The organism is Streptomyces asiaticus (assembly GCF_018138715.1).
Lineage (GTDB): Bacteria > Actinomycetota > Actinomycetes > Streptomycetales > Streptomycetaceae > Streptomyces > Streptomyces asiaticus.
In genome coordinates this window covers 1-57,671 of sequence record NZ_JAGSHX010000001.1, presented here as the reverse complement: position 1 = coordinate 57,671, position 57,671 = coordinate 1, and the positions used below count along the sequence as shown (strand labels likewise).

The 57,671-nt window shown below is 72.1% G+C and carries 44 protein-coding genes; 23 read left to right on the top strand and 21 right to left on the bottom strand.

What is annotated here, in order from left to right; all coding sequences use genetic code 11:
- Positions 1-26 precede the first annotated feature (26 nt).
- The 6 genes from KHP12_RS00215 to KHP12_RS50315 all read right to left on the bottom strand — a co-directional run bounded on the left by KHP12_RS00215 (position 27) and on the right by KHP12_RS50315 (position 10,409).
- Entirely contained in the window at positions 27-632 is a 606-nt protein-coding gene (locus KHP12_RS00215; protein WP_051573486.1) for a LuxR C-terminal-related transcriptional regulator, read from the bottom strand.
- Positions 633-963: 331 nt separating this feature from the next.
- Positions 964-3,774 (bottom strand): helix-turn-helix transcriptional regulator, encoded by a 2,811-nt coding sequence (locus KHP12_RS00210; protein WP_211831209.1) that lies wholly within the window; start codon positions 3,772-3,774, stop codon positions 964-966.
- Positions 3,764-6,520 carry an AAA family ATPase gene (locus tag KHP12_RS00205; protein WP_211831208.1) on the bottom strand — a complete coding sequence of 919 codons (2,757 nt, stop codon included), beginning with the start codon at positions 6,518-6,520 and terminating at the stop codon, positions 3,764-3,766. The genes KHP12_RS00210 and KHP12_RS00205 overlap by 11 nt, the downstream gene beginning before the upstream one ends.
- 58 nt (positions 6,521-6,578) lie before the next feature.
- Positions 6,579-9,479: a helix-turn-helix transcriptional regulator gene (locus KHP12_RS00200; protein ID WP_211831207.1), complete on the bottom strand. Its 2,901-nt coding sequence runs from the start codon at positions 9,477-9,479 to the stop codon at positions 6,579-6,581.
- A 235-nt stretch (positions 9,480-9,714) separates the two neighbouring features.
- Positions 9,715-10,218 carry an ATP-binding protein gene (locus tag KHP12_RS00195; protein ID WP_210608725.1) on the bottom strand — a complete coding sequence of 168 codons (504 nt, stop codon included), beginning with the start codon at positions 10,216-10,218 and terminating at the stop codon, positions 9,715-9,717.
- On the bottom strand, positions 10,215-10,409 hold the full coding sequence (locus tag KHP12_RS50315) for a DUF5999 family protein (protein WP_245009811.1): 195 nt from the start codon (positions 10,407-10,409) through the stop codon (positions 10,215-10,217). The genes KHP12_RS00195 and KHP12_RS50315 overlap by 4 nt, the downstream gene beginning before the upstream one ends.
- A gap of 366 nt (positions 10,410-10,775) precedes the next feature.
- Between KHP12_RS50315 and KHP12_RS00190 the strand changes: the two genes are divergently transcribed.
- The gene (locus tag KHP12_RS00190) at positions 10,776-13,076 is read left to right on the top strand and encodes an ATP-binding protein (RefSeq protein WP_308016715.1); all 2,301 of its coding nucleotides are present in this window, start codon (positions 10,776-10,778) and stop codon (positions 13,074-13,076) included.
- A gap of 234 nt (positions 13,077-13,310) precedes the next feature.
- Positions 13,311-15,275: a pyridoxal phosphate-dependent aminotransferase gene (locus tag KHP12_RS00185; protein WP_167442663.1), complete on the top strand. Its 1,965-nt coding sequence runs from the start codon at positions 13,311-13,313 to the stop codon at positions 15,273-15,275.
- A 19-nt stretch (positions 15,276-15,294) separates the two neighbouring features.
- On the opposite strand, the gene KHP12_RS00180 is transcribed toward KHP12_RS00185, so the two are convergent.
- A complete protein-coding gene (locus KHP12_RS00180; RefSeq protein ID WP_037957378.1) occupies positions 15,295-15,765 on the bottom strand; it encodes a hypothetical protein in 471 nt (156 codons plus the stop codon).
- Between the two features lie 213 nt (positions 15,766-15,978).
- On the opposite strand from KHP12_RS00180, the gene KHP12_RS00175 reads away from it, so the two are divergent.
- Both KHP12_RS00175 and KHP12_RS00170 read left to right on the top strand, forming a co-directional pair.
- Positions 15,979-16,839 (top strand): Sco1979 family transcriptional regulator, encoded by an 861-nt coding sequence (locus tag KHP12_RS00175; protein WP_037957377.1) that lies wholly within the window; start codon positions 15,979-15,981, stop codon positions 16,837-16,839.
- A 5-nt stretch (positions 16,840-16,844) separates the two neighbouring features.
- On the top strand, positions 16,845-17,081 hold the full coding sequence (locus KHP12_RS00170; RefSeq protein WP_086884243.1) for a DUF397 domain-containing protein: 237 nt from the start codon (positions 16,845-16,847) through the stop codon (positions 17,079-17,081).
- A gap of 60 nt (positions 17,082-17,141) precedes the next feature.
- Here KHP12_RS00170 and KHP12_RS00165 read toward each other — a convergent pair whose 3' ends face one another.
- Complete coding sequence (locus KHP12_RS00165; protein WP_211831205.1) at positions 17,142-18,296, bottom strand: M20 family metallopeptidase; 1,155 nt, start codon at positions 18,294-18,296, stop codon at positions 17,142-17,144.
- Between the two features lie 49 nt (positions 18,297-18,345).
- Complete coding sequence (locus KHP12_RS00160; RefSeq protein WP_208653149.1) at positions 18,346-20,001, bottom strand: AbgT family transporter; 1,656 nt, start codon at positions 19,999-20,001, stop codon at positions 18,346-18,348.
- 93 nt (positions 20,002-20,094) lie between these two features.
- Here KHP12_RS00160 and KHP12_RS00155 point away from each other — a divergent pair, with 93 nt between their 5' ends.
- Together KHP12_RS00155 and KHP12_RS00150 are read left to right on the top strand one after the other, a co-directional pair.
- Positions 20,095-21,108, top strand: coding sequence for an Lrp/AsnC family transcriptional regulator (locus tag KHP12_RS00155; RefSeq protein ID WP_086884091.1), 1,014 nt, complete (start codon positions 20,095-20,097; stop codon positions 21,106-21,108).
- Between the two features lie 75 nt (positions 21,109-21,183).
- A complete protein-coding gene (locus KHP12_RS00150) occupies positions 21,184-21,594 on the top strand; it encodes an SRPBCC family protein (protein WP_086884092.1) in 411 nt (136 codons plus the stop codon).
- Positions 21,595-21,598: 4 nt separating this feature from the next.
- Here KHP12_RS00150 and KHP12_RS00145 read toward each other — a convergent pair whose 3' ends face one another.
- The gene (locus KHP12_RS00145) at positions 21,599-22,429 is read right to left on the bottom strand and encodes an MOSC domain-containing protein (protein WP_211831204.1); all 831 of its coding nucleotides are present in this window, start codon (positions 22,427-22,429) and stop codon (positions 21,599-21,601) included.
- A gap of 1,660 nt (positions 22,430-24,089) precedes the next feature.
- On the opposite strand from KHP12_RS00145, the gene KHP12_RS00140 reads away from it, so the two are divergent.
- Entirely contained in the window at positions 24,090-25,247 is a 1,158-nt protein-coding gene (locus KHP12_RS00140) for a transglycosylase family protein (RefSeq protein WP_210608726.1), read from the top strand.
- A 111-nt stretch (positions 25,248-25,358) separates the two neighbouring features.
- Here KHP12_RS00140 and KHP12_RS00135 read toward each other — a convergent pair whose 3' ends face one another.
- A complete protein-coding gene (locus KHP12_RS00135; RefSeq protein ID WP_244202703.1) occupies positions 25,359-26,030 on the bottom strand; it encodes a DUF429 domain-containing protein in 672 nt (223 codons plus the stop codon).
- Positions 26,031-26,153: 123 nt separating this feature from the next.
- Here KHP12_RS00135 and fdh point away from each other — a divergent pair, with 123 nt between their 5' ends.
- From fdh to nrfD, 3 genes are read left to right on the top strand one after another with little or no spacing between them, the layout of a single operon-like run.
- Positions 26,154-29,417, top strand: coding sequence for a formate dehydrogenase (fdh, locus tag KHP12_RS00130; RefSeq protein ID WP_211831203.1), 3,264 nt, complete (start codon positions 26,154-26,156; stop codon positions 29,415-29,417).
- Positions 29,414-30,433 (top strand): 4Fe-4S dicluster domain-containing protein, encoded by a 1,020-nt coding sequence (locus KHP12_RS00125; protein WP_211831202.1) that lies wholly within the window; start codon positions 29,414-29,416, stop codon positions 30,431-30,433. The genes fdh and KHP12_RS00125 overlap by 4 nt, the downstream gene beginning before the upstream one ends.
- A complete protein-coding gene (nrfD, locus tag KHP12_RS00120) occupies positions 30,433-31,482 on the top strand; it encodes an NrfD/PsrC family molybdoenzyme membrane anchor subunit (RefSeq protein WP_210608727.1) in 1,050 nt (349 codons plus the stop codon). The genes KHP12_RS00125 and nrfD overlap by 1 nt, the downstream gene beginning before the upstream one ends.
- 24 nt (positions 31,483-31,506) lie before the next feature.
- On the opposite strand, the gene KHP12_RS00115 is transcribed toward nrfD, so the two are convergent.
- On the bottom strand, positions 31,507-33,552 hold the full coding sequence (locus KHP12_RS00115) for an alkaline phosphatase family protein (protein WP_086884561.1): 2,046 nt from the start codon (positions 33,550-33,552) through the stop codon (positions 31,507-31,509).
- A gap of 204 nt (positions 33,553-33,756) precedes the next feature.
- Between KHP12_RS00115 and KHP12_RS00110 the strand changes: the two genes are divergently transcribed.
- Both KHP12_RS00110 and KHP12_RS00105 read left to right on the top strand, forming a co-directional pair.
- Positions 33,757-34,128 carry a MerR family transcriptional regulator gene (locus KHP12_RS00110; RefSeq protein WP_037957357.1) on the top strand — a complete coding sequence of 124 codons (372 nt, stop codon included), beginning with the start codon at positions 33,757-33,759 and terminating at the stop codon, positions 34,126-34,128.
- An 18-nt stretch (positions 34,129-34,146) separates the two neighbouring features.
- Positions 34,147-34,518, top strand: a complete 372-nt coding sequence (locus tag KHP12_RS00105; RefSeq protein ID WP_086884562.1) for a VOC family protein — start codon at positions 34,147-34,149, stop codon at positions 34,516-34,518.
- 109 nt (positions 34,519-34,627) lie between these two features.
- Here the strand turns inward: KHP12_RS00105 and KHP12_RS00100 are convergent, their stop codons facing one another.
- Positions 34,628-35,398: a GntR family transcriptional regulator gene (locus tag KHP12_RS00100; RefSeq protein WP_086884563.1), complete on the bottom strand. Its 771-nt coding sequence runs from the start codon at positions 35,396-35,398 to the stop codon at positions 34,628-34,630.
- 104 nt (positions 35,399-35,502) lie between these two features.
- Here KHP12_RS00100 and manD point away from each other — a divergent pair, with 104 nt between their 5' ends.
- The 6 genes from manD to KHP12_RS00070 all read left to right on the top strand — a co-directional run bounded on the left by manD (position 35,503) and on the right by KHP12_RS00070 (position 44,770).
- A complete protein-coding gene (gene manD, locus KHP12_RS00095) occupies positions 35,503-36,720 on the top strand; it encodes a D-mannonate dehydratase ManD (RefSeq protein WP_037957353.1) in 1,218 nt (405 codons plus the stop codon).
- Entirely contained in the window at positions 36,717-38,150 is a 1,434-nt protein-coding gene (locus KHP12_RS00090; protein ID WP_086884564.1) for a mannitol dehydrogenase family protein, read from the top strand. Before manD ends, KHP12_RS00090 begins: the two co-directional genes overlap by 4 nt.
- Positions 38,151-38,182: 32 nt before the next feature.
- Positions 38,183-39,562 carry an MFS transporter gene (locus tag KHP12_RS00085; RefSeq protein ID WP_210608729.1) on the top strand — a complete coding sequence of 460 codons (1,380 nt, stop codon included), beginning with the start codon at positions 38,183-38,185 and terminating at the stop codon, positions 39,560-39,562.
- A gap of 37 nt (positions 39,563-39,599) precedes the next feature.
- Positions 39,600-40,634 carry an NAD(P)-dependent alcohol dehydrogenase gene (locus KHP12_RS00080; RefSeq protein WP_211831201.1) on the top strand — a complete coding sequence of 345 codons (1,035 nt, stop codon included), beginning with the start codon at positions 39,600-39,602 and terminating at the stop codon, positions 40,632-40,634.
- Positions 40,635-40,687: 53 nt separating this feature from the next.
- Positions 40,688-41,110 (top strand): YchJ family protein, encoded by a 423-nt coding sequence (locus KHP12_RS00075; protein ID WP_086886376.1) that lies wholly within the window; start codon positions 40,688-40,690, stop codon positions 41,108-41,110.
- Positions 41,111-41,263: 153 nt separating this feature from the next.
- Positions 41,264-44,770 carry a phosphodiester glycosidase family protein gene (locus tag KHP12_RS00070; RefSeq protein ID WP_211831200.1) on the top strand — a complete coding sequence of 1,169 codons (3,507 nt, stop codon included), beginning with the start codon at positions 41,264-41,266 and terminating at the stop codon, positions 44,768-44,770.
- A gap of 139 nt (positions 44,771-44,909) precedes the next feature.
- On the opposite strand, the gene KHP12_RS00065 is transcribed toward KHP12_RS00070, so the two are convergent.
- Positions 44,910-45,464 carry a tyrosine-type recombinase/integrase gene (locus tag KHP12_RS00065; protein ID WP_241787879.1) on the bottom strand — a complete coding sequence of 185 codons (555 nt, stop codon included), beginning with the start codon at positions 45,462-45,464 and terminating at the stop codon, positions 44,910-44,912.
- Between the two features lie 97 nt (positions 45,465-45,561).
- On the opposite strand from KHP12_RS00065, the gene KHP12_RS00060 reads away from it, so the two are divergent.
- From KHP12_RS00060 to KHP12_RS00050, 3 genes are all read left to right on the top strand, one after another.
- Positions 45,562-46,065, top strand: coding sequence for a metallophosphoesterase family protein (locus tag KHP12_RS00060; protein ID WP_086882451.1), 504 nt, complete (start codon positions 45,562-45,564; stop codon positions 46,063-46,065).
- Positions 46,066-46,301: 236 nt separating this feature from the next.
- Positions 46,302-46,877, top strand: a complete 576-nt coding sequence (locus KHP12_RS00055) for a DoxX family protein (protein WP_086882452.1) — start codon at positions 46,302-46,304, stop codon at positions 46,875-46,877.
- Between the two features lie 121 nt (positions 46,878-46,998).
- Positions 46,999-47,493 carry a hypothetical protein gene (locus tag KHP12_RS00050; RefSeq protein WP_086882453.1) on the top strand — a complete coding sequence of 165 codons (495 nt, stop codon included), beginning with the start codon at positions 46,999-47,001 and terminating at the stop codon, positions 47,491-47,493.
- A 93-nt stretch (positions 47,494-47,586) separates the two neighbouring features.
- Here KHP12_RS00050 and KHP12_RS00045 read toward each other — a convergent pair whose 3' ends face one another.
- Together KHP12_RS00045 and KHP12_RS00040 are read right to left on the bottom strand one after the other, a co-directional pair.
- Positions 47,587-47,766 (bottom strand): hypothetical protein, encoded by a 180-nt coding sequence (locus KHP12_RS00045; protein ID WP_037957436.1) that lies wholly within the window; start codon positions 47,764-47,766, stop codon positions 47,587-47,589.
- Positions 47,767-47,813: 47 nt separating this feature from the next.
- Complete coding sequence (locus KHP12_RS00040; protein ID WP_211831199.1) at positions 47,814-48,881, bottom strand: alpha/beta fold hydrolase; 1,068 nt, start codon at positions 48,879-48,881, stop codon at positions 47,814-47,816.
- A 222-nt stretch (positions 48,882-49,103) separates the two neighbouring features.
- Here KHP12_RS00040 and KHP12_RS52690 point away from each other — a divergent pair, with 222 nt between their 5' ends.
- Both KHP12_RS52690 and KHP12_RS00030 read left to right on the top strand, forming a co-directional pair.
- Positions 49,104-49,778, top strand: coding sequence for a response regulator (locus tag KHP12_RS52690; RefSeq protein WP_308016716.1), 675 nt, complete (start codon positions 49,104-49,106; stop codon positions 49,776-49,778).
- Positions 49,775-50,821 carry a sensor histidine kinase gene (locus tag KHP12_RS00030; RefSeq protein WP_086882456.1) on the top strand — a complete coding sequence of 349 codons (1,047 nt, stop codon included), beginning with the start codon at positions 49,775-49,777 and terminating at the stop codon, positions 50,819-50,821. Before KHP12_RS52690 ends, KHP12_RS00030 begins: the two co-directional genes overlap by 4 nt.
- Before the next feature lie 25 nt (positions 50,822-50,846).
- On the opposite strand, the gene KHP12_RS00025 is transcribed toward KHP12_RS00030, so the two are convergent.
- The 5 genes from KHP12_RS00025 to dpgA all read right to left on the bottom strand — a co-directional run.
- Positions 50,847-52,157, bottom strand: coding sequence for an aminotransferase-like domain-containing protein (locus KHP12_RS00025; protein ID WP_086882457.1), 1,311 nt, complete (start codon positions 52,155-52,157; stop codon positions 50,847-50,849).
- 160 nt (positions 52,158-52,317) lie between these two features.
- Positions 52,318-52,560 carry a helix-turn-helix domain-containing protein gene (locus KHP12_RS00020; protein ID WP_208653041.1) on the bottom strand — a complete coding sequence of 81 codons (243 nt, stop codon included), beginning with the start codon at positions 52,558-52,560 and terminating at the stop codon, positions 52,318-52,320.
- A gap of 1,955 nt (positions 52,561-54,515) precedes the next feature.
- Positions 54,516-55,886 carry a (3,5-dihydroxyphenyl)acetyl-CoA 1,2-dioxygenase DpgC gene (gene dpgC / locus KHP12_RS00015; protein ID WP_086882458.1) on the bottom strand — a complete coding sequence of 457 codons (1,371 nt, stop codon included), beginning with the start codon at positions 55,884-55,886 and terminating at the stop codon, positions 54,516-54,518.
- Positions 55,883-56,623, bottom strand: coding sequence for an enoyl-CoA-hydratase DpgB (gene dpgB / locus KHP12_RS00010; protein WP_208653042.1), 741 nt, complete (start codon positions 56,621-56,623; stop codon positions 55,883-55,885). The genes dpgC and dpgB overlap by 4 nt, the downstream gene beginning before the upstream one ends.
- A gap of 20 nt (positions 56,624-56,643) precedes the next feature.
- Positions 56,644-57,671 (bottom strand): 3,5-dihydroxyphenylacetyl-CoA synthase DpgA (gene dpgA, locus KHP12_RS00005; protein ID WP_246648385.1); only part of this gene is annotated, 1,028 nt, incomplete at its 5' end.

Here is a 57,671-nt window from a genome sequence, read left to right as displayed (position 1 = left end):
GTCCGTGGACCTCCGCGGCGCGGGGGTCATTTGATGAAGTCGTCGACGACCTTTGGCGGCCAGCAGCCGACGTTGAGTACGCCGATCGAGTAGGCGCGGGAGACGAGGGCCGCACGGTTGGGCACCCGCAGCTTCCGCAGCAGCCGAGTCACGTGGTACTCGACACCCTGCCGGCTGAGGTAGAGCCGGGAGGCCAGCGGGATGGTGGAGAGCCCCGCGGCGATGCCCTCCAGGATGCGCGCCTCGGTCTCGGTGAGGAGCTTCTTGCGGTTGGTGACCATCTCCACCTCCTCGCCACCCGCCGTGGGACGCATCACCACGAGGATCGAGGCCACATGGGCGGTGCCCTCGCGCACCGCCACGGCGGTGAGCCCGCTGGTGAAGGCGGCCCCCTCGGCCCCGATGGCCACCACATGGGTGGTGAACCGGTGACGGGAGCCGTCGAGGAGCCGGGTGAACTGCCGCTTCAGCGCCTGCCGGACGCTGGGGTGGACAAGGTCACAGAAGTCACGGCCGCATACGTCCGAGGAGGCGTCGTCGAACTGCCGGAAGAATTCCCGGTTCGCCTGCTGGACGATGAGCGACGGGTCGAGACAGACGACACACGCCCCTGGCTGATCGAACTGGCGCAATAGATCCGTGTACTCGGTCTGCTCGTGTCCAAGCTCGTGGGGGGTTGGCCGAGCCGAATCCGATAGTAAAGGCAATGCCAAGGGACTGCCATCCCTTCCTAATTCTCAGTATTCGGAATTGAATACCAATATTCAATTCCGAATGTTCATTTCAGAATTGAGACTAGGGATCTGCGGGTACTGAAGTCAACGTCAACAGGGGTGGGGCCACCCAATCCCGTGGTGGGGTGCCCCGAAGGTTCGGTCCGCACCCCACCCCTTCGGTGGGCCGGTACGGTCGGTTCACGAATCCTCGTCAAACAGCGTCCAATTATCGCCGTTAACGCTCCGTTCACGAATGCATGCGAGGCAGCAGCTCGATGAGCTCGCGCCGGCCGGAGACGCCCAGCTTGCGATAGGAACTCGTCAGATGCTTCTCGATGGCGCGGGAGCTCACCCCCAACTCGGCCGCGACCTCCTGGTTGGTCAGACCGCGTCCGACGAGAGAGGTCACGGTGCGTTCGGTACGGGTGAGGGTCGCCTCCGGCGGGGCGGCCGCCGCACCGCTGCCGTCCGCCGCGCGGATCCGCTCGACCAGCCGTGGCACCCCGCACGCCGAGGCCAGCGCCGCGGCCTCCCGGAGTACCGCCGCCGCCTCGCCGCATCCCGGCCTCAGCCGCTTGCCCAGCAGCAGCAGCGTGCGGGCGAGTTCCAGTTCATTGGCCGAGGCACGCAGCACATCGACCGATTCGCGCAGCAGCCGCATCCCCTGGTCACCGTCGATCAACCGGGCCTTCACCCGCAGCGCGCGGCCGAGCGCCACGGGGGCGCCCCATTCGGTCGCCCGCAGCAGTTCCTCCTCGGCCAGCGCCCCGGCCGCGTGGGGGTCGCCGACCCGCCGGTGGAGGTCGGCCGCCCAGGGCCGCCAGGAGAAGAGCACGGGATTGCGCCAGCCCGAAGCCTCCAGCTGCCGACCGCAGGCCAGGAGGGTTTCCAGGGCGCTGGACCAGCGACCCTGCTCGGCGTCCTGTGCCGCCTTGACGAATTGCAGCGCCGCGGTCAGGGCCAGGCTCGAGGAGCGGCGCCGCCCGGGGCCGTCCAGAATCCGCTCGATCAGCGCGGAGTCCTGGAGGTCCAGGGCGACGCGGGTGAGGGCGAGGGTGGAGACGATCCCGGCCTCCTGCCAGTGCACCTCGGCCAGCCGCACGGCGCGCTCGGCGTACTCACGTGCCTGGGCGACGCGGCCGCGGGCGCTGAGCACCATGGCCTGCTGAACGTTGACGAGCGCGTCCACGACCGTGCCGCCCTGCCGCCGCGTCTGCTGCTCCATCGCCAGCCAGGAGCTGATCCCCCGTACCGAATCGGCCGCCACCAGCCCGATCACCACCAGCGGCAGCGGGGTGTGGACCTGGTCGGAGGTGGCCGGTTCGCGCTCCAGGATGCGATTGGCCAGCCGGGAGACCTCGGCCGCGGGCCATCGGGCGGTGAGCACCGCCGCGTTGAGCAGCACCGCCGTCAGCTCGCGCTCGGCGGAGGTGAGCAGCGGCGGCTCCGCCCCCAGCACGGACAGCCGCTCGACCGCCGCGGCCAGCTCCGCCGGGTCCTCGTGTCCGGCGTGCCGCAGCCGCGCCTCGAGCCGCAGCGCCACATCGCGCGCCGTGCCCTCCAGCGAGGCGGCGGGCCCCAGATCCTCGGCGACCTGGTGCAGCAGATCGATGACCGACGGGGGCCCCAGGCCCACGATGGTGGGCGAGATCCGCAGGGCCGCGGCGGCCCGGAGCCTGGCCGTGGTCAGCAGGGGGATCGCCTGGGAGATATGGCGTTCACAGGCGGCCGGGTCGAAGCCGCGCTCCGCGGTGGCCAGATCGATCAGCAGCCGGGCCCGGCCCTCCCCGGTCAGCGAGCCGTCCAGGAGGGCGCGGCGCAGATAGCGGGCGGCGGTGCGGGGCGCGCCGCGGCGCAGCGCGGTGTCCGCCGCGGCCCGCAACACCTCCACCGCCCAGGGGTGGTCGGAGCTGGTGACGGCCAAGAGCTGGGCGGCGACGAGTTCGGCGGGGCGTCCGTTGTGGTACATCAGCGCCGCCGCGGCGTCGTGCAGCCGCTCCCGTTCGGCCACCGTCATCGAGGACTCGACCGCGTCCTGCACCACCCGGTGGAGAAAGCGCGGCTCCTGCTCGGCGGCGACCAGCCCCAGCTGGTGGAGGTCGCGCAGCGCGGCCAGGAAGCCGATCGGGTCCAGCCCGGCCAGCCGGCCCAGCAGATCCGGCTCGGCCTGGTCGCCGAGGACCGCGATGGCGGCGGCCAGGTCGCGCGGGGGCCGGGGCTGGGCGCGCAGGGAGCTGGCCAGCCGCTCGCGGAGCTGGGCGGGGCGCAGGGAGCGGGCCGTCTCGGCATGCTCGGCGGTGGGCCGGTGGCCGCGCATGGCCAGGTCCGCCAGCACCGACTTCAGGAACAGCGGGTTGCCCGCGGAGCTCTCGTGGCAGGCGCGGGCGAACTCCTCGTCCCCCGGCACGCCGAACTGCTCGAGGATCACTTCCTTGGTGGCGCCGAGCGACAGCGGCGCGGGGCGCAGCACCCGCCGCGCCGCCTCGACGATCTCCCCCAGCAGTGGGTCCCCGGGGCGCCGGTAGCCGTCCCGCAGGGAGCAGACGAGCACGGCGCGCAGCCCGTGCAGCCGCTTGACGAGAAAGGCGAGCCAGCGCAGCGAGGGGGTGTCGACCCACTGAAGATCGTCCACGAGGATGAGCAGCGGGCGCTCGGCACCGGCGGTGGCCAGCACCGAGCGCAGGCCGTACAGCGCCTCCTCGGGGATGGTGACGGCCCCGTTCTCGTCGAGCGGCGGGGCGTCGTCGGAGAAGACCGTCCGGCAGAGGTCGACCCCTGCCTCGATGCGCTGCCCGCGGAGGTCTTCCGGGACGCCGGTGAGCAGACTGTCGAAGAGCTGGCGGACCACGCCGAGGTCGAAGTCCTGCTCCATCGGCGCGGCGTTGGCGCGCAGGACCCTGATCTTCTCGCCCTCGGCGAGCATCGGCAGCTGGTGCAGCAGCGCGGTCCGGCCGGTGCCCAGGGGGCCGGTGAGCAACACCAGTGACGAGTCCCCCGCCGCCGCGGCCCGCAGGGCCTCCGCGACCTGCGCCAGCTCGGCCTCCCGTTCAAGCAACATCGATTCCCCCTCCTTGCGCCGCCCGCAGCAACTCGATCAGCTCCGCGCGACCGCCGATCCCCAGCTTTCGGTACGCACCGCTGAGCCTCAGCTCCACGGTGCGTCTGCTAACGGAGAGGGTCTCGGCTATCTCCCGGTTGCCATGGCCGAGTCCGACGAGGGAGGCGGTGCGCTGCTCCGGCTCGGTCAGCGTCGCCCACGCCGGATGCGGGACGCGTCCGCGGACGGCGGAGGGCCCCGTCCGCTCGGACAGTTCGCGCACCTTCGCGACCAGCTTGCTGGAGGGCCGGTGGGCGATGACGAAGGTGAACAGCTCGGCCACCAGGGGGGCCGCGGCGCGCGGGTTCCCGGTGTCGAGTTCGGCCGTGGCAAGCTCCATCAGGGCCCCCGCGTAGGCGAGCCGGGCCGGGGTGGAGCGCAGGGTGGCCACCGCCTCGCGGAGCCGCTCGACCCGCCCCTCCCGGGCCACCCGTCCGGCGCCCAGCTGGGCCCAGCCGAGCGTGTTGGGGGCACCCCACAACCGGGCCAGCGCGAGCTCCTCGTCGGCGAGCCGCCGTGCCTCCTCGTGGTCGCCGAGGGCGTCGTGGACCCGGGCGGCCATCGAACGCCACGGCATCAGGGCGGGGTTGATCCGCCCGCGGCCCAACTGCCATCTGCCGGTGGCCCGGAACAGCTCCACCGCCTCGGGCGGCCGGTCGTCCTTGACGGCGACCAGCGCCCTGGCGAAGAGCAGGTAGCCCCAGGAGGCGCCCTCGCGCGACTCGGCGGGGGCGGAGGCGGCCGCGAGCACACCGGCCTGGCCGAGATCGCCGTTCTCCAGGGCGATGAGGATCCGGACGGCCAGCAGATACGGGATGGTGTGGCGGTGCCAGAGGGAGCGGGGCAGCGACCGCTCGGCGGCGGCCACGTCCCGTTCGGCCATGTCGAGCCGGCCGCGCCGCAGGTTCAGCTCGCCGCGGACGGCCAGGGCCTGGGCGGCGGCCGCGCGGGCGTGCCGCCTGCGCAGGTCGGTGTGGAGGATGTCCAGCCGGACCTCGGCCTCGTCCAGGTCGTCGGTCAGCAGCAGGGTCCGGGCGGCGGCGAGCCGGGGCAGGATCAGGGCGCCCGCGCCGCCGTCCAGGGTGAAGACCCGGTGGGCCAGCGCCCGGGCGGTGGGCAGGTCCGCCCCGCGCAGCGCCAGCCGCCAGGCGCGCGCCGCGGCCTGCGCCGGGCAGGTGGGGTCGTCGGGCAGCGGCGGTATCCCGTCCGGGATCAGATCGGTGTCGTCCTGCCCGTCGGACTCGGTGAGCCAGAACAGCCCGGCCAGCGCCCCCCGTTCCTCGCCGTCGATCGAGGGCAGCACGTCGACGATCGCGCGGCGCAGCGCCTTGTCGTCGCCGCGGGAGAGCCCGAGGTCGGCGGCGCGCGCCCGGGTCCGGCCGGGCCCGCCGTCGCCGGTGCGGATGATCTCCGCCAGCCGGCGGCCGGCGGCCTCGGGGGCGGCGAGCACTTCGATGGCGGCGAGTTCGATGCCCAGTTGCGCGCGCGGCACCGGGTCCAGCGGCTCCTCCAGCGCCCGCGACAGACAGGCGATGGCCTGGGCGGTCCGGCCCGCGCGCAGCGCGGCGGCGCAGGTGCGGCGCAGCACGGGGATCACCCAGGGCTCGTCGACCGGGCGGGCGGCGAGCAGCAGCCGGGCGATGTCCTCGTCGGCCACGGCCGCCCGGTAGGCCAGCTCGGCGGCGCGGGCGTGGAGTTCGGCCCGCTCGTCACCGGGCATCTCGGCGAGGATCCAGCTGCGCGCCTCGGGCCGGCTCAGCCGGAGCCCGGTTCCGGAGGCGATGGCGAGCCCGCTCTCCTGGAGCACTTCGGGCAGGCCGGGCTCGCTCGCGGCGCGGGGGCCGGCGAGCGCGAACAGCAGGGACAGATCCAGCAGATCGCCGCAGACGGCGAGCGCGCGGACGAGCGCGACGGCCGTGTCGGACAGCCCCCCGAGCACGCGGAGGGCGTGTTCACCGCCCACGGCCTCGGTGATGGTGGTCAGTTCCGGCACGCGCCCGGCGACCGGCGGGTAGCCGTGTTTGGTGAAGCGGCGCAGTGCCTCGGACAGCACCTCGGGGTTGCCCGCGCTCGCCTCCAGGGCCGCGGAGATGAAGGCGTGGTCGCCGGGGCGGCCGCAGATCAGCGCGACCGTGGCGGCCACGTCGCGCGGGGCGAGCGGGGCCAGTTCGCATTCGAGGGTGATCACCTGCTGCGGCGCGGTGGACAGGGGGCACGCGCCGGGGCGGAGCCGGCCGGTGCCGCTCAGCAGGAGGACGATCAGGGCGTCGGGCAGCCGCCGGATGAGCGCCCCGAACCAGCGCACCGAGGCCGGGTCCAGCCATTCCACATCGTCGACGGCCAGCAGTGTGGGCCGCTCTCTGGCGGTCCGCAGCAACTCGGTCAGGCCCGGTAAGCGGCTCTCGGGCCCCTGCCCGGTCAGGGCCTTCATCGAGCCGTCGGTGAGTCCGTCCATCGGGGCCAGCAGCTGTCCCACCACGCCGTAGCGCACATCGCGCTCGCCGGGGGTCGCCTTGGCGCGCAGCACCCGGAAGCCCTGGTCCTCGGCCAGCCTGGCGGCGAGGTTCAGCAGGCGGCTCTGTCCGTAACCGGGCCGGCCGATCAGTGTCACCACCGAGGAACGGCCCCGGCCCAGGTCGGCGACGGTCTGGGCAAGCATGGCCTGCTCTCGTTCACGGCCGGGGAACGGGAGCCCGTTGAGCTGCATGGTGTGACTATATGCCTGGGATGGGTCGTGCCCCTGTCATCGAACCGCCGTGCGCGCGTCAGCGCCGGCCGCGTGAGGCGAAGACCCAGGCGGGGGCCTGTGGATCGGGAAGTCGCGGCGTGTTCAGCACCGAGGCCAGCTCCCCGCGCTGACCGACACTCAGCTTCCGGTAGACGCTGGTGAGATGGGTCTCAACGGTCCGTACGGTGACGAACAGCGACTCGGCGATCTCGCGGTTGCCCGCCCCGCGCGAGGCCATCTGGGCCACCTTGCGCTCGGTGCCGGTGAGCAGATCGACCGGTGAGGCGGTGATCTCGCGCATCCGGCCGCCCGCGGCCACCAGCCGGCTGCGGGCGTCCCTGGCGAGCGCGAGCGCGCCGCAGCCCTGCGCGAGGTCGACGGCCGAGCGCAGCCGCTCCCGGGCCTCGCGCGGCCGCCCCGCGTCCAGCAGCGCCCCGCCGAGCAGAAACTCGGCCCGGGCGTACTCGGAGCGGGCGGGCGACCCGGAGAAGTGCTCGACCGCCTCGGTGAGCTGGGCGATGCCCTCCTCGCCGGCGGTGGTCACCCCGCGGGCGAGGGCGGCGAGTCCGAGCGCGCGCGGGGTGCTCCAGCGGCGGGCCAGCTCGGCGCCGTGCTCGACCAGGTCCCGCGCCTCGTCCGCCCGCTTCTCCGCCGCGAGCAGGCAGGCCGCCTCGGCCCACCAGGGCAGGAACACCGGGTTGGCGAAGCCGGACTCCTCCAGCGAGGCGCCGCAGTCGAGCAGCAGCCGCAGCGCGGTGGCGCTGTCGCCGAGCGCCCAGCGGGCCCGGGCGCGGGCCATGAGATACGAGTGGTACTCCATGACGAACCCGTCCAGGTTCGGCCGGGTGACGGCGGCCAGCAGCTCCTCGGCCCGCTCCGGTTCGCCCCGGTCGATCAGGATCGTGGCCAGCGCGGTCTGCGGCATGGTCACATTGGCGCTCCAGCGCTCCTCGCCGATGATCTCGACGGCGGTCTGGGCGTCGGCGAGGGCGTCCGGGATCGCGCCGACGCCGTGCAGCAGTTGGGCGCGGTAGGACAGGGTGATCACATACGACCACACCGCGGCGTTGTCCTGGCCGTGGCGCAGCGCGTGCTCCAGGGCCTCCATCGACTCCTCGATCTCGTCGGCCAGGCCGAGGGTGAACGCGGAGAAGAGCAGTGACCAGTTGTCGAGCCGGTCCGCGGAGCTCAGCGCGCGGCGGGCCTGCCCCACCGCCCGCTGCACCGAGCGGCCCTCCATCGCGGACAGGACCGTCATTATGGCGAGCATCTGGCGCTGGGCGGGGGTGTCCCCGGCGGGTTCGGGAATCCGCGCGAAGCGCTCCCGGACCGTGTGGATCGTGGCCTTCTCGTCGGATCCGCTGATCAGCAGCGTCGATTGGACGAGGGTGCGCAGTTCGCGGTCGCGCGGATCGGGGTCGGGCCCCAGCTCGGCCTCGAGCTCGTCGAGCACCTCGCTGAGCACCCGTACGGCGGCCGGTGACTGCTGGACGGTGAGGCAGGTGAGGCCGAACTGCACGGCGATGGGCGCCTTGGTGCGGATGTCGGTGGCCAGCGTGAGCGCCCGCTTGAGCAGGCGGACGGCCTCGGCGGGGTTGATCTCCGCGAGCGCCTTGGCGAGCGGGACATGGGCCGACAGGCTGTCCGGCTCCGCCTCCAGGACCCGGTAGAGATAGCGGGCGGCGGCCTCCGGGGCGCCGCGGTGCTCGGCCTGGGCGGCGGCCTCCCGGAGCACCCAGCCCATCCACGGCTGGGGGGTGCCGGGCACCAGCAGCACCTGGTTGGCGACCTCCTCGGCGGGCCGTCCGGCGTCGCTCAGCAGCAGGGCCGCCCTGGCGCGCAGTTCGGCCAGCCGCTCCTCCCCCGCGGCCTCCAGCACCGCGGAGCGCAGCACGTCATGGGCCAGGTCCGCCCGGTCCGGCGCCATCACCTCGGCCTCGCGCAGCTGCTCCACGGCCTCGGAGACGCGGGCGGCGGGCACTCCGGCCAGCGCGCCGATGTGCTCCGCGTCCTCCTCGCCGAGCACCGCGATGGCGGTGGCCACGTCCCGGACCCAGTCGGGCCGGGCGTCGAAGAGGGCACGCACGGACAGGGCGACCACGTAGCTCCCGACCTCGGCGATCTCGCGGATGCCGCTCTCGTCGGGCGCCACGCCCTTGGCCCGCAGCTCGCGCAACAGCCGGGTGACGGTCAGCGGGTTGCCGCCGCAGACGGCGGCGGCGCGCTCGGCGAAGGAGGGGGCGACGGGGCCGGCGAAGACCTGGTGGGCCATTTCGGCCACCTCGGCGTCGGTCAGCGGGTCGAGGCGGATCACCGCGGAACGCGGCTGGGCGAGGATGTCCGCAAGGGCCGCGGGGGCGACCGGTTCCACCTCGCTGCGCTGGGCGAGCACGACCAGCAGCGGCAGCTGGTCGGCCCGGCGCAGCAGGAAGTCGATCCAGCGCAGGGAGCGCTCGTCGCACCAGTGCACATCGTCCAGGACGAGCACGAGGGGGCCCTGGGTCATCAGGTTGGCGGCGAGCCAGTACAGGCCGTGCAGCACCGGGTAGACGCTGGCGGCCGTGGGCGGCCCCTCCTCGCCGGGGCGGGGGCTGAGCGCGGGGAGGGCGCGGCGGGCGCTGCCGCGCAGCAGCGGGGAGTCCTGGGCGTCCTCGGCCGAGAGCCCGAGGCTTCCGAAGAGTGCGCGCACCCCGCCGTATCCGGCGCCGGCCACCACTTCACCGCAGGCGCCGTGCAGCACGGTCATCTTCCGGCAGGCGTCGCTGTCGAGGAAGGCGCGCAGCAGGCTCGTCTTGCCGATCCCGGCCGGACCGGACAGGACCACCAGACCGGAGCGGGCGCTGTGGGCGGCCTCCGCGTGGGCGGTCAACGCGGCGAGTTCGGCGGTGCGCCCGACCAGCGCGCCGGGTAAACCGGAATCCGTTTTCCGGTCCACCACGCAGCCTCCTCGAGCCACAAAATACGAAGAATTATCGGAAAAGTGTGCTGCTGCCGCGATCAGCAGGCTACACGAGCGCAATGACGGCGATCAATCTCGATCAATCGTCAAGCAGAAGCCCGGAGACGGAAGGCGTGGTGAGGGCCTTCACCATTCCGTCTCCGGGCCTTTCGGTATCACTGTGTGGGTACGAGGCGTGAAGTCGTCTATGGCATCTCCCTTCGTCGGCGAACGATCACGGGGTCGTTCGGGCCGCCGCCAGGGCGGCCTCCAGGACGACGGCAGGCGGGTGGAGCTCGAACCAGACGACCTTGCCGGCCGCCGTGCAGGTGGATCCCCAGCAGCGGGAGAGCAGATCCAGCAGGTGGAGTCCGCGCCCGCTCTCGTCATCGCCGCACGCCCGGCGCACCCGGGGCTGCCCGGGGTCCTCGTCCGCCACCTCGCAGCGGAAGGCGCGGTCGACGGAGCACAGCGAGAGCGTCAGGCGGATGGGTCCGCCCGCGTGCCGCAAAGCATTGGTGACCAGCTCGCTGACGAGCAGTGCCGCGTCGTCGGCGAAGTCGTGCAGCGTCCACGCCGACAGCTGGGCGAGCGCCAGCCGCCGGGCCGTCGGCACCGAGGACGGCTCGGAGGGGAGCAGCCAGGACGTCCCGCCGCTGGTGGCCGGGGGCCGCGTGTCAGGGCGGCGCTCGGTGCTCATCGGGGAGCCGTGCGCGGGGGTGAGGGTGGCGGCGTTCATGCTGACGGGTCGGGGCTGGTCCGGGGGGCGGGGATGGCACGCCCGTCGGGAAGGATCTCACCCGTGTCCGCGAAGATCACCACGCCGTTGCAGAGCAGGCTCCATCCCTGCTCGGGGTGGGAGGCCACCGAGCGCGCCGAATCGTGATCCGGTGCGTCGGCGGGAGGACATTGGGGTTGATGGAGGCACATGGTCCGAACCTTCGATCTTCCGCCATAGGAGGCGGCGGAACTCACCGAGACCACCATCCTGGTCCTGCGCGGCCGGACGCGGCGAGGGGAGATCTCCCCGCATCGGTACCCGTCCCGTTCCCCTCCCCCGCCGGGTGGTCACGGCCGGGCGGCCGCCACTCACCCTCGGTGACCCCGGCCCGGCGCCCGCCCGGGGTGCATGCGGCGGCCCCCGGCCCGGGCATAGCCTGGAAACAGGGCTTCGGGTCCGCGCGGGCACAGGTCCCGCCCGCCCGAGGCCGGTGCGAGGCATCGATGGGTGCGGTGGCGACAGGCGCCCCGACCGGGCGGCAGACAGTGAGGCTGCCGGCCGAGGTGACGAGTTTCGTGGGACGTCGGCACGAGGCGGCCGAGGTCAAGCGGATGCTGTCCGCGTCCCGCCTGGTCACCCTCATCGGGGTCGGCGGGGTCGGGAAGACCCGGCTGGCGCTGCGGGTCGCGGACGAGGCGCGCCGCGCCTTCCCCGACGGGGTCTGGCTGGCCGAACTCGCCGATCTGGACAACCCCACGCTGCTCGCCCAGGGAGTCACCGAGGCGCTGGAGATACGCGACCACTCCTCCCGCCCGGCGATGGATATCCTCGTCGACCATCTGCGGGACCGGCAGGCCCTGATCGTCCTCGACAACTGCGAACACCTGCTGGAGGAGTGCGCCCGGCTCGCCGACCGGCTGCTGCGCGCGGCCCCCCGGCTGCGGCTGCTGGCCACCAGCCGTCAGGCGCTGGGCACCGCCGGTGAGCAGAGCCTGGCCGTGCCCACCCTGGGGCTGCCGGACCCCGGGGGGCCGCGGCCGTCGCTGGCGACGCTCGCCCGGTGGGACGCGGTACGGCTGTTCGTCGAGCGGGCCGCGGCCATCGTGCCCGGGTTCGAGCTCAGCGAGGACAACCGGGACGAGGTGGAGCTGATCTGCCGCCGGCTCGACGGCATCCCGCTGGGCATCGAGCTCGCGGTCGTACGGCTGCGTGCCCTGTCCGTCCAGCAGCTGCTGGACCGGCTCGACGACCGGTTCCGGCTGCTCACCACCGGCTCCCGCACGGTCCTCCCCCGCCACCAGACGCTGCGGGCGCTGATCGACTGGAGCTATGAGCTGTGCACCGAGCGGGAGCGGCTGCTGTGGGCCCGGGTCTCGGTGTTCGCCGGAAGCCTGGACCTGGAGGCGGCCGAGGCGGTCTGCTCGGACGAGGGCATCGACCGCGCGGAGATCCTGGACCTGGTGACCGAGCTGGTGGACAAGTCGGTGCTGCTCAGGGAGGAGCACCCGACGGCGGTGCGCTACCGGATGCTGGACACGCTGCGCCAGTACGGCCGTGAGCGGCTGGCCGCCTCCGGGGAGGAGGCCGTACGGCTGCGGCGCCACCGCGACTACTACCGCGGGCTCGCCGCGGACGCGCGGGCGGCGCTCTTCGGACCGGCCCAGGTGCAGTGGTTCACCCGGCTCCACCTGGAGCACGCCAATCTGCGCACCGCCCTGGAGGGCTGCCTGGCCGAGTCCGAGCAGACCGTATGCGGCCTCGACATGGCCGCCGATCTGCTCTACCACTGGATCACCAGCTACTACCTCGGCGAGGGCCGCCGCTGGCTGGACCAGGCCCTCGCGCTGTGCACCGAACCCGACGGGTCACGGGCACGGGCCCTGTGGACCAACAGCTGGCTGGCCGTCATCCAGTCCGACACCGACGCCGCCGCGGCCATGCTCGAGGAGAGCCGGTCCCTCGGCACCCGGCTGGACCTGGCGCCGGTGCTCGCCTACGCCGCGCTCTACTCCGGCATGGTCGCCATGTACCGGGGCGAGACCCGGTCCGCGATCGCCCTCTACGAGGAGGCCGTGGCCCGCCATCGCGCGACCGGCGATCCGGTGGGGCTGGCGCTGGCGCTCATCCGGCTCTCGCTCGCCCACTCCTTCATCGGCGACTCGCCGCGCGCGATCGCCCTGGGCGAGGAGTCGCTCGAGGTGTGCGACGCGTACGGGGAGGGCTGGCACCGGGCCTACACGATGATGGCGCTCGGCGTGGACGTCTGGCGCCAGGGCGACACCGCCAGGGCGGCCGCCCTGGAGAAGGAGAGCCTCACGTTCAACCGCTCGCTGGACGACCCGCTGGGCGTCGGGGTCAACCTCGAGGTGCTGGCCTGGATCGCGGCCACCGAACAGGACCACTCACGGGCGGCCCGGCTGCTCGGCGCCCTGAGGACCCTCTGGCACGCCATCGGCGCCCCGCTCTCCGGCTACGGGCACCTCGTCCACTACCACGAGGAGTGCGAGGCCGCGGTGCGGCGGGCCCTGGGCAAAGCGGCCTTCAACGCGGCGTGCAAACAGGGCGCCCGGCTGTCCTACGCCGAGGCGCTGGAGTACGCGCTGGAGGACGAACTGCCCAGCGGCGAGGCGGCGGGCGGGCGGCCGTCGCCGCTGACGCCCCGGGAGTCCGAAATCGCGCGGCTGGTCGCGCAGGGGCTCAGCAACAAGGAGATCGCCTCGTCCCTGGTCATCGCCCAGCGCACGGCCGAGGGCCATATTGAGCACATTTTGAGCAAGCTGGGTTTCACCTCGCGTGCGCAGGTGGCGGTCTGGGTAGCGGAACAGCACCGCACCACCGAGGCCGATGGCGAACGCCCGCCGGAGGATACGGTCTGAAGGCCGTGCCGACATTCTCAAGGGGCAAGGGGCGGAATTCTATTCGAGACCGGAGCAGGTGTCCCGGAAGTTTTCACAACCCCCACGAAAATCCTCGCCCGCCCCGGCTTCGAGAGATCATGCGTCAGGCTCGAGGGACGAGCCGCAACGGCCGTGTCAGTGCGTCGACGCGGCTCATGCGACCGAGGAGGTCCCGCCGTGACTGTTGCCGCAGTCGGCAATACCGGTGATGCCATGGAGCTTTTCCGTGGCACCGCCCACAGCCCGTCGTTCTTCGCGCTCAACCGCGCCGGGGTCACGGGTGGCGGACAGGAGCTCGTGGACTTCTGCATCCCCTGCAATCCGTACTTCCCCACCCCCGCGATGTTCGCCGTGATGGCGGTGAGGCTGCGGGACATCCTCACCTACTACCCGAGCTCCGCGGAGACCATCACCGCCGAACTGGCCGATGTGCTCGGGCTACAGCCGCAGACCATGGCGATGGGCAACGGCTCGACCGAGCTCATCACCTGGATCGACCACCTGCTGGTGAAGGAAAGCCTGGCGGTGCCGATTCCCACCTTCGGCCGCTGGACCGACCAGCCGATGGAGACCGGCAAACGGGTCGATATGTTCCAGCTCCCGGAAATGAGCGGATTCGCACTCGACCCCAACGCCTTCGTCAACTTCGTACGCTCCCGGGGCTCCCGGGTCGCCGTCATCTGCAATCCCAACAACCCCGACGGCGGGCTGGTGTCCCGCCAGGCCCTCATCGGCATCATGGACGCCCTGGCCGACCTCGATCTGATCGTGATCGACGAGTCCTTCCTGGAGTTCGCGGACGCCGAGGCGTATCCCAGCGTCGTGGACGAGGCCATCCTGCGCCCGAATGTGATCGTGCTGCGCAGCCTCGGCAAGAACTTCGGGCTCCACGGGGTCCGCTTCGGCTATCTGGTGGCCAATCCGTCGCTCGCCGTGCAGATCCGCTCCCGGCTGCCGAAGTGGAACCTCAACTCCTTCGCCGAGGTCATCGTCTTCATGCTGAAGCGGTACCGGCAGGAGTACGTGGAGAGCCTGCGCATGATCAGCCGCGACCGGCAGCAGATGACCACCCAGCTGGCCGGGCTGCCCGGGATGACGGTCTTCCCCTCCCAGGGCAACTTCGTCTTCGTCAAGCTGCCGGCCGGGACGGACGGCGGCTGGGTCCGCGACCAACTGCTGTCCCAGCACGGAGTGCTGGTGCGCGAATGCGGCAACAAGCTGGGCAGCAGCAGCCAGTTCATGCGGTTGGTGGTGCGTTCCCAGCCGGATGTGCAGCGACTGCTGACCGGGCTGAGCACGGTGCTGTACGGGACGTCCTTCTACGCCCCGCAGGTCGGCTGGGACCAGCAGCCGTCGCTGCCCTCGGGATACGCGGGGTCCTCGGGGGCCATGGGGGCCCTGGGATCCAGCACCTCGCAGGCGCAGTTCATGGACTACTCCTACCAGCAGCCGCCCCAGCTGCCCGCGGCGCCGATGGCGCAGGAGCCCCAGCCCATGTACTCCGCGGCCGCGCTTCCGGCCCCGCAGGGCGTCTCCGGCGATCCGTACGGGCAGGCGTCCTTCGCGGGCGCCGGCGCGGGCGCCGCGCCGGGGTACGTCCAGCAGCAGCCGCTCCCGGAGCTGTCGCCCGCGTATGTCGCCACTCCCCCGGCCCAGCCGCCCCTGTACCAGGCCCCGGCCGCGCTGCCGCAGCCCCAGATGGTCCAGGCCCCGCAGCCGCAGATCCCGCAGCAGGTGCCTGCGCAGCAGTTCCAGGCCCCGCCGTCGCAGCCGGCCCAGAGCCAGGCGCCGCAGGGCCAGGCGCCGTTGATGCAGATGGCGCCCCAGCCGCAGAGCGCGCAGTACCAGGGCGTCCAGGCGCAGACCTCCCAGATGGCAATGGTCCAGGTCCAGGGCGCCCAGGGGCAGGGGACGGCTGCGTACGTCCAGACCCGGCCCGAGGAGACGACGGTCGACCAGATCCCGGTCTACGGGCAGCAGGACACCGGAATACCCGAGCCGTCGCCGATGGAGCGGACGCAGGCCATGACCTACGACCCCGCCGAGCTGAGGGCCGCGGCGGCAGCGGCCCCGGTCGTTCCCCTCAGCGAGCAGGAGGACGACCCGACCGGCCAGACCCCGGCGATGAAGCGCTATCCACGCCCCGCGGCGTACCTCCAGGACGACTCGACCGCATGACCGGGCCCCGCCGCCGAGGTCATGCCCGGCGCAGCCGGTCGTCGCACGGCCAGGCCGGGGAGACCCCGGCCGCCGCGCAGACCGCGATATGCAGCAGCAGGGGATGGGTGTACGGCTCCCCGTCGTCCGGCCAGTGCACCACATCGGGCTCCGCACTCCCCGTGGGACCGGTCCGCCGCCCGGGCGGGCCGGTCACCATGGCGCCGACCGCGTAGACGGCCGGTGCGGGCCAGTCGACGCCGACGTCCGAATGGGGCGGCACGATCCACCACCAGCACCCGGCGCCGGTGAGCACACATCCCGCCCGGGGCAGCAGGGCCATCACCCCGGGGCCGTGCCGCTCGGCGATCCCCACCGCGTCGTAGGCCCGGTCCGTCCGCAGCCTCGAGGGCAGTTGAAGGCGGTGGCGGCCGGACACCGCACGGAATCCCCGCCGGCCGAACCGGCCACGGACGAGGCCGGTCAGCGCACCGGCGAAGGCGTACGTCATCTAGGGGCACTTCACAGAGGTCGGGCCGATGGTGCCTGCGGTCGCCGCGGCGGAGCACGGTAACGGGATCATGCCGCAACTATGCGCACCGCCGGGGACACTTGGCAAGGCTCACTCTGAATTGTGCAGAGTCGTCAGTGCAATGTGTCCGTTCCGCACTGGCCATGGCACACTGCGAACATCAGCGTTGGGGAGGGTCAGGGAGGGATTCAGGTGAGCGAACCGCGGTCGGCCCCGACCGTGGGCCAGGTCGTCCTCGGCAAGAGGCTCCAGGATCTGCGGGAGAAGACGGGATTCAAGCGGGACGAGGCGGCCAGGGTGCTGCGGGTGGCGCCCGCCACCATCCGCCGCATGGAGACCGCCGAGGTCGCGCTGAAGGTCCCGTATGTGCAGCTGCTGCTGGACGCCTACGGGGTCACCGGTGAGGAGCTCGATTCGTTCATCACCCTGACCGAGGAGGCCAACAAGCCGGGCTGGTGGCAGCGGTTCCACGACATCCTGCCGGACTGGTTCAGCGTCCACGTCAGCCTGGAGGGCGCGGCCGAGATGATCCGGGCGTACGAGCCGCACTTCGTGCCCGGGCTGCTCCAGACCGAGGACTACGCCCGCGCGGTCATGCAGACCGGTGCCGTCGGCCAGGCCGGTCCCCGGCAGGCGGAGCGCCATGTGGCACTGCGCATGGAGCGGCAGTCCCTGCTCACCCGGCGGGATCCGCCCCGGCTGTGGGTGGTGATGGACGAGACGGTGCTGCGCCGGCAGGTGGGTTCGGCGGCGGTGATGCGGCAGCAGGTCGACCGGCTGCTGGAGGCCGTGGAGATGCCGCACATCACGCTACAGATCTCGGAGTTCACCTCCGGGCACCATCCGGGCACCTATGGGCCCTTCGTCCTCTTCCGCTTCGCTGTACCCGAACTGCCGGACATGGTCTACGTCGAGTACCTGACCGGCGCCGTCTACCTGGATGAGCGCATCGAGGTGGCCTCCCATCTGGAGGCCATGGACCGCATGGCGGCCCAGGCGGCAACCGCACGACGCACAAAGGAAATCCTCCAGGATTTCCGCAAGGAGCTCTGATCGGAATGGATCGCATTCACAACGGCATGCGCGCGAGCGACCTCGGCGGTGAGGGCTGGCAGAAGCCGTGGAGCGGTGGCAACGGCGGCAACTGCGTCGAAGCCATGAAGCTGGACGACGGCCGGGTCGCGATCCGTCAGTCGACCGATCCGGACGGTCCGGCGCTGATCTACACCCGCAGCGAGATCATCGCGTTCATCCAGGGCGCCAAGGCGGGCGAGGCGGACTTCCTCGTCTGCTGACGCGGCCCCCGTGCGCCGACGGCCGGTGGCCGTCGGCGTCGGCGTGGCGTCGGTGTGCCGCTACGTGGCGTCGGCCGCCAGTGCCCGCAGCAGACCGATGGTCAGCGCGGTACGGGCCGGGATCGGGGCGAGCACGGTGTGTTCGTGGCGGGCGTGGGCGCCGGAGCCGAGGGCACCGAGCCCGTCGAGGACCGGACGGCCGAGCGCGGAGACGAAGTTGCCGTCGCTGGCACCGCCGACCGCGGTCTCCTCCAGCTCCCATCCGTGTTCCGCGGCGATCGCGTGGGCCCGCTCGAACAGTCGGCGGGACGGATCGCCCGGGACCATCGGGGGACGGTTCCACTCACCGGTGACGGTCAGCCGCACCCGCTGGTCGGAGGGGGTAAGGGCGTGCAGCGCCGCGTCGATCCGCTTCATCTCCTCCGGTGCGGCGATCCGGACGTCGATACCGCAACTCGCCCGCGCGGCGATCACATTGCGTCCCGTGCCCCCGCTGATCAGCCCCACGTTCACCGTGGTCCCCCGCTCCGGGGCGCTGAGCGCGGCGATCTGCGGGACCACCTCGGCCAGCGCGTGGATGGCGCTCGCGCCCGCGAACGGGTCGAGACCCGCATGCGATTCGATGCCGTGGGCCGTCACATCGAACAGCCCGACGCCCTTGCGGGAGGTCTTGAGCGCCCCGTCCAGCGACGCCTCGAAGACCAGCGTGGCCAGGACGTCCTCGCTGAGCCGCTCGATATGGCGGCGGGAGGCGGGGCTGCCGATCTCCTCGTCGCCGTTGAGCAGCAGCCGCACCGAGGGGTGGGGAAGCTCCAGCTCGCGCAGCAGCCGCAGGGTCCACACGGCCTGCACCAGGCCCGTCTTCATATCGAAGACACCGGGGCCGCTCGCCCGGCCGTCCTCGACCTCGAAGGGCCATTCGGCGAGCGTTCCGGCCGGCCACACCGTGTCGTAGTGGCACAGCATCAGCACGGTGCCGGGGGCCGTGCCGCGATAGGTCAGGGCGAGCACATCGCCCTGCGGTCCGCAGTCGTGGCGCTCGGTTCCGTCCGGCTCGCCGAGCCGGTCGACGATCCAGCCGCTGATCGTGGCGAGTCCCGCGTCCAGCAGCCGCTTGTCGTTGCTCGGCGTCTCCAGCTCCACCAGTGTCCGTAGGTCTTCGATCATCTCGGGCAGCGCCTGGGCGGTGGCGGCGGCGAGGTCGGAGGGGGTCATGCGATGAGGATCCTTCCCGGGGGTGGCGGGGTGAGGGAGCGGCTGGGGATCAGCGGACGGGCGCGCCGGGGCCGAGCGGAATGCCCAGCGCCCACCAGACGTAGAACAGCAGGGTCCAGGCCACCAGCATGGCCACGGACAGCGGCAGGGTCAGTGAGGCGAGGGTGCCGATTCCGGCGGACCGGCGGTAGCGCTGGAGGAAGCCGAGCGCCATGACGAAGTAGGCGCTCATCGGGGTGATGGCGTTGGTGCAGGAGTCGGCGATGCGGTAGACGGCCTGGGTGGCCTCCGGGGGGATGTGCAGCAGCATGAGCATCGGCACGAAGACCGGGGCCACCAGCGCCCACATGGCCGAGCCGCTGGTCATCGCCAGATTGATCACCGTGCACACCACCACGATGCCGAGGAAGGCGACCGGGCCGGTGACCCCGAGGTCCTTGAGCAGATCGGCGCCACGGATGGCGACCACCTGGCCGACACCGGTCCACTTGAAGTAGGCGAGGAACTGGGAGATGGCGAAGAACAGCACCAGGATGGGGGCCATCTCCCGCATGCCCTGTGCCATGAAGTCCGGGATGTCACGGCCGCCGCGGACGGTGCCGGCCGCCCGCCCGTAGACCGCGCCGAGGAGGGCGAAGAGCAGTCCGAGCACCACGGCGATTCCGGAGAGCACGGGCGATTCGACGATGCTGCCGCCCTCGCCGCGCAGCGGTGACCCGGTGGGGATCATCGCCACCACGATCACCGCGAGGTAGACGACGAGGGCGACGGCGGCGCGGCGCAGTCCGCGGCGCTCCTCGGGTGCCAGGGCGAGCTCGACGTCCCCGGTGGCTTCCCCGTCCGTCTCCCCGGTCTCGTCCTCGGGCTCGGGCGGAAGTGCCGCCACCCGCTTCACCAGCACCTTCTCGGTGACGAAGGTGATCACGGCGGCCAGCACCACCGAGGAGGCGAGGGAGAAGAAGTAGTTGGACAGCGGGGTGACGACATAGCCGGGGTCCACGGTGTGCGCGGCCGCCGTGGTCAGCCCGGACAGCACCGCGTCCATCGGGGTGATCAGCGGGCTGGCGTCATAGCCGGCCGATACGCCGACGAAGGCGACCACGATCCCCAGCAGCGGACTGCGTCCGACGGCCCGGAAGGCCAGCCCGCCGAGGGGGACCAGCGCCACATAGGCGGCGTCGGACGCGATGTGGGCGACCATCGCGGTGAAGGCCAGCGCGAAGGTCATCCAGCGCGCCGGGACCTTGGCGACACCGGCCCGCAGCATCGCGGCGAGCAGCCCCGACCGGTCGGCGACGGCGACACCCAGCATGACGACCAGGATGGTGCCGAGCGGTGGGAAGGTGGCGTAGTTGGTGATCGCGTCGTTGATCATCGACCGCACGCCGTCGACCGAGATCAGGCTGCGCACCGCCACGGTCTTGTCCCCCGCCGGATCGACCGCGGAGACGTCCGCGGTGGCGAGGCCCCAGCTGATCAGCGCGAGGAAGGCGCTGAGGATCGCGAACAGCCAGAAGGGGTGGGGAAGTCTGTTGCCCGCTCGCTCGACGGCGCCGAGCACCCGGAGCAGTGCGGACAGCGCGGCCGAGGAGTCCCCGGGCGCGTCGGGAGGCGGTTTGCCGGGGGTGTTGTCGGGTGTGGTCGTGGTGTCGTTGGAACTCACCGTCCGCACTCCTTCGTCGACGACGCAGTAGTGGTCGTCCATTAGAGAAGGCATGACGGAATGAGGCAAGTAAAAGACTTGTTACGCAAGAATGATTCACGCCTGGAACACCAATCGCACGATAGATTCGTACGCATGGCAGCCGTTCCCCCCACCCCACCGGTGCTCGACGACGCCGACCTCGATCTGGTGGCCGCCCTGCAAGTGGCGCCGAGGGCACCGCTGAGCGCGCTGGCCGAGGTGCTCGGCAGCTCCGCCAGCACCGTCGGCCGCCGACTGGCCCGGCTCGCGGAGGAGCGGCTGCTGCGGGTGATCGGGCAGGTGGAGTGGCCGATGCTGGCCGAGGGCAACCCGATGCACATCTGGGTGGCCACGGCCCCGGGGCAGGCGTGGGAGGTGGCGCGGCAGCTGTCCGAGCTGCCCGAGATCCCGTTCGTCGCCACGACCACGGGCCGCGCGGATGTCTACTGCTCCCTGCACGCCACCCGGCGCGACCGGGCGCGTGAGCTGCTGACGACACGGATCCCGTCCGTCCCCGGTGTGCGGTCCGCCCATACCGAGCTGGTGCTGCGGGCGACGGCGAAGTCCGACTCCTGGCGGCTGCGGCGGCTGGACGACGCCCAGGTGCGGGCGTTGCGGGAGGTCGCCGATCCGGTGGAGGAGCCCACGGCCGTCACCGGGTTCGGCGACGACGAGCTGCGGGCCATGGAGCTGCTGCGCCGGGACGGCCGGGCGAGCGCCGCCGATGTGGCGCGCGGGCTCGGCATCAACCGGTCCACCGCCTACCGGCTGACCCAGTCACTCCTCCAGCGCGGGCTGGTGCGGCCCCGCGTGGAGATCGAACCGGCGCTGCTCGGCCATCCGCTGGAGGTCGTGATCGAGCTGCATGCCGCGCCCGGGGCCATCCAGGAAGTGGCCGACGCGCTGGCCCGGCATCCCTCGGCGCGCTACGTCTCGATCGTGGCGGGCACCTCCTCGGTGATCCACCACGGGGTGTTCCGGGACGAGGACGGCCTGGCCGAGCTGCTCACCCGCGATCTGGCGACGCTTCCCGGCATCACCGCCTGCGAGGTGTCGGTGGTCCTCGATGTGCTGCGCCGGTACTGGATCGGCCGCGCGGACGGAAGGCTGCTGGGCCAGGACCGATGAGTTCCGCGCGGTGCGCCGGTCTGAGGGTGAGACAGGGGGCGGCGCCTTCCCTCCCCCGCTCACCGAGGAGACACCATGAGCAGCGACGAGATCACCATCAGCCGGGACCTGGACGCACCGCGCGAGACGGTGTGGCGGGTGTGGACCGAGCCGGAGTACTTCGCCCGCTGGTTCGGCGCCGCACCCGAGTCCGTCGACCTCGACGTCCGGCCGGGTGGTGCCTGGAGGGCGACCGTCGCCACGCCCGCGGGCGAGATGCCGATGCGCGGTGTCTACCGCGAGGTGGTCGGCCGGGAGCGGCTGGTGTGGACGCTGGACCTGCCGCAGGGCGCGATGGAGATGACCGCCACCTTCGCCGATCTGGACGGCGGCCGGACCCGGGTGGTGCTCCGGCAGCCGGCCCCGCCGCAGGAGCAGTGCGCCCAGGCCGAGGAGGGTGCCGCCCGGCTGCTGGACGCCTTCGCCAAGGTGCTCGCGTCGGTCTGACCGGTCACTCCCCCGGCGGCCCGTCCCACTCGACGACGTCCACTTCGTCGCCCACGGCCAGTTTTCCGGCGCGGACCACGGAGAACTGGCAGCCGAACAGGGTGGCGCCGCCGGGGCCGCGCCGGTAGCCGGCCATGGTGCGCAGCGGTTCGGGGCCCGCCTTGACGCCCTCGCTCTGATCGACCGTCGTCACGACGCACCGGGCGGTGTGTTTGGCGAAGCCCAGCTCGGCTCCGCCGATGGCCATCCTGCGGACCCGGTCCTCCTGATGGGGTTCGTCCCATCCGCCGATCACGATGCCGGGGCGGAAGCGGTTCATCGGCAGTTCCGCGCCGCCCGCCTCGGCGATCCGCTCGTTCAGCCCGTCCAGGCTGGCCCGGGAGACGATGTGCACCGCGGCGCTGTCGGCGTAGCCACAGGTGCCGGGGATCCATCCGTCGGTCACCCGGTCGTGCTCCGGGGGCACCCGCACCAGCCTGCTCGGCGCGCCCAGGAACCGGGAAAGCCACGTGGCGGCGTCCTCGCCCTGGTCGATGCCGCGATAGGGCGTGTCGAACACGGTGACCTCGCGCCGGGCGGAGGTGGTGTCGATGTCGATGGCCACCTCGTCCTCGCCGGGTGCGGACAGGGTGAGCCGGGTGCCGTGCGGGTCGATGGCGGGGCGGATGACGGCGAGCCGGGGATCCCGCCGCTGAGTGCGGCACTCTCCGTCCTCGCCGATGACCATGAAGCTGCGGTCGTGTCGCAGACCCGCCTCCGTCAGCAGCGCCTCGGACAGGGAGACGCCCGCACAGCCCTTGATGGGATAGCAGGTCAGCTCGACAACGGTGGCCACGTGGGCACCTTACCCCAGGAGGTGGCGGCGTCTTCGAGCGGCCGATCGAGGCGCTCATTCCGCATCGCCCGGTGCCCGACCGGCGTTTCATGGCACGGCCCGGCTGCGCCATGCGCCCCCGGCCCGGCGTCCAGCGGCAGGGCGTAACGCCGAGTAGGCCGAATGACCCACCGCGCGCGGCCGGTGACCACTCGCATGCGCCGTAGGCGCGCCGCGCCTCCCGTCGGCGGGGACCCAAAACGAACCGTTTCCAGGGAGCGGCGGACGAGGCCGCGGGAAAAGCGCGGCCCCCGGCGCCGCCCGGGGTCCCGGACAGGCGGGGTGAAGGGTGATTATTCCGGGGCCGCTCCCGCGAGCGGCCGGAAGGGAGGAAGTCGATGTGAGGCAATGATATGCGCGGCGGCGCGGTTCCCGCTATACACGGGCGGCGTGATTCTCCGCCAGTTCCCCACCGCCATGACGACCGGCCCTTTTCGGAGAACTGCCGGGCGCACGGCCGGTCGGCGAGGCGATGCCCGACAAGAGATACGGTAAACGCCGAGTCAAGTCCGTTCCATGGCCCATGAGTTGGCCAGGCGCGCAAGCGGCTTCTCCTGTTCCGCGGGCCATACGGGGGCGAGCGGGCATACGAGTCGGGCCCGGGTTCCGCACCCGGTGCCCTCGGGAGCGAGCCGTAGGGCGCGCCGGTGCCGAAAGCGACGAGGAGCAGGGAGCGAGGAACGAGCGACCGTCGACGAGGAGTGTCGGCACCGGATCAGAGCGCTCGGAGGCGAGCGACCCAAGACGAGGCGGTCGCCCAGCCGTCTCCCCTCCGCCTCCTCGCCGTGTCGTCGCCCGGGCCGCGTCCGCTCCCGGCCGGCCCCGGGCCTGAACGCCACGGTCGGCGGCGGGCCCCGTCGATACGTTTCAGTCTCCCGCCGCACCCTGGAGAACTCCGCCGGGCACCTCCGGCGCGTTCGCTCACGCGTCCCCCACTTCCCCGCCCCACCGCAAGGCCGTCCTATTTCCCGCCCCTCCCGCCGTCTCCCGCTCTCCCCTTCCTCTCCTCCTCTCCCCGGCATTCCCCGGATGCCGGAGAGGGGACCGGAACGGCCGGTTCCAGCGCGGTGCCGCGCGGTTACGGCCGCCCGCTCGGGCCCGCCCGCCAAGCGGCCGATCTTGACCGGGCGGTGAGGCAATAGCGCCGGGGAAGATCCCGCGCCGTGCGTCCGGCCCGCACCGGACGCCGTATTGAGCCGCCCGCCGCTCGTCCGGTCTTCAACCTCCCGCGCCCCGGCGGCAATTCACCCGGATCGCCGTCCGAGATCGGTCACCGATCACCCGGAAACCAATCCGACGGAATAGCGTCCGGCCCGTCCGGCGCCCCGGAGAATCATTTCCCGCCGTACGAGGACGTCCGGCGGCGCGTGATCACCCGCGCCCGTCCCCTGCCCGCCGCTCCCGCCCCGCCGGCGGCCGTGCGCCCCCGGCCCTCCATGCGCCTCCCACCGCACAACTGAGGGGGCGTCAACCGATTCCGGGGTGGCACCGGGCGGCGCGCGACGGTCCATGAGGCCCCCTGCGCCTTGTGACCGGCGGGGCCGGGCTGCGGTACTCGTGACAGCCCGCCGGGTCCTCCGGAGGGCGACGTCGAGAGCCGTTGTGGAGAGGAACCAGCCTCATGGCCGTACGAGGAAGTCACCGACGCCCCGCATCGCCCAGCCGGGTCTCGCCGCTGTGCGCGGCGCTCACCGCGGGTGGTGTCGGCATCGTCCTGCCGCTCCTCGGCACCGGCGCCGCCCACGCGGCCTCGGTCGACACCTGGAACCGGGTCGCCAAGTGCGAGAGCGGGGGCAACTGGCACATCAACACCGGCAACGGCTACTACGGCGGACTGCAGTTCTCCCAGCACACCTGGGCGGCGTTCGGCGGCACCGCCTACGCCGCGCGGGCCGATCTGGCGTCCAAGGCCCAGCAGATCACCGTGGCGGAGGCGGTGCTGCGCAAACAGGGCCCCGGCGCATGGCCGGTGTGCTCCGTCCGCAGCCGGCTGACCCGGTCCGGGCCACCCGCCGCGGTGACGAGCCAGAACGCCCACCCCCGCGCCCAGCACCCGGCGAAGCCCAAGAAGTCGGCCAAGTCCGCCGCGAAGTCCCGGGCCCGGCAGCACACCGCCCGGCGCGCGGCGGCCTCCGGCTCCTACGCGGTCGTCCGCGGCGACACACTCTCCCGCATCGCCACGCGTGCGTCGGTCAGGGGCGGCTGGAAGGCGCTGTACCACGCCAACCGCGGGACCGTCGGACCGAACCCGGATCTGATCCACCCGGGGCAGCGGCTGACCCTGCCCGCGGGCTCCCGGCATCCGCACAAGGCGGCGCCCCGCCGGCGCGCCTCGGCGATCTCGAGCCACACGGCGGTCCGCAAGACGGCGGCCCGCCCGCATATGGCCCCGGTCAGCGGGCCGGTCAGCGCGGGGTACGGCGTCCGCGGCTCGCGGTGGGCCAGCGGCCATCACACCGGCGTGGACTTCGCGGTGCCCATCGGCACCTCCGTGCGCGCGGCCGCCCCGGGCACCGTGGTGGCGGCCGGGTGGGGCGGTGCCTTCGGCTACCAGGTGATCATCCGCCACGCCGACGGGCTCTACACCCACTACGCGCACCTGTCGGCGCTGACGGTCCGCACCGGGCAGTCGGTCCAGGCGGGCCACCGGATCGCCCGGTCCGGCAGCACCGGGAACGCCACCGGACCGCATCTCCACTTCGAGGTCCGCACCGGCCCGCGCTACGGGTCCGACATCGACCCGCTGGCCTATCTGCGCTCCCACGGCGTCAGCGTCTGACGCCGCACACCGGACGCATCGCGTCCGCATGGTCCATCTCCGAGGGGTGGGAAAGGGGAGGCCGCCCGAGGCACGGCTCGGGCGGCCTCCCGCCATCCGCGCGCGGACCGCTCAGTACCAGATCGCGACGGGGAGCCCGGTCTCCGTCGTCTGAGGCGGATCGGGCAGGCTCCGGGCGGCCCGGAGCGCGATGCGCCGCGCGCTCCAGGCCGCCGCCGCGGCGTCCAGGACGTCGTCGGGCGGCACCCGCCCGGCCGGTCCGAGGTCGTCGGGCAGGACGATGCCCTGGTCCTCCAGCAGCCGACGGCGCACGGCCTGGCCGTTCCAGCTCTTCTTGCTCCAGGGCACGGGCCGCCCCTCGCCGAGGGCGGCGAAGGAGACCTCGGGATGGACCTCGTACAGCCGGTGGTCGCCCCCGTCGCGGCAGGCGTTGGCCTCGCGCAGCTTCGCGGCCAGCCCCCACGACTGACGGCTCAGCCCCTTCTCGACCACCCGCCGGCACACCTCGTTGGCGGCGTCGTAGCCGTCCGCCTCCCAGACCTCGCGCGGCGGTACGGAGAAGACCCGGGAGCGGTGCGGGGCCACCATCGCGGTGGCCAGGGCGTCGGCCTCGCGCCAGCCCTGCTCCAGCAGCCCCAGCGGCATGTCGACCGCCACCACGGCGGCGTCCGGAACCCGGCCGAGCAGCTCGCCGAGCGCCTCGGCGGTGTCGGCCCCGGCGAAGCGGCCCTCCTCGTCCAGGGTCACGGCCACCCAGCCGGTGCGGCAGGCGTCCACCCCCACGACGGGCGATTCGGCGCATCCGGGTGCGGGCGGAGTGTGAAAAGTATCGCGACGGGAACCCATGCGCCGTATCCGACCACGCGGATGAGCCGGTACGGGGCCGACCGGCAGGAAAGGACGGCGATGGGCGTACGCACATGGATCCAGGATTGGCCTGTCTACCGCCAGCTGACCGGGAACGACCCGCTCGGCCGCGGCGCCGCCACCACCTCGGCCGCCACCCGTGAACAGCGCCCCCGCACCGTCACGGCCGACAAGGTGGTCAAGTCGGTGTGCCCGTACTGCGCGGTGGGGTGCGCCCAGAACGTCTATGTGCGGGACGACCGGGTGGTGCAGATCGAGGGCGACCCGGACTCACCGGTCAGCCGCGGCCGGCTGTGCCCCAAGGGCTCGGCGTCCCTCCAGCTGACCACCGGCGATTCCCGGCGCCACGAGGTGCTCTACCGCCGCCCGTACGGCACCGATTGGGAGCGGCTGGACCTGGACACCGCGATGGACATGGTCGTCGAGCGGGTGATCCGCACCCGCCGCGAGGGCTGGCAGTGGAAGCGGGACGGGGTCGACGTCAACCGCACCATGGGGATCGCCAGCCTCGGCGGCGCCACCCTGGACAACGAGGAGAACTACCTCATCAAGAAGTTGCTGACCGGGCTCGGGGTGATCCAGGTGGAGAACCAGGCCCGGGTCTGCCACTCCTCGACCGTGGCCGGGCTCGGCACCTCCTTCGGCCGCGGTGGCGCCACCACCTTTCTCCAGGACCTCCAGAACGCGGACTGCATCGTGATCGAGGGCTCCAACTTCGCCGAGGCCCATCCCGTGGGCTTCCAGTGGGTGATGGAGGCCAAGGCGCGCGGCGCGAAGGTCATCCATGTCGATCCGCGCTTCAGCCGCACCAGCGCGCTGGCCGATCTGTACGTACCCATCCGGGCCGGCACCGACATCGCCTTCCTCGGCGGCATCATCAACCACGTCCTGACCGGCGGCCACGACTTCCGCGACTACGTCCTGGAGTACACCAACGCGGCAAGCATCGTCGGCGAGGAGTTCGAGGACACCGAGGACCTGGCCGGGATCTTCTCCGGTCTCGACCCGGAGACCGGCCACTACGACATTTCCACCTGGGCCTACGAGGGCGCCGAGGTCCAGGCCCCGCAGGGCGCGCCCGACGAGCTGTACGAGGACCGCACCCGGCGCGGCGCGTCCCTGTCGACCGCCGCCTTCTCCGAATCCCACGGCTCCGGCGGCGCGCCCGCCGCCGCGGATGTCCCCACCGACCGGACCCTGCGACATCCGCGCTGCGTCTATCAGATCCTCAAGCGCCACTTCTCCCGCTACACACCCGAGATGGTCGAGAGGACCTGCGGGATTCCCCAGGACACCTTCCTGGAGGTGTGCCGCGCGCTGGTGGAGAACTCCGGCCCGGACCGCACCTCGGAGTTCGTGTACGCCGTGGGCTGGACCCAGCACACCGTGGGCGCCCAGTACATCCGCACCGCGAGCATCCTCCAGCTGCTGCTCGGCAACATCGGCCGCCCCGGCGGCGGCATCCAGGCGCTGCGCGGCCACGCCAGCATCCAGGGCTCCAGCGACATCCCCACTCTGTTCAACGTGCTCCCCGGCTACATCCCGATGCCGCACGCCCACGCCCACGAGGACCTGGACACCTTCGTCGAGGCCGTGAAGACCGAGAAGGGCTTCTGGGGCGAGATGCGCTCCTATGTCGTCAGCCTGCTCAAGGCGTACTTCGGCGACGCCGCGCACGCCGACAACGACTACTGCTTCGGCCATCTGCCCCGGCTGACCGGCTCCCACAGCACCTACCACACCGTGCGGGAGATGCTGGACGGAGTCTGCAAGGGCTACTTCCTGATGGGCGAGAACCCCGCCGTGGGCTCGGCCAACACCAAGATGCAGCGGCTGGGCATGGCCAACCTGGACTGGCTGGTGGTCCGGGACTTCTCCCTCATCGAGTCCGCCACCTGGTGGAAGGACGGCCCGGAGATCGAGACCGGCGAGCTGCGCACCGAGGACATCGCCACCGAGGTGTTCTTCTTCCCCGCCGCCGCGCACACCGAGAAGTCCGGCTCCTTCACCAACACCAACCGGATGCTCCAGTGGCATTTCGCCGCCAAGGAGCCGGACGGCGAGGCGCGCAGCGATCTGTGGTTCATGTACCACCTGGGGCGTCGGATCAAGGAGCGGCTGAAGGACTCCACCGACCCGATGGACCGGGCCGTCCAGGACCTGGCCTGGTCCTATCCCACCGAGGGCCCGCAGGACGAGCCCAGCGCCGAGGCGATCCTGGCCGAGATCAACGGCCGGGACGCGCGCGGCAAGCCGCTCAGCGCGTACACCCAGCTGAAGGACGACGGCTCCACCTCCTGCGGCTGCTGGATCTACTGCGGGGTGTACGCCGACGGCGTCAACCAGGCCGCCCGCCGCACACCGCACACCGAGCAGGACTGGATCGCCGCCGAATGGGCCTGGGCCTGGCCCGCCAACCGCCGCATCCTCTACAACCGCGCCTCGGCCGACCCGGACGGCAAGCCGTGGAGCGAGCGCAAGGCGCTGGTGTGGTGGGACGCCGACCAGAAACGGTGGACCGGCCATGACATCCCGGACTTCATCCCCGACCGGGCGCCGTCCTACCGGCCGCCCGAGGACGCCCGGGGCCCGGACGCGCTCAGCGGAGTGGATCCGTTCATCATGCAGGCCGACGGCAAGGGGTGGCTGTACGCCCCGGCCGGGCTGGTGGACGGTCCGATGCCGACGCACTACGAGCCGCAGGACTCGCCGGTGCGCAATCCCCTCTATCCGGAGCAGCAGCGCAACCCGGTCCGGGAAGTGATCTCCGATGAGCACAACGCCTTCCACCCCAGCGGGGGCGAGCCGGGCAGCGAGGTGTTCCCGTACATGATCACCACCTATCGGCTCACCGAGCACTTCACGGCGGGCGGGATGAGCCGCTGGACGCCGTATCTGGCCGAGCTCCAGCCGGAGTTCTTCTGTGAGGTCTCCCCCGAGCTGGCCGCTGAGCGGCATCTGGAGCACACCGGCTGGGCGACGCTGATCAGCGCGCGCGGGGTGATCGAGGCCCGGGTGATGGTCACCGAGCGGATGTCCCCGATCAGGGCCGGGGGCCGCACGGTGCATCAGATCGGGCTGCCGTACCACTGGGGTCCCAATGGCTACACCCGCGGGGACGCCGCCAATGAACTGACCGCCATCGCCCTCGATCCGAATGTCCACATCCAGGAGGTGAAGGCGCTGAGCGCCGACATCCGTCCCGGCCGCCGCCCCCGCGGCCCGGAACTGACCGCCCTGCTCGAGGACTACCGGCGGCGCGCCGGCATCACGGTGCGGATCGGAACGGAGGTGCGGGGATGACCGACACCTCGAAGCGCTCATCGCTGATCGGCCGCAATCTGCTCGCCGGAGCCGAACCGGATGTCGCCGGGGACGCCGGGCACGAGGACCATCCGCCCCGGGTCGGCTTCTTCACCGACACCTCGGTGTGCATCGGCTGCAAGGCGTGCGAAGTGGCGTGCAAGGAGTGGAACGCCGTCCCGGAGGACGGGCTGGACTTCACCGGCATGTCGTTCGACAACACCCAGGGCCTCTCCGGCTCCACCTGGCGCCATGTGGCCTTCATCGAGCAGAACAAGCCGCTGGGCCGGGCCGAGACGGGGGTCGACCACGGGGATGTCGATGTGCTGGCCCTCGCGGCGCAGGGCTCCGGGACCCCGGTCGAGGAGGCGGCGATCACCCCGACCTCCCCGGCGTCCCCGTCCGACGGCGGGCAGCACGGGCTGCGGTGGCTGATGTCCTCGGACGTGTGCAAGCACTGCACCCACGCGGCGTGCCTGGACGTGTGTCCGACCGGTGCGCTGTTCCGCACCGAGTTCGGCACCGTGGTGGTCCAGGACGACGTCTGCAACGGCTGCGGCTACTGCGTCCCCGCCTGTCCGTACGGGGTCATCGACGTACGGCCCGAGGACGGCGGGGCCCATAAGTGCACCCTGTGCTACGACCGGCTGGGCGCGGGCCAGGAACCCGCGTGCGCGAAGGCGTGCCCGACCGACTCCATCCAGTTCGGCCCCCTGGACGAGCTGCGCGAGCGCGCCGCCGCCCGGGTCGAGGAGCTGCACCGGGTGGGGGTGGAGGACGCGCGGCTGTACGGACACGATCCGGAGGACGGCGTCGGCGGCGACGGTGCCTTCTTCCTGCTGCTGGACGAGCCGGAGGTGTACGGGCTGCCGCCGGACCCGGTCGTCACGACCCGGGATCTGCCCTCGATGTGGCGGCACGCGGGCACCGCGGCCCTGTCCCTGCTCGGCGGCGTGGCCGCCGTGTTCGCGGCCCAGGCCGGCGTGAGCGGGCGCCGTACCGGAAGGAGGCGCTGATGAGCGAGTCGGATGTCACCCGGAACGGCGTCCGCGGCGCCCGGCCGGGCCGGGACGCGCAGGTCGGCAAGGGGATGGGGGACGGCAAGCGACGCGGCCGCAAGGGCGGGAGGGGCCGCAGGGGCGAGCAGTCGATGGTCCCCCGGGCGGAGTTCACCTCCTACTACGGGCGGCCGGTGCTCAATCCGCCCACCTGGCGGCCCCTGGACATCGCGGGCTACTTCTTCCTCGGCGGGCTCGCGGGCGCCGGGTCGGTGCTCGCGGCGGGCGCCGAACTGACCGGCCGTCCGGTCATGGCCCGCGCGCTCAAGGTGTCCTCGATCGCCGCCCTGACCGGCTCCACCGCCGCCCTGATCCATGACCTCGGGCGCCCCGGGCGATTCGCCAATATGCTGCGGGTCTTCAAGCCCACCTCGCCGATGAGCATGGGCTCATGGCTGCTGGCGGCCTACGGCCCGATGGCCGGGGCGGCCGCCGCCTCGGACCTGACCGGGCGGCTGCCGCGCGCCGGCCGGGCGGCCACGGTGGGGGCGGCGCTGCTGGGTCCCGCGGTGGCCTCGTACACGGCGGTGCTGGCCGCCGACACGGCCGTCCCGGCATGGCACGACGGCCATCGCGAGCTGCCGTATCTCTTCGTCGGCTCGGCCGCCATGGCGGCGAGCGGTATGGCCCTGCTGGCCTCGCCGGTCGCCGAGAACGCCCCGGCGCGGGGCGTGGCGCTGCTCGGCACGGCGGTGGAGACCGCCGCTCTCAAGGCCATGGAACGGCGACTCGGGGTGGTCGCCGAGACCTACCGCGAGGGCCGGGCGGGCAAGCTGATGCGCGCCGCCGAGGCGCTTTCGGTGGCGGGCGCGCTCGGCGGCGCCCTCCTCGGCCGCCGTAGCCGCCCCGCCGCGGCCCTCAGCGGCGTCGCCCTGCTGGCGGCCTCAGCGTGCACCCGTTTCGGTGTGTTCCACGCCGGGATGCGGTCGGCGGAGGACCCGAAGTACACGGTTCTGCCCCAGCGGGAACGGCTCGAAGCGCGGCGGGAGCAGTCGGAGGACGACTGACCCGCCGCCAGGAGCGTCGAGCGGCTATCGCTTGGCCGAAGGCGATGGCGAAGTCGCCTTCGGCGAGGCCGACGGGGAGGCGGGCGCCGTGCCACCGCCGGGGTTCGGCCCGTAGGCGTCCAGGAAGCGGTCGCGGAAGGAGCTCATCTTCCACACCGGGGCCTTCGCGCCCGGCATCAGACCGTCGTCCCAGCCCCAGTGGGAGATCCGGTCCAGCACCGCCTTGTCGTGCGCGACGATCGCCACCGGCACGTCCCGGCTGGCGTTGTCGCCGCTGACCCGGGCGAGGGGCTGGTGGTCGCCGAGGAAGACCAGCACCGTGTTCTTGTTGCCGTACTTCAGCACATAGTCGATGAGGCTGTTGACCGAGTACTGGATGGACCTTCCGTACTCGGTCTTCACCTTCGTGGAATCGGTGAACACGTCCGCGGGCTTCTTGCCCGCCTTCTGGATGGCCTTGTAGACCGAGCCGTCGCCGACCTGACTCCAGGGGATCGTCTTGGGGATGGGCGCCCAGGGCTGGTGGCTGGAGGTCAGGATGATCTCCGACATCAGCGGCTTGTCGTGCTTCTTGCCGTGCTCCAGGCGCTGGAACGCCTTCAGGGCGTACTGGTCGGGCATGGTCGACCAGCTGAACTTCGGGCCCTTGTAGCCGAGTTCCCGGGAGTCGTAGACGTGGTCGAGGCCGTAGAACTTGCCCTCCGGCCAAGCCTTCTGCACCCCGGGCATGATGCCGACGGTCCGCCAGGCGCCGGTGCGCTGGAAGGCGCGGGTGATGGACATGTGGTCGCCCGCGGTGACGGTGCGGTAGCGGTTCTGGTTGTCGATCCACAGGCCGGTGAGGAAGGTGGAGTGGCCCAGCCAGCTGCTGCCGCCGTACGTGGCCGAGGTGAGCCAGCCGCTCTTGGAGGCGAACCCGGCCTTGTTCAGCCGCTTGGTGGCGTTCTTGAGCGTCTTGTCGACACCGGGCGCGATCGCCGGGTCCTCGATGGCCGAGCGGCCGTAGCTCTCGATGAAGGTGATCATCATGTCCTTGCCGCGCAACCCGGTCAGCAGCTGGTCGCCGGGGGTGTCGCCATAGGTGTCCACGGCGGCCACCTTGGCGAACTCCCGCTCGTCCTTGAGGGTCTTGCGCACCCGCTCCGCCCGGTCCTGCACCAGCGCGGTGGTGCTCCTGGACGCGAACGGCACCCCGGCCACCTGCACCCCGAGCGCCGCGCACATCACCCAGACGGTGCCGAGCACCAGGGTGGTGCGGGTGGCCACGGCGGTGTTCCGCGCCATGACATTGCTGACCCGCAGAACGGCGAGCGCCATCAGGACGAGCAGGGCGACGGCGAGGACCACGACCCCGATCACGGCGGCGGTGGCGGCCGTATCGCCGACCGAGTCCTTGAGGTACGACTCGGCGTCGTCCAGCAGTATCCAGTCGAGCACCACATTGAACCCACGGCCGAGGAACTCGTTGAAGCCGATGTCGAGGAGGTTCAGGATGGTCAGCGCCCCGAGGGCCGCCCCGGCGAGCACCGCCACCACCCGCCGCGCCATCGTCGGCAGCATGAGCAGCAGCGTGGCGCCGAAGATCCCCTCCACCGGGATGCGCATGAAGGCGCTGGGTTCGACGAGGGCGAGTTTGGTCGGCAGGAGGAGGGCGAGGAAGACGAGGGCGAGGGACAGCCCGGTGACCGTCCACGCCACCGTCCGTGCCGCGACGGGGTACTTGGCCCGCCAGCCCTTGCGGACGGGGGCCGCGTCGGGGGCGGTGCCGACCAGCGGGCCGGTCACGGTGGTCTCCTCCGGGTCCGCCACCTCCTCCGATGCGCCGGACGGCTCGGGGGACGCGTCGTGTCCCACGGACGCGTCCGCGGCGGCGTCCGCGGCGGCGTCGACGTCCGCCGAGGTGTCCGCATCCGCTGAGGTGTCCGCGTCCGCGGCGGTGTCCGCCGCCTGGGCGGGGACATCCGGCGTGCGCTCAGGTGGCCCCTCCGGTGACGGGCCCTCCGTCAGACCCTCCTCCGTGGTTCCCTTGTCCGTTTCCGACCGCTGACGAGAGCTCGATTGGCGCGACAACCCGAAGGTCCTTCCCTGCGAAGCCCGGTGGTGGCACGGCGGACCCGGCTCGGGTGGCCGGGCCCGTCGTTATCCGTACGGCGTGCCGGGGGTCCGCGTTCAATCACCTGGCACTTTTCCCGGCGCCTCCTCCCCTCGCGAGTGCGCCCGCCCCGACGTTACGCTGCGTCCCTCACATGGATGTGAAGGTGAGGGGACCCGCACATGCGCATCGGAGAACTGTCGGAGCGCACCGGCACACCGCGCCGGCTGCTGCGCTACTACGAGGAGCAGGGGCTGATCCTGCCGGACCGCTGCGCGAACGGCTACCGCTCGTACGACGAGCGGCTCGTCGACCGGGTGCTCCAGATCAGGGGCCTGCTCGACGCCGGGCTGCCCACTCGCATCATCAAGCAGATCCTGCCGTGTCTCGACAAGCCCCGGCTCATTCACTTCTCCGATGCCACACCGGAGATGATCACCACCCTGGAGGACGAGCGGGACCGCATGACCCGGCGCATCGACTGCCTGACCCGCAACCGGGACGCGATCTCCGAGTATCTTGACGCCGTGATCGGTAACCACACCACCAGCTGAACCACCGGGGAGCCCGCGATGACCGTCCGCCGTGTCGTGCCCAACGTCCGGTCCGCAGCGATGCGGGAGAACCGGGAGTTCTACGGTCTCCTGGGGCTCGAGGAGGTGATGAACCTCGGCTGGGTCATGACCCTCGCCTCCCCCACCAACCCCACGGCCCAGATCGGCGTGATGACCGACGACAGGACCGGGCCGGTGGTCCCCGATCTGAGCATCGAGGTGGACGACGTGGACGCGGTCTACGCGGCGGTGCGTGACAGCGGCGCCGAGATCGTCCACCCCCTGCGGGACGAGGAGTGGGGCGTCCGCCGCTTCTTCGTCCGCGACCCCAACGGCCGGGTGATCAATGTGCTGACCCACCGCCGGGAGCCCGGGGACGTGGACGGATGAGCCACATCGAGATCAACGGATCGCCCGCCACCGCGGCCACCCTGCGGATGCCCGCGCTCCCCCCGACGCGGTGGAGTGGGACGCGATCCGAGGATGCCGGGGGCGGCCGCTAGCGGTCCCCCTGGGAGGCGGTGCGGGAGGCGGTGCGCCGGGCGCTGTCGCGGCGGGGCCGCAAGGGGGCGTCCTCGTCGCTGAAGAGCTCGGGGTGCTTGGCGCGGATCTTCTCCACATCGCTGAAGACCAGCCGCAGATGGGAGCGGAGCGACTCGTCGGCCCGGTCCAGATCGCCCGCCTCCAGCAGGTCGACCACCTCGCGGTGCTGGCCGATGAGCAGGGACATCTGCTGGGTCATCGGCAGTGACAGCCTGCGGGCCCGGTCCAGCTGGGCCTTGGCCTGGCTGACGACCGGCCAGGCCGAGGCGTGGCCGCTGACGGCCATCAGCCGGGCGTGGAAGTCCTCGTCCAGCTGGAAGAAGCCCGCCATGTCGGACCGGCGGTCGGCCTCCTCCTGCGCGGTGAGCAGCGCCCGCAGCTCCGCCACGTCCCGCGGGCCGGCCTTGCCGACGGCGTCCCGCAGCGCGGCGCACTCCAGCGCCTCCCGGATGAACTGGGCGGAGGCCACATCGCGCTCCCGGATGCGCGAGACGAACGTGCCCATCTGGGGGTAGATGTCCACCAGCCCCTCGTCGGCGAGCAGGATCAGCGACTCGCGGACGGGGGTGCGACTCACCCCGAGCTCGGCCGCCAGGTCGTTCTCCGATACGGCGGAGCCGGGCTCCAGCTCCAGGCCGACGATGCGCGAACGCAGCACCTCATGGACCAGTTGCCGGGTGTTGCGCCCCCGGGAGCGCGCCGCGTGCAATCCCTCCGCCGATGCCATCTGACCCCTTCCGAACCCTTGACTCCGCTCGCTGACGTACTTGTATGGTAGCCGACCGACAGCCCGGACTCCACCCCGGGAGCCCGCTTCAGTGAGGAGCACGCATGGCCACGATCACGGAGGCCAAGGTCATCGTCACCTCGCCGGGTCGCAATTTCGTGACCCTGAAGGTGACCACCTCCGACGGCGTGACCGGTCTCGGTGACGCCACCCTGAACGGCCGCGAGCTCGCGGTCGCCTCCTATCTGGAGGACCACCTCGTACCGCTGCTGATCGGGCGCGACCCCGCCCGTATCGAGGACACCTGGCACTATCTCTACAAGGGGGCCTACTGGCGCCGCGGCCCGGTGACCATGACCGCCATCTCGGCCGTGGACACCGCGCTGTGGGACATCAAGGGCAAGGTCGCCGGGATGCCGGTGTACGACCTGCTGGGCGGCAAGGCCCGCGAAGGGGCCATGGTCTACGGCCACGCCAGCGGCGGCGACATCCCCGAGCTGCTCGACGACGTCGCCCAGTTCCAGGAGATGGGCTACCGCGCGATCCGCGCCCAGGCCGCCGTCCCCGGTTCCCCCGGGACGTACGGCATCCGCCACGGCACCGTGGCCACGGTCTACGAGCCCGCCACCGGTGCGCTGCCGGAGGAGCAGCCGTGGTCGACCGAGGCGTACCTGGACTTCGCACCGCGCTACCTGGAAGCGGTCCGCGAGCGGTTCGGCTTCGGCTTCCACCTGCTGCACGACGTCCACCACCGGCTCAGCCCCACCGAGGCGGGACGGCTCGGCCGCAGCGTGGAAGACCTGCGGCTGTTCTGGATGGAAGACCCCAGCCCCGCCGAACTCCAGGACTCCTTCCGCCAGATCCGCCAGTCCACCACCACCCCCATCGCGGTCGGCGAGGTCTTCAACTCCATCTGGGACTGCCAGCAGCTCATCACCGAGCGGCTCATCGACTACATCCGCGCCTCGGTCGTGCACGCCGGCGGCATCACCCACCTGCGGCGGATCTTCCACCTCGCCGAGCTGTACCAGGTGCGCACCGGTTCGCACGGCGCCACCGACCTGTCCCCGGTGAGCATGTCGGCGGCCGTCCACCTCGATGTCACCGTGCCCAACTTCGGCATCCAGGAGTACATGGCGCACGACCCGCTCACCCACGAGGTGTTCCGGCCGGCCTACGAGCTGATCGACGGCGCCCTGCACCCCTCGGCCGCGCCCGGCCTCGGCATCGAACTCGACGAGGAGGCGGCCGCCCGCTTCCCGTACGACCCGAAGTACCTCCCGGTGAGCCGCCGCACCGACGGGTCGGTGCACGACTGGTGACCGCCGACTCCCCGCCGCGCCTGTCGCTGGCCACCCTGGACCGCGTCCCCGCCGGAAGCCGCCCGCGCACCGACCCGCGGGGCTTGCGCCCCCGGATCGTGCACCTGGGCATCGGCGCCTTCCACCGCGCCCACCAGGCCCTCTACACCGAAGCCGCCGAGGCCGCGCACGGCGGCGGCTGGAGCATCGCCGGTGTCACCCAGCGCAGCCGGTCAGTCGTGGACGCGCTGCGCCCACAGGACGGGCTGTACTCCTTCACCGAACGGCGCCCCGACGGCCCGGCCACCCGCGTGGTCGGCACCGTGACCGAGGTGCTGCACGCCACCGACGACGGCGCCCGGCTCGGCGCGCTCCTCGCCTCCCCCGAGGTCACCGTCGTCACCCTCACCGTCACCGAGAAGGGCTACCGGCGCGACCCCGCCACCGGCGGACTCGCCCTGGACGACCCGCTGATCCGCGACGACCTGGCGGGACGGCCCGCGCCCGCGAGCGTGACCGGGCAGCTCGCCGCGGGGCTGCGCGCCCGGCTGCGGGCCGGCGGCGCCCCGGTGTCGCTGGTCTCCTGCGACAACATGGCCGACAACGGCGCGGTACTGCGGCGCCTGGTACGGGAGTTCATCGCCGCCACCGCATGGGACGACCGCGACCGCCTGCTGGACTGGATCACCGGCTCGGTCGCCTTCCCCGCCACCGTCGTCGACCGCATCGTCCCCGCCACCACCGACACCGACCGGCGGACCGCCGCCCGCGCCCTGACCGTGGACGACGCGGGCGCGGTCACCGGCGAACCGTTCACCCAGTGGGTGCTCCAGGACATCTTCGCCGCCGACCGCCCGCACTGGGAGGCGGCCGGGGTGCGCTTCGTCCCCGATGTGAGCCCCTACCAGCTCGCCAAGCTCCGGCTGCTCAACGGCTCCCACTCGCTCATCGCCTATCTCGGGCTCGGGCACGGATGCGAGACCGTCGCCGACGTCCTGGCCACCCCCTGGGGCGAGGAGACCGTACGCGCCTACTGCGCCGAGGCCGCGCAGAGCCTGCCGCCCACCGAGGGTCTTGACCTCCCCGCCTACATCGACAGCCTGGTGGACCGCTTCGCCAACCCCGCGATGCACCACCGCATCCAGCAGATCGCCATGGACGGATCCCAGAAGATCCCCGAACGGTGGCTCGCCCCGCTGCGCGAACTGCGCGCCGCCGGACGGGACACCCCGCTCCTGGCCGCCGCCCTCGCCGCCTGGGCCCGCCGCACCCGCGACCACCCCCTGGACGATCCCCGGGCCGAGGAGCTGCGCCGCGCCTGGGACGGCCCGCGCACCGAGGCCCCGCGCCGGCTGCTGCGGCTGCTGGGCGCCGAGGACCTCGCGGACGACACCGCTCTCATCGCGTCCGTACGGGCGGAGCTGGACCCCCGCGCCCGGCCACCGCGCTGACCCACGCACCGCCCCTTCAAAGGAGAGCCGCCTTGAAGACCCCCAGAGCCGTCCCCGCCACCGACCAGCCCTCCCCGGCCCAGGACGAGGCCGCCACCGGGCCACCGCGCCCCCGCGGGCTGCGCCACAACACCCGCTGGCTGATGGTCTTCCTCTGCTTCCTGGGCATGACCGTCAACTACGTCGACCGCGCCACCATCTCCATCTCCCTGCCCTATATGACCGATGACCTGCACATCGGCCCCGAGTGGCAGGGCGTCATCCTCAGCATGTTCTTCGTGACCTACGCGCTGGGCCAACTGCCCGCCGGGGCGCTGATCGACCGCTACGGCGAGAAGCGCATGTTCGCCATCGGCGGGCTGATCTGGTCGCTGGTCACCGTCGGCACCGGATTCGTCCGGGGCATCGGCAGCCTGCTCTTCGCCCGTCTCGCCCTCGGCGCGGGCGAGGCCCCCGCGTACCCCTCGTGCGCCAAGTCCGTCTCCCGCTGGTTCCCGGTCCGCGAACGCGCCCTGGCCAACAGCGTCTGGGACAACGGCGCCCGCGCCGGCACCGCCGTCGCCGCCCCCGTCGTGACCGCGCTGATCGCCTGGCAGGGCTGGCGGATGGCGTTCTGGGTCACCGGCGCCGTGGCCCTGCTGTGGGTGGCGCTGTGGCTCAAGGCGTACCGCGAACCCTCGGCCCGCGACGGACTCAGCGCCGAGGAACGCGCCTACGTCACGGCGGGCGGCGCCCGGCTCGAGGAGAACCCCGCCCAGAAGACGACGGCGCCGGAGGAGCCCGCCGTCCGCTGGCGCGACCTGTTCCGCCACCGCACGGTCTGGGGCATGATGATCGGCTTCTTCTGCCTCAACTACGTCATCTACTTCTTCATCACCTGGTTCCCCAGCTACCTCGTCGACGCCCGCGGTTTCGACCTGCTCAAACTGGGCTTCTACGGCGCCCTGCCCGGCATCGTCGCCATCGGCGGCAGCCTGCTCGGCGGCTGGACCAGCGACACCCTGCTGCGCCGCGGCTGGTCGGTGACCCGGGCCCGCAAAACCTGTCTGGTGTGCGGGATGCTCTTCTCCTCCGTCATCGCCTTCGCCGTGCTCGTCCCCAGCGCCATGTGGGCCCTGGCCCTGCTGTCCGTCAGCTACGCCAGCCTGGCCTTCTCCGCCGCATCGGTGGCCAGCCTGCCCGCCGACGTCGCGCCCACCCCGCGCCATGTCGCCTCGCTCGGCGGCATCCAGAACTTCGCCTCCAACCTCGCCGGAGTGCTCGGCTCGACCACCACCGGTCTGCTGCTGGGGTTCTTCCACCACTCCTTCGTCGCCCCGCTGATGCTGTCCGGCGCGCTGTGCATCGTCGGCGCCCTCACCTACGGCCTGGTCGTCAAGCGCGTCGAACCACTGCGGCTGACCGCCGCCTGAGCCCCTTCGTGTCTTCGCGTACCAGGAGAACCATCCGATGAACGACGCCACCGCCGCGATCCTGCACGGCCCTAAGGATGTGCGCATCGAGCGGCACCCGATTCCCGGGCCCGCCCCCGGCGAGGTCCTCGTGGACATCGGCGCGGTCGGGCTGTGCGGCTCCGATCTGCACTACTACGCCCACGGCGAGAACGGCCCCCATGTGCTCCGCTCCCCCACCGCGCTCGGCCACGAGGCCGCCGGAACGGTCGTGGCGGGCCACGGCCCGCTGCCCGCGGGCACCCGGGTCGCCATCGAGCCCGCCATCCCCTGCGGACACTGCCGCGCCTGCCGCGCGGGCCGCTACAACCAGTGCCCGCACGGCCGCTGCTTCGGCTCCCCGCCCACCCATGGCGCCCTGACCGGACACCTGGCCGTACCCGCGGAGTTCGCCCACCCCCTCCCCGACGACTTCCCCCTCACCTCCGGCGCGCGCGTCGAACCCCTCGCGGTGGCCCTGCACGCGGTGCGCCGCGGCGGCGTCGCGGCCGGGGACCGGGTGCTGGTCACCGGCGCCGGGCCGATCGGCCTGCTCGTCCTCCAGGCCGCCCGCGCGGTGGGGGCGGGCGAGACCGTGGTGACCGACATCAACCCCGGCCGGCTCGCCCACGCCCACCGCCTGGGCGCCGACCGGACCCTGGACACCTCCCGCGAACCCCTCTCCCAGGAGCCGCTGTTCGACATCGCGCTCGACTGCTCCGGCATCGAGGCCGCCCTGGCCGCCGCCGCCCACGCGGTACGCCCCGGCGGCACCCTGGTCGCCGTCGGCAACCCGCCCCAGCCCCGGACCACGCTCCCGCTGGCCTGGATGCAGCGCCAGGAGCTCAGCCTGGTCACCGCCTTCCGCTACGCCGGGGAGTTCCCGGCCGCGGTGTCCCTGGCCGCCACCGGGCGGGTCGAGCTGGAGTCGCTGATCACCACACGCTTCCCGCTGGAACGTTCGGCGGACGCCCTCCACACGGCGCTCACCGACCCGACACAGCTGAAGGTCGTCATCGAACCCAACGAACCCATCGGGCCCATCGGGTCCTGAGCAGGAGTGGACCGGGCGGCATCCCGTCCGTCCCACCCGTCAAAATGGGCACCATGTCCCGACGTACCCGACGCCCGCGGCCGGCCCGCCCCACCCCGGCCACCTGCCCCTGCGGGCTGTCCGCGGCCTACGACGACTGCTGCGGCCGACTGCACCGCGGCCAGGCCCAGGCGACCACCGCCGAGCAGCTGATGCGCTCGCGCTACAGCGCCTTCGCCGTCGGGGACGAGGCGTATCTGCTGCGCAGTTGGCACCCCACCACCCGGCCGCCCGGCGCGGACCTCGACCCGGGGCTGCGCTGGGTGCGCCTGGAGATCCTGGGCACCACCGAGGGCAGCGCGTTCCACACCACCGGCAGCGTCGAGTTCCGCGCCCACTACACCCAGGGCGGCCGCACGGGCTCGCTCCACGAGAACAGCCGCTTCGTACGCCACGACGGTGCCTGGGTCTACCTCGACGGTCTGACCGAAGACTGACCCCACCCCGCGTCAGCGATCACGGTCCGCACCGACTTGGTCATTTGTTTCCCGTGTCGTCGCCGACGCCTTCTGGTGCCCGGTCAACTCCGGGGCGATGCTGGGGCGCTGTGCGTGTGAACCACGCGTGTCCCCTGGCCCCATGGAGTTGCCGTGCCTCCTGTCGCGCTCGCCAGACCACTGGCGGCCCTGGCCGCGGTGTCCGCCCTCGTGCTGGGCGCCGCCGGCCAGGCCACCGCCGACAACACCCCCGCCCCGGCGCCCGAACCCGTCCCCAGGTCGTCCTCGGAGATGCTGCGCCCGGTCGCGCCCCCCGCCGCCAGCGGTGCGACCGGCACCCGGTCCGTGGCCGACGGGGACGGGGTGGAGACCGCCCGCACCTCCCGGCCGGTCGCCCCGGGGGTGCGGCTGACCTCGTACGACCGGCTGGAGTCGGACAAATGGCTGCGGGTCGACTCGCTGTCGGTGGACCTGGCCGGCGGCACCAAGGTCGACTATCTCCACCCCGACAAGGTCGCGGAGCGCCGAAGCGTCTCCCAACTGGCCGCCGAGCACGACCCCGGGCCGGGGCGCCGCACGGTCGCGGCCATCAACGGTGACTTCTTCGACATCAACCAGACCGGCGCCCCCGAGGGCAACGGCATCGGCGACGGCCGCCTCGTCAACTCCGCCTCCGCCACCGGGCCCGCCCGGGCCGTCGGCATCGGCCCGGCCGACGCCGGCCGCGTCCTCCAGCTCTACTTCGACGGCACCCTGACCCTCCCCGACGGCCCCCACCCGCTCGCGGCGCTCAACGCCGCCAACGTCCCGGCCACCGGCATCGGGGCGTACACCGCCCAGTGGGGCGAGGCGGACCGCGCCCAGACCGTGGACGGCGCACGGCGCACCGCCGAGGTCACGGTCGTGGACGGCAAGGTCACCCAGGCGGCCGGCGCGCCCGGCAAGGGCCCGATCCCGGCCGGTGCGACCGTACTGGTCGGCCGGGACGCCGGGGCCGACACGCTGTCCGAACTGGCCGTCGGCGACGCGGTGTCGATGGAGTACCGGCCCCGCACCGACGGCGGCGACCTGCCCCGCACCGCCGTCGGCGGCCGCGAGCTGCTGGTCGTGGACGGCAAGGCGGTCGGCCACGAGGGCGAGGGCAACAACGCCACCGCGCCGCGCACCGCGGTCGGCTTCTCCCGCGACGGCCGCACCATGCGGATCCTCAGCGTGGACGGGCGGCAGGCCGACAGCGGCGGCGTCACCCTCACCGAACTGGGCCTGATGATGAAGGACGCGGGCGCCTACAGCGCCCTCAACCTCGACGGCGGCGGCTCCTCCACGCTCGTCGCCCGCGAGCCCGGCAGCGACACCACCCGGGTGGAGAACAGCCCGTCCGACGGGGCCGAGCGCACCGTCCCCAACGGCCTGGCCCTCACCGCCCCCGACGGCAGCGGCCGCCTCAAGGGCTTCTGGGTGGACACCGCTGTGGACCGCGCGTCCGCGCCCACCGCCGACCCGGTCCGGGGCGGCCACCCCGAGCGGGTCTTCCCCGGGCTCACCCGCCGCCTCACCGCCGCCGGTTACGACGAGACCTACGGCCCCGCCGAGGGCGCGCCGCAGTGGCGGACGGACGATTCCCACATCGGCCGGGTCGATGCCGACGGCACCTTCACCGCCCGCCACGGCGGCGACACCACCGTGACCGCCCGGCGCGGCGCCGCCCACGGCGACCTCGGCCTCACCGTCCTGGACCGGCTGGACCGGATCCAGTCCACCAGCCGGCTGGTCGGCCTGGCCGACGCCGAGGCCACGGGCCGGTTCGGCATCGTCGGCCTGGACGCGCACGGCACCAGCGCCCCCGTCGAACCGTCCGATGTGCGACTGTCGTACGACCAAGCGCTGTTCGACATCGCCCCGGACCCCCGGACCGGCACCTTCACCGTCAAGGCGCGCCACGACCAGGCCGCGGGGCAGGTCAAGGTCGCCGTCGGCACCACCACCACGGTGCTCGCCGTCACCGTCGGCCTGACCGAGCGGCAGGAGGCGTCCTTCGACGACGCCGACCGCTGGACCTTCAGCCAGGCCCGCGCCTCCGGTTCGGCCGAGGCCACCCCCGACGGCCACACCGGCACCGGGCTCGCGCTGGACTACGACTTCACCCAGTCCACGGCCACCCGCGCCGCCTATGTCACCCCGCCCCAGCAGATCGCGGTGGACGGACAGCCGCAGTCCTTCGGCCTGTGGATCAAGGGCGATGGCAAGGGGGCCTGGCCCACCCTGCACCTCAAGGACGCGGCGGGCTCGGACCAGTTGCTGCGCGGGCCGTATGTCACCTGGACCGGATGGCGACATGTCGACTTCGCCGTACCGGCCGGAGTCGCCTATCCGCTGAAGGTCAACCGCTTCTACCTCGCCGAGACCTCCGCCACCCGCCAGTACACCGGCAGTGTGGTCATCGACGACCTCACCGCACGGGTGCCGCCCTCCGTCGAACTGCCCACGGAGAGCGTGCGCCCCGATCCGCTGATCTCCACCGCCGCCCAGGTACGGGGACGCGACTGGCGGTTCGCGGTGATGTCCGACGCGCAGTTCGTGGCCCGCGATCCGAACAGCCCGATCGTCTCCCAGGCCCGCCGCACCCTGCGCGAGATCAAGGCGGCCAACCCCGACTTCCTGGTGATCAACGGGGACCTGGTGGACGAGGGCTCCCCCGCCGATCTCTCCTTCGCCCGCACCGTGCTGAAGGAGGAGCTGGGCGATGAGCTGCCCTGGACTTACGTCCCCGGCAACCACGAGGTGATGGGCGGCTCCATCGACAACTTCACCGCCGAATTCGGGCCCGCCCACCGCACGTTCGACCACCGGGGCACCCGCTTCCTCACCCTGGACACCTCACGCCTGGGGCTGCGCGCCGGCGGCTTCGACCAGATCAAGGAGTTGCGCGCCCAGCTGGACGCGGCCGCCAAGGACCCGGACATCGGCTCGGTCATGGTGATCGAGCACGTACCGCCGCGTGACCCCACCCCGCAGCAGGGCAGCCAGCTCGGCGACCGCAAGGAGGCGGCGCTGCTGGAGGGCTGGCTGGCCGACTTCCGCCGCACCACGGGCAAGGGCGCGGGCTTCATCGGCAGCCACGTCGGCACCTTCCACGCCTCCCGGGTGGACGGCGTCCCGTACCTGATCAACGGCAACTCGGGCAAGAACCCCGCCACCCCGCCCGGCCACGGCGGCTTCACCGGCTGGTCGATGGTCGGCGTGGACCACGTCTCGGCGCGGGACCAGGCCGCCGCGCGCCACGCACCGTGGCAGGGCGGCCCGGACTGGGTGTCCGTACAGACCCGCGCCCATGTGGACGGGCTGACCGTCACCGCCCCGGCCGAACTGCGCACCGGACAGGACGCCGATGTCACCGCGACCGTCCTCCAGGGCGAGGGGACCGCTGCCCGGCGGGTGCCGGTCGGCTTCCCGCTCAGCGCGGACTGGACCGGCTCGCCCACCCTCCACATCGGCGATCCGGACGACGCCGGGCGCCGTGATGTGGCGGCGTACGACCCGGCCAGCGGCAAGCTGACCGCGCTGCGCCCGGGAACGGCCACCCTCGCGGTGAGCGTGAACGGCGCCATCGCACAGGCGCGGTTCACCGTCACCGCGGCGGCCGCGGCACCCGCGGCCTAGCCGGGCCGGTGGGGGCGGGGCGGCCTGAGCGCCCCGCCCCCACCGGACCCAGGCGCCCCACCGGACCCAGGCGCCCCACCGGCCCCAGAAGCCCCCGGCAGGCCCAGGCGCCCCACCGGACCCAGGCGCCCCGCCGCGCTCAGGTGTCCCAGACGCGGCGTACCTGCTCGAAGCGGGTGGGCAGCGGAGGGCGGCGACCGGCGTACCGGGCGTTCGTACGGTGGACGAACCGGCGCCAGGAGAGCACCAGGCCCTGCCGGGTGATGGGCAGCCCGGCGACCACGGTCACCCCGTTGTCATGGGTGTGGTGCACCGTCAGCAGCAGCGCTTCCGGCACCGACCCCTCCAGCTCGGCGCAGAGCTCCTGACGCACCCGCAGCCAGCGGCGCAGCACCAGCACGGTGCCGCGGTCCAGGCCGTGCCGGCGCGGGACGCGGTGTTTGCCGTGCTCGATGGTCACCCATCCGGAGTCCAGGTCCAGCGCCGACACGGTGCAGCGCAGCAGCCCGCCGTACCGGGCGCCGCTGGCCCGCGCCAGGCCCACCACCACGGCGAGCCGTACGGTCTCCGGCTTCGCGCCGTCCTCCATCGCCTCCACCGACAGCCGGCGCCAGATCCACTCCGCCTCCGCCGTCGTGACCACCGGCCGCGGATAGCGGTCCCGCGCCGTGTCCTTCGCCGTGCGCGCCGCCACGTCCACCCCCCTGGGAGCCTCCCGATCGAGTCGCTTGGCACACTATTTCTCCCCCCGATGTCCTCGTCAAGGGACGCACGGCGGTACGGTCGTCCGTGTGCGCCTTCTGCTGATGTCCGACACCCATCTGCCCCGGCGCGCCAAGGCGCTCCCCGGGGAGCTGCTGGAGCGGCTGCCGGACGCCGATGTGGTGATCCACGCGGGCGACTGGGTCGACCTCGCCACCCTCGATCTGCTCGAGGAGCGCTCGCGGCGGCTGATCGGGGTGTACGGCAACAACGACGGGCCCGAGCTGCGGGCGCGGCTGCCCGAGGTGGCCCGGGCCGAGCTGGCGGGGGTGCGGCTGGGCGTGGTGCACGAGACCGGCCAGTCGAAGGGGCGGGAGCGGCGCTGCGCCGAGCGGTTCCCCGACCTCGATGTGCTGGTGTTCGGCCACAGCCACATCCCGTGGGACACCACGGCCGAGGGGCGGCTGCGGCTGCTCAACCCCGGCTCTCCCACCGACCGGCGCCGGCAGCCGTACTGTACGTATCTGACGGCCGCGATCGAGGCCGGGCGGCTGACCGCCGTGGAGCTGCACCGGCTGCCGCCCCGCCGCTGACCGATCGCCGCTCCCCGGGCGTATCGCCGAGCCGCCCGGCACCGCGTGCGCGGCACGCGCCGGGGAGTCGCGCGACACCACCGCGGCGGGGTTCGGGGGTCCTGCCCGGGGATGCCGCTCCGGCGCTGACGGGCGTCCGGATTGAACCCGGCACCCCGGTGGAATAAAGAGTACTTAAGGTGCATATCGGATATCGGCTCGGCGATCCGCGCCGAGCCCGACCACACGAGGGCGCCATGTCTTATTCCCCCTACGAGAACGGCCCGGAGCACGCACCGGAGAACGCCTCCGCCCCCGCCCCGCACTCGCTCAGGTCCGCGGCGCACGTACTCCTCGCCCATGACGTCGGCCTGCTGGTCATCCGGCTCGGCGTCGGGCTGATCGTCGCGGCGCGCGGCGCACAGCACCTCTTCGGCTGGTGGGGCGGCCTGGGCATCGACAAGACGGCGGTGGCGTTCGCGCAGTTCGGCTATCCGGCGCCCAAGGCCATGGCCGTGATCGCCGGGATCGCCGAGACCTTCGGGGGCCTCGGCCTCGCCGTGGGGCTGCTCACCCCGCTCGCCGGTGCGGCCGTCGCGGGCACGATGGCCAACGCGGTGGCCGCCTCCACACCGCTCGGCTATTTCGGCGGCTTCGAGTTTCCGCTGCTCGTGGGCGTCGGCGCGGCCGGGCTCGCACTGTCCGGCGCCGGCCGGATCTCCCTCGACGCGTTCCTCCCGGTCCTGCGGTCGCAGCGGCTGATCTACGGCATCGCCCTGCTGGTGCTGGCGGCGATCCTGGCGACGGTGACGATCCTGCTCAGCAAGAACTGACAGCCCTCCGGCGGTCAGGTGAACGCGCGGGGCCGGTTCCCCGTATGGCTCTGTGTGCGTCCTGCCCACTGGGACGCGCGTCGCCCGCACAGGCCGATACCGAGACCGGAGGCCCCGTTCCATGAATGACCGGTTCATCCCTCCCATCCAGGCGCTGCCGGATGGCGACGCCGAAGTCCGCCTGGTGCTCCATCTGCCCTGGGACGTGGTCGCCGCCCTGGGCCAGGAGGCCGGCCGGCTGGCGGCCCAGACACAGCGGCCGGTGAGCCTCGACGAGGCGGTCAGCCACCGCCTGCGCCACGGGACGGCCCAGACCATAGGCGTCCACGCCAAACCCGAGCGGGAGCGGAACCAGCCCACGCCCACCGCGTCCCACACCTCACCCCCGCTGGCGGCCCGCTCCCCCGGTGAGCAGGCCCGGCAGGCGATCGAGAAGATCAACGGCGGCTCGGCGCATCCGCACAACGGCGCCGCGAACGGCTCCGCCGAGTCCACGGGCCCGCAGCACACCACCAGCGCACCTGATCCGGCCCCGCCCGATGCCCGGGGCATCCTGGAACGCCCGACGCGTGCCACCGGAACGGTGAACGGCACCGCGACGGAGATGCCGAGATAACACCGGGTCCCGGTGTCGGGAAACGGCTGGAAAGGCCGCGGACACGAGGATGCCGTCCCCATCCGGACGGCGCCCTCGTATGCGCGGGGCCCTTCACAGACACGTACGAACGAGCCACTCGTCGGAGTCGTACGCGTCTCTCGCCGAATCCGGTGCCGTAGCGGGCCTTTCCTCGACCATGTCCTCCGCACGAACGCGCTCCGGCAGCGTGCCGAACCTGGCACGCCGCCTGGCCTCGGCGGCATCGGCGGGCCTGGGCTCTCCGGGTGTCATGTCATCCTCCTCAGCATCGTTCGACGTCCTCAGCATCGGCGACGTCCTCAGCATCGGTCGACGTCGAGGACGGCCTCGGCGAACGCCTCGGGCGCTTCCTGCGGCACGTTGTGGCCGATGCCCTCGAGCGTTCGGTGGTCATAGGGGCCGGTGAACTTGGACCGGTACGCCGCGCCGTCACCGGCCGGGGTGAAGGGATCCAGCTCACCGTCGAGGGTGATCGTGGGCACCGCGATGTCGGGCGCGGCCGCCAGGCGCGCCTCGAGCCCGTCATAGCGGGGGTCGCCCTTGGCCAGGCCGAGCCGCCAGCGGTAGTTGTGCACCACGATGGGGACGTAGTCGGGGTTGCCGAACGCCGCCGCCGTGCGATCGAAGGTGGCGTCGTCGAAGTTCCACGTCGGGGAGACATTGCGCCAGATGAGCTTCGCGAAATCGTGTCGGTACGTCTCGAAGCCCACCGCACCACGTTCGGTCGCGAAGTAGTACTGGTACCACCATGCCCACTCGGCCGACGGCGGCAGCGGCTGCTTGTTCTTCTCCCGGCTGGTGATCAGGTAACCGGTCACGGAGACCAGGGCCTTGCACCGCTCCGGCCAGAGTGCGGCGATGATGCCGGCGGTCCGGGAGCCCCAGTCGAAGCCTCCGAACACGGCCTTCTCGATCTTCAAGGCGTTCAGCAGGGCGATGATGTCGAGGGCGATCACCGATTGCTGCGCGTTGCGGAAGGTCTTGGGCGAGCGGAAGCTCGTGGTGCCGTGGCCGCGCAGATGGGGGACGATGACCCGGTGGCCCCGGGCCGCCAGCAGGGGCGCGACCTCCGCGTAGCTGTGGATGTCGTACGGCCATCCGTGCAGGAGGACGACGGCCGGTCCATGGGCCGGGCCGGCCTCGGCGTAGCCGATGGTGAGCTCGCCGGCCTCGACCCGCTTCAGCGCCGGGAAGGAGCCGCCGCCGGGGTGCGACGTCGGCGCCGTGGCCGCCCTGTCGGCGCCGCCCGGCCCGGATGACGACGAGGCCGCTGCCGACGAGGGGTGGCTCAGGCCGGTCAGTGATACGGCGGCCGTTCCCGCCGCCCCCGCGCCGATGGCCTTGCCGAAGGTACGCCTGTCGATCATCTGTGAACCTGAACCGTTTCTGTCCGTCTCGGCAGAGCGGGCATCGCGCCCGACTGAGTGCTCCGAGCAGCCATCGTGGTGCTCCGGCGCCTTCGGGACCTCGGTGTCCGTCCGCAGACATCCTGCGGGTTTCCCGCAGCCGCCGCTTGAGGAGCTCGCCCGATCGCTCCACCGCCGCCCTGGGGCGCTGACCCGCCGGACTCGCCGAGTACCTTTACTCCCGTGCCTGCCGACCGCGCTGAACAGGGAGTGGATGCCGTGTCGCGCCTCAGCGTGGTGATCGCCGACGATCATCCTGTGGTCCGTGCGGGCATGCGCGTGCTGTTGTCGCAGGACGATTCCCTGGAAGTCGTCGCCGAGAGCTCCACGGTCCCGGAGACCGTGGAGACCGTGACCGAGCACCGACCGTCCGTGCTGATCCTGGATCTCACCATGGCCGGTCAATCCAGCCTGCCCTCGATACCCGACCTGCTCGCGGCGTCCCCCGGCACCCGGATTCTGATCCTCACGATGCAGGAGGATCCCGCGTTCGCCCGCGCGGCCCTGCGGATCGGGGCGGCCGGATATCTGCTCAAGGAAGCGGCGGCGGAAGAACTGGTCGGTGCGGCACGCCAGGTCGCGAAGGGAGCCACCTACCTCCAGCCCGCCATGGGCGCCCGGCTGGCCATCGCGGACACCGGCGCTCCCGGCACCGGTGGCGAGGCCTCTTTGACAGCGCGCGAGCTTCAGATTCTCTCACTGCTCGCCCTGGGCCACACCAACCAGGAGATCGCGCGACGTCTCCACGTTTCCGTTCGGACGGTGGAGACGCACCGCGCCAGGATTCGGGACAAGCTCAAGACCGAGACCCGGGCGGAGCTCATCGCCGCGGCTCGCGAGCGCGGACTGCTGGGATGAACGGCTCGCCACGGGCCAAGGCCGGCCCGATCACCGAGGCCGCCGGTGCGGCGCTGCTCGTCCTCGCCTTCGCGATCGAGGTCCTCCAGCAGCAGCCTCGCTGGGTGATGCGGCTCTCCCTCGGTGCGGCCGTCGTCCTCATCATCGCGGCGGCGCTGAACACCGCCGTCCGGCGGGCGTGGCTGGCGGCCCTGTGCGGGCTCGCCCTCATCCTCGCGGTGTCACAACTGGTCCGCATGACCAAGGAGCCGCTTTTCAACGGCTTGAACATCGTGCCTCTCCTGCTGATCGGCTGCGCCGCCATGCTGGGCCGCGGCGCGGTGGCGCGCCGCCGTAGTCTCGCCCGGGAGCGGGCGCAGGCCCGCAGCGACGGGGAGGAACGAGAACGGCGGCGCTGGGCACGTGAGTTGCACGACGAGACGCTTCAAGAACTGGTCGCCGTCCAGATCGTGCTGTCCACCGCCGCCGTCAGTGGCGAGCCCGCCGCCATGAAGGACGCCATCGACCAGGCGCGCGGCCTGATCACGAACCAGATCACCTCACTACGGCACCTGATCGTGGAAATGCGGCCCTTCGCCCTCGACCAGCTCGGCCTCGCGCCCGCCCTCGAGACGCTGTGCCGGCGCACCGGGGAGACCTTCGGGCTGGAGGCGGAACTGCGCGTCGGAGCGGAGTGGAGCCGGCTCGGGGACGAACTGTCGCCAGAGGCCCAGGCCCATGTCTACCGCATCGTGCAGGAAGCGGTGAACAACGCGGTCAAGCACGCCGAGGCGAGCCGTCTTCTCGTGCAACTCGACAGCGACGATCACGCGATCACCGTGGCGGTGCGGGACAACGGCCGCGGAATGGCCCATCGGCCTTCCACCCCGGTCAACCGATCCGCGCCCCGCACGGTGGTCTCCACGGGCACCGGACTGTCGGCCATGCGCGAGCGCGGCCACCTGCTGAACGGACACCTCACCGTGGGTTCCACCCCCGGTGAGGGAACCCACGTCTCCCTCCTGATACCCCGCCACGCCAAGCGACGCCCCAGGGCCACGTAGCTCTCCACCACCGCCAACGTCTACGTCAGCCAATACCGCCGCTGTCCCACCGGCGTTCGACCTCCTCCGACAGGAAGGCGGTCAGGCGCCGCACCCCCTCCTCGATCCGTTCGGGATCGAGGTAGCTGCATGAGAGCCGAAGTTGGTGATCACCTGCTTGATCCAGGTAGAACTGCCGCATCGGAGTCCACAGCACGCCGTATTTGGCCGCGGACACCTCCAGCAGAGCGGTATCCACGGGGACGGGCAGATGTATGCGGACGAAGAACCCACCGCAAGGGCGGTTCCAGCGGATTCCGGGGTGCGATCCGTCTCCCAGATGCCGGTCCAATGCGTCGACCAGGCAGGTCAGGTTCCGTTGGTAGATCTCGGACTTGCGACGGCTCAACTCGATCACGGAGCCTCCGTGCTCCAGCAACATCCCGCCGATCACGGCCTGGCACAGCGGGGATGTGTTCACGGTGACCATGCTCTTCACGGCGGCCAACTCGTCCGCCAGCAGCGTGCCGCCAGAAGACGAGCCGATCGGCTGATCAGCGATCACATAGCCGACTCTGGCTCCCGGGAAGGCAACCTTGGCAAAGGTACCGATATGAATCACACTGCGAGCGGTGTCAAGCGCTTTGAGCGGAGGCAGTTCGGCTCCGGCTGCCGCCGTGAACCCGTAAGCGTTGTCCTCTATGACGAGGAAGCCCTCGCGCTCCGCAAGGTCGAGAAGTTTCCGACGACCGCCAAGCGACATATGTGCCGCGCCGGGATTGGAGAAGTCCGGTGCCACGTACAGCGCACGAACCGGCCGGCCGTTTTCCCGAGAGGAACGGCACGTCCGCTCCAAACCGTCGAGATCGATCCCGGCGTCCGTCTCGTCGACCGGAATCACATCGATGTCCAGGAGCCGGGCTGCCCCGATGATGCCCACGAAGCACGGATTGGCCACCGCGAGCACGCCCTCGGCCGAGCGGAACAGCGCACGCAGCACGAGCAGCATCGCTTCCTGGGCACCGACGGTCATGACGAGCGTGTTCTCGGGGGCGTCGATCCCGTGGTCCCGGCGCAAGGCATCAGCGACAATGCCGTTGATGATGCCCCGGCTCGGCCCGTACTCGAGAAGCAGTCGGCGTGCCTGCTCCGGGCTCCGTCCGGTTTGGACGAGATAATCGATGAATCTGTCAACGTACCGTTCGGTGTCGATATCCTCGAACGTGTCCGGATGCGGCGCGCCGGGCGCGAAGGATATCGCTTCCGGATAGCGGCTCATCACCTCGTTCAGAAATCCGATCGAACCGAGGACCGGATCCCGCAACGAGCTGTGCAACGAGGAGGAATGCAGTCTCATCCGCCTGACGTCCTCCTACCCGCGAGATTGTGAGCGCTGCCAGCGTCGTTCCCACCCTGGCCAACGCATCGTCACTCTACGCGCTCGCCGTCCTGCCGTGAAGATCCATCAGCTGAACCGCGGCACCATGCGTCTGCCCGGTGCCCGCCTGATCACTCGGTCACAGGCCCAGGATCGTCGCCACCAGTGCGCTGCGGCTGCGGACGCCGGTCTTCGCGAAGACGCTCTTCAGGTGGTCCTGCACGGTCGCCACGGTGATGTGCAGTTCGGTGGCAATGGCCCGCGACGGCAGTCCGGCGACGACCCGCGCCAGCACGTCCCGCTCGCGTGGGGTGAGTCCGTACGCGAGCAGCAACACCTCGGCCACATCGGTGGCCGGCGCCGGGTTCATCGTCACGGCCACGGACGCCGGGTGCGGGCCTCCGTCCTACCACGTCACAGCTGTGTTCAGAGAGGAGACCGTTCCGCCATGCCGACTGTGAGGACATGAGCCCCCGCCTCGCACAAGACCCTGGACGCCGTCTCCGTCCACTGTCAGATGCGGCACCTGCGGTGAACCGCTGTCCGGACCCACCCGGTCCGGCAGGTCCCTTCCCCGGGCACGCTACTGTTCCAACGCCTGCCGACAGCGCGCCTATCGGTCGAGGCAGAAGGCGGGCGGCATGGACACCGCGCTGGGCGGTGGGCCGCTGACCCAGCTGAGCAGCCTCGTGGGCCGCACCGACGAGCTGGTGGAGCCGGCCCGGCTGCTGGACGGCGTACGACTGCTGACACTGACCGGCCCCGCCGGGGTCGGCAAGAGCCGGCTGGCGCGAACTGGTCGGTCAGGAGCTCCGCAGAAAACGCCGCGACGTATCGGTGGTGCGGCTCGGCACCTGCACCGAGCCCGACGAGATCCGGCGGCAGGTGCTGGCCGCGCTCGGCGAGCCGCCCGGCGCCACGCCGCCCTCCGTCGCCGCCGCCTCCGACACCACATCCGACGGCCCCGAGAGCACCGGCCGGGACCAGCTCCTCCTGCTCGACGACTGCGAACACGTGCTGGACGGCTGCGGGAAGCCGCTGACCGAGTTGCTCCCGGCCCGGCCACGGCTGCGGGTGCTGGCCACCAACCGCGAGTCGCTCCAACTCCCCGGTGAGACCGTCTTCTCGGTGGCCGGTCTGGCCCTGCCCGACACCGGGTCCGATGCCGGGTCCGATGCCGAGTCCGACACCGTGCTCAACGCGTGCCTGCGCTCCGACGCGGTCACCCTCTTCGTGGACCGGACCCGCGTTGTCGTGCCCGGCTTCCAGCTCACCCACGACAACGCGGTCCACGTGGGCGGGATCTGCGCCCGGCTGGACGGGCTGCCCCTCCCCATCGAGATGGCCGCCCGGCTGATCCGGGTCTTCCCACCGGCCGAGATCGTGACCCGGCTCGAGGACCGGCTCGCCCTGCTGACCAGCGGCCGGCGGCTCGCCGACGACCGCCACCAGAGCCTGCGTGCCTCCCTGGAGTGGAGCTACGCCCTGCTGAACCCGCAGGAACAGGCGCTGCTGCGCAGGCTGTCGGTGCTGTCCGGCGACTTCGGCCCGGACGCCGCCGCGGCGGTCGCCTCCGACCTGCCCGCCCCGGCCACCGCGATACCGCGGCTCCTCATCGGCCTGGAAGCCAAATCCGTCATCACTGCGCTCACCGACACCAGCGGCCCCACCCGCTTCCGGCTCCTGGAGTCCATACGCTGCTTCGGACACGACAGGCTCATCGCCGAGGACGAGGAAACCGAAGCGTACGAACGGCTGGTCAGCTGGCTGACCGCGATGTGCCTGCCACTGCATGCTGAGGCCGTGGTCCCCTCCGCCACGCTGGAACCGCCGGCGAAAGAGCGCACCCACCTGACGCATGCGCTGCACCGTCTCCACACCGGTACGGACGAACGCCAACTGCTGCTGGCCGGCGCGCTCGCCGCGGTCGAGACGGCCGACGGGCGGACCGCCGGCACCGCCGGCCTGGTGGCACAGGCCCGCGACCGCGCCGCGCCGGACTCGGACTACCGCCCCGTCGCCCCGGCGGCGGCCGCCTCACTGGCGGCCCGGAACGCCGACGACGACTCCGCACTCCGCTACATCGACGAGGCGGTGGAACTGGAACACGGCCGGGACCACCCGCAACTGCTCGCCCGGCCGCGTCTGCTACGCGGCACCATCCAGCACCCGCGGGACGAGCGAAACGCCTCTCTCGCCGATCTTCAGGAGGCGCTGGCGCCGCTGCTCCGGCGGAGGAGGGCGCACGGGCACTCAGCTCGCTCGCCCGGATCATCACGCATCGCGACCGCTGAGCGGTATGCCATCACCCCGGCCGGCGCAGGCCGGGTGCGGTGCTCACCGCACGCTGCCCCGTGCCGCGCGCCGCCGCTCGCGTTCCTGCCAACGCCTTTCGACCTTGGCCAGAACGTCCGGGGCGTAGGTGCGTTCGGCCTGTACGACGGCGAACTCGGCGAGGTAGGCGCGGTACAGGTCGAGAGGTTCCTCGGCGACGGTGAGCATGTGGCGGTTGGCTGAGACGGCGGGCGCGCGGAGCGCTTCGACAGCCCTGTCGACGGCGCCGTCCATATCCTCGGCAGGCACCACGGTGTCGCACACATAACGGGCCTCCGGTTCGGTCGCGGCGATCCGGCGTCCGCCGAGCACCACCTGACGGGCCAGCCGGGCTCCGGTGAGCCGGGTGAGCCGGAGGTTGCCGAGCCCGGGCACGATGCCCTCCTCGGCGGCGGGCAGGCTGAGGTAGGCGTTCTCCTCGGCGATGACGTGGTCGAGGACCAGCAGGAGTTGCATACCGCCCCCGATGGCGAAGGTGTCGACGGCGCCGATCCATGGCTTGCCCACACTCCGTTCGCGCCCGTCACCAGGCGACGGGGCGGTGAGCAGACCGCGAAGCATCTTGTTGACGTAGCCGAGCTCGCGGCCGAGGAGGAACTCGACGAAGGAGATCCGCCCGTCGCGCAGGTCGGTCAGGTTGACTCCGGCGCTGAAGACACGGCGTCCCCGGTACTTGGGATGGTCGACGGTGCCGCCGCGCAGCACACCGACCTTGATCACGTCGTCGAGCAGGACGAGGTCGACGGCGGTTTCCAAGTCGGCGATCAGCCGGTCGTCCTCCGCGTTCAGCCGGGCGGCGTTGCGGAACTCGATATGACCGGCGACACCCCGGCGTTCGAGGTACACGGTGTCCAGCTCGATCCGGCCCTCGGTGCGGAAGCCATCGAGGAGCGTGCGGGCGCGTGGGGTGGGTCTGAGCATCGTCTCGACGAGGTGCCGGCCGGCGGTGTGCGAGCGCAGCACCGCGCCGCAGAAAATGCCCTGGTCGATCTCCCGGCCCTCCTTCTCCGCCTGGACGAAGCGGCGCTCGGCCGCCATCTGGGCACGGGTCGGCACCAGGCCCGGGAACCGGTCGGCGGCCTCGTACACGAGGTCCGCCAGGCGTACGGAACGGGTCAGCCCGTCGGTGAGCACCCCGTAGACGGTCTCGGTGTGCCGGGCGAGGAAGGCCCGGCGGGCCCGGCGGGCGCGCACGTGGACCGCGACGGCGCGGTCCCGGTCGTGGGGGGCCCGGTCGGGAACGGGCGGCAGCGCCGCGAGCCGCCGCTCGGTGCCGCCGATGTACTCGGCCAGGCGGCGGACGTCTGCCTCGATGCCGCCGGTCGGCTCGGGTACGGGATCGAGGGAGCCGCCGCCGGGCGCACCGGCGCTCATCCGGCCGCTTCGACGTGGCCCGCCGCCGTCCCGGCCGGGGTGCCGGGTCCACTGTTCCGCAGGCGGCGCAGCTCGCGGTCGCAGGCGGCGAGATGCGCGCCGAGGGCGTCCTGGTACTCGGCGGACGCGGCCTCCGTCAGCAACCGGCGGCGGATCCCGGCCTCACGGCCGGAGAGCCGTCCGCGCAGCACGGCCGCGTGACGGACGGCTTCGGTCACATCGTTGCTGACCTCGTCGACGATTCCGAGTTCGACGGCGTCGGGGAGGGGGATGTCGGAGTCCCACAGCACAATGCGACGGGCACGGGCCGGACCGATGTGCTGGACGAGTCGGTAGAGGGCCATACCGGGCCAGAACTGCCCATCGTTGACCGGCAGCAGCAGCTTCAGGTCGGGGGTGCCGATCCGGTAGGCGGCGGCCAGCAGCACGTCGAGGACGGGGCCGCCACATGTGCCCTGGGCCACGGTGATGGTGATGTTGTCGAGGCGTTCCAGGCGACGGATGGTCCGTTCCCAGCGGTTGACCTCATGGATGGAGACATCGCCGGGCCATTCGCGGGCCCCGGGCGGTGGCGGCGCGAACCGGAGGATGACGACCGTCCGTTCGCTCTGTTCCTCCGCCTCCTCACACACGGCGTTCACCGCCGCGGTCAGCTCGGGCAGCGGGCTGCCGCCGTCCAGCCGGGCCAGGATGCCCAGGCCGTCGGGCAGCGGGGTCCGGTCGGGCTCGGTCTTCATGTCGGCAAACCTTCCTTCCGTCACCAGCCCACCAGGGCCGTCTCGATGGTCGACCCGGGCCCCATCGTCATCAGCACCCCGAGGTCACCGGGTACCGCGACCCTCTCGTCACGCAGCCGCTTGTAGGAGAACAGGAACGAGCCGCTGGAGAGGTTGCCGTGGTCGCGCAGGACCCCGGTGGTGTGCCGCACGTCGTACCGGGACAGTCCGAGGTTCACACGGACCGAGTCGATGACCTTCTTGCCGCCGGAGTGCACCACCCAGTGGGCGATGTCGCCGATGCGCAGTCCGGTGCCCTCCAGGAGCCGGGCCACGGCCGTCTCCGCGTTGGCCCCGACGACGTAGGGGACCTCGGGGTCGAGGTAGAAGCTGAACTTGCCGTGCCCGTCGTCCCAGTCGTAGCGCATCGCGTCGACCGCCTCGGGGATGATGTGGCTGGTGAACCTCAGCAGAGCCGACTCCGGCGGGGGCTCCTGTGGAGTGGCGCGGACCGCGACAGCCGCCGCGCCGTCGCCGAACAGGCTGTTGACCACGGAGGAGCGCATGGTGCCGTCGAAGACGTAGGCGGCGGAGCAGACCTCGACGCACACCATCAGGGCGAGCTCGCCGGGGTGGCCGGCGGCCCAGCCGACGACGGCGTTGAGGGCGTTCAGCCCGGCGTTACAGCCCATGCCGACGACGTCCAGGCGCTGGCAGGACTGTTCGATGCCCAGGTCCTTGATGAGCAGCGCGGAGAATCCGGGGGTGAGCAATCCGGTGGAGGTGACGCAGCACAGGTATCGGACGTCGCCGAGCGCGGCGCCCGCGTCCTTCAGGCAGTGTCCGACGGCCTCCCGGCCCATCTTCAGCCCGCTCGCGGTGTGTTTGCTCAGCAGGTCGCCCTGGGACTCGACGGCGGGGAGCCCGTCGGGGCCGGTCGGGGGCAGGGTGAGGTTGCGGCGTTCGATGGCACCGCCGAGGAAGACGGAGCGGATCCGCCGGTCGGTGATACCGAAGGTGTCGAGGATTTCCCTTTGCGTGTAGGAGGCCGGCGGCACGGCGGTGCCGA

Bases quoted from the DNA above. Each gene is read 5' to 3' on its own strand.
- KHP12_RS00210 (WP_211831209.1), bottom strand. From the start codon at position 3,774: ATGTTGCTTGAACGGGAGGCCGAGCTGGCGCAGGTCGCGGAGGCCCTG.
- KHP12_RS00205 (WP_211831208.1), bottom strand. From the start codon at position 6,520: ATGCAGCTCAACGGGCTCCCGTTCCCCGGCCGTGAACGAGAGCAGGCC.
- KHP12_RS00195 (WP_210608725.1), bottom strand. From the start codon at position 10,218: ATGAACGCCGCCACCCTCACCCCCGCGCACGGCTCCCCGATGAGCACC.
- KHP12_RS50315 (WP_245009811.1), bottom strand. From the start codon at position 10,409: ATGTGCCTCCATCAACCCCAATGTCCTCCCGCCGACGCACCGGATCAC.
- KHP12_RS00185 (WP_167442663.1), top strand. From the start codon at position 13,311: ATGGAGCTTTTCCGTGGCACCGCCCACAGCCCGTCGTTCTTCGCGCTC.
- KHP12_RS00180 (WP_037957378.1), bottom strand. From the start codon at position 15,765: ATGACGTACGCCTTCGCCGGTGCGCTGACCGGCCTCGTCCGTGGCCGG.
- KHP12_RS00170 (WP_086884243.1), top strand. From the start codon at position 16,845: ATGGATCGCATTCACAACGGCATGCGCGCGAGCGACCTCGGCGGTGAG.
- KHP12_RS00165 (WP_211831205.1), bottom strand. From the start codon at position 18,296: ATGACCCCCTCCGACCTCGCCGCCGCCACCGCCCAGGCGCTGCCCGAG.
- KHP12_RS00160 (WP_208653149.1), bottom strand. From the start codon at position 20,001: ATGGACGACCACTACTGCGTCGTCGACGAAGGAGTGCGGACGGTGAGT.
- KHP12_RS00155 (WP_086884091.1), top strand. From the start codon at position 20,095: ATGGCAGCCGTTCCCCCCACCCCACCGGTGCTCGACGACGCCGACCTC.
- KHP12_RS00150 (WP_086884092.1), top strand. From the start codon at position 21,184: ATGAGCAGCGACGAGATCACCATCAGCCGGGACCTGGACGCACCGCGC.
- KHP12_RS00140 (WP_210608726.1), top strand. From the start codon at position 24,090: ATGGCCGTACGAGGAAGTCACCGACGCCCCGCATCGCCCAGCCGGGTC.
- fdh (WP_211831203.1), top strand. From the start codon at position 26,154: ATGGGCGTACGCACATGGATCCAGGATTGGCCTGTCTACCGCCAGCTG.
- KHP12_RS00125 (WP_211831202.1), top strand. From the start codon at position 29,414: ATGACCGACACCTCGAAGCGCTCATCGCTGATCGGCCGCAATCTGCTC.
- nrfD (WP_210608727.1), top strand. From the start codon at position 30,433: ATGAGCGAGTCGGATGTCACCCGGAACGGCGTCCGCGGCGCCCGGCCG.
- KHP12_RS00110 (WP_037957357.1), top strand. From the start codon at position 33,757: ATGCGCATCGGAGAACTGTCGGAGCGCACCGGCACACCGCGCCGGCTG.
- KHP12_RS00105 (WP_086884562.1), top strand. From the start codon at position 34,147: ATGACCGTCCGCCGTGTCGTGCCCAACGTCCGGTCCGCAGCGATGCGG.
- KHP12_RS00100 (WP_086884563.1), bottom strand. From the start codon at position 35,398: ATGGCATCGGCGGAGGGATTGCACGCGGCGCGCTCCCGGGGGCGCAAC.
- manD (WP_037957353.1), top strand. From the start codon at position 35,503: ATGGCCACGATCACGGAGGCCAAGGTCATCGTCACCTCGCCGGGTCGC.
- KHP12_RS00080 (WP_211831201.1), top strand. From the start codon at position 39,600: ATGAACGACGCCACCGCCGCGATCCTGCACGGCCCTAAGGATGTGCGC.
- KHP12_RS00075 (WP_086886376.1), top strand. From the start codon at position 40,688: ATGTCCCGACGTACCCGACGCCCGCGGCCGGCCCGCCCCACCCCGGCC.
- KHP12_RS00055 (WP_086882452.1), top strand. From the start codon at position 46,302: ATGTCTTATTCCCCCTACGAGAACGGCCCGGAGCACGCACCGGAGAAC.
- KHP12_RS00050 (WP_086882453.1), top strand. From the start codon at position 46,999: ATGAATGACCGGTTCATCCCTCCCATCCAGGCGCTGCCGGATGGCGAC.
- KHP12_RS00045 (WP_037957436.1), bottom strand. From the start codon at position 47,766: ATGACACCCGGAGAGCCCAGGCCCGCCGATGCCGCCGAGGCCAGGCGG.
- KHP12_RS00040 (WP_211831199.1), bottom strand. From the start codon at position 48,881: ATGATCGACAGGCGTACCTTCGGCAAGGCCATCGGCGCGGGGGCGGCG.
- KHP12_RS00030 (WP_086882456.1), top strand. From the start codon at position 49,775: ATGAACGGCTCGCCACGGGCCAAGGCCGGCCCGATCACCGAGGCCGCC.
- KHP12_RS00025 (WP_086882457.1), bottom strand. From the start codon at position 52,157: ATGAGACTGCATTCCTCCTCGTTGCACAGCTCGTTGCGGGATCCGGTC.
- dpgC (WP_086882458.1), bottom strand. From the start codon at position 55,886: ATGAGCGCCGGTGCGCCCGGCGGCGGCTCCCTCGATCCCGTACCCGAG.
- dpgB (WP_208653042.1), bottom strand. From the start codon at position 56,623: ATGAAGACCGAGCCCGACCGGACCCCGCTGCCCGACGGCCTGGGCATC.